56 protein-coding genes, 1 tRNA gene and 2 pseudogenes (1 of these 59 only partly in view) are annotated in these 54408 nt (G+C 64.2%); 39 read left to right on the top strand and 20 right to left on the bottom strand.

From position 1 onward, the window contains the following. The 3 genes in view from ACQR1F_RS29425 to ACQR1F_RS29415 are tightly spaced (at most 18 nt apart) and all read right to left on the bottom strand, a layout consistent with a single transcriptional unit that may run on beyond the window. On the bottom strand, positions 1-321 hold the 5' portion of the coding sequence (locus tag ACQR1F_RS29425; protein WP_434914352.1) for a GNAT family acetyltransferase. It extends 135 nt beyond the left edge of the window; only the first 321 of its 456 coding nucleotides appear in the window; the start codon lies at positions 319-321; the stop codon falls past the left edge of the window. Positions 322-336: 15 nt separating this feature from the next. After that, a complete protein-coding gene (locus ACQR1F_RS29420; protein WP_434914351.1) occupies positions 337-1764 on the bottom strand; it encodes an FAD-binding oxidoreductase in 1428 nt (475 codons plus the stop codon). An 18-nt stretch (positions 1765-1782) separates the two neighbouring features. Beyond that, positions 1783-2781 carry an L-threonylcarbamoyladenylate synthase gene (locus tag ACQR1F_RS29415; protein WP_434914350.1) on the bottom strand — a complete coding sequence of 333 codons (999 nt, stop codon included), beginning with the start codon at positions 2779-2781 and terminating at the stop codon, positions 1783-1785. Positions 2782-3010: 229 nt separating this feature from the next. Here ACQR1F_RS29415 and ACQR1F_RS29410 point away from each other — a divergent pair. Then, positions 3011-3087 (top strand) — tRNA-Pro (locus ACQR1F_RS29410). Positions 3088-3108: 21 nt separating this feature from the next. On the opposite strand, the gene ACQR1F_RS29405 is transcribed toward ACQR1F_RS29410, so the two are convergent. Next, entirely contained in the window at positions 3109-3651 is a 543-nt protein-coding gene (locus tag ACQR1F_RS29405; protein WP_434840362.1) for a hypothetical protein, read from the bottom strand. 145 nt (positions 3652-3796) lie between these two features. Continuing rightward, positions 3797-5179, bottom strand: a complete 1383-nt coding sequence (locus ACQR1F_RS29400; RefSeq protein ID WP_316217273.1) for a sigma-54 interaction domain-containing protein — start codon at positions 5177-5179, stop codon at positions 3797-3799. 173 nt (positions 5180-5352) lie between these two features. Between ACQR1F_RS29400 and cydP the strand changes: the two genes are divergently transcribed. From cydP to ACQR1F_RS29375, 5 genes are read left to right on the top strand one after another with little or no spacing between them, the layout of a single operon-like run. Next, positions 5353-5541 carry a cytochrome oxidase putative small subunit CydP gene (gene cydP, locus ACQR1F_RS29395; protein WP_315802220.1) on the top strand — a complete coding sequence of 63 codons (189 nt, stop codon included), beginning with the start codon at positions 5353-5355 and terminating at the stop codon, positions 5539-5541. Continuing rightward, a complete protein-coding gene (locus ACQR1F_RS29390; protein WP_434914349.1) occupies positions 5538-7094 on the top strand; it encodes a cytochrome ubiquinol oxidase subunit I in 1557 nt (518 codons plus the stop codon). Before cydP ends, ACQR1F_RS29390 begins: the two co-directional genes overlap by 4 nt. Before the next feature lie 11 nt (positions 7095-7105). Continuing rightward, the gene (cydB, locus tag ACQR1F_RS29385) at positions 7106-8248 is read left to right on the top strand and encodes a cytochrome d ubiquinol oxidase subunit II (protein ID WP_315802222.1); all 1143 of its coding nucleotides are present in this window, start codon (positions 7106-7108) and stop codon (positions 8246-8248) included. 51 nt (positions 8249-8299) lie between these two features. Then, a complete protein-coding gene (cydX, locus tag ACQR1F_RS29380) occupies positions 8300-8416 on the top strand; it encodes a cytochrome bd-I oxidase subunit CydX (RefSeq protein WP_315802223.1) in 117 nt (38 codons plus the stop codon). Next, positions 8413-8697, top strand: coding sequence for a cyd operon YbgE family protein (locus ACQR1F_RS29375; RefSeq protein WP_315802224.1), 285 nt, complete (start codon positions 8413-8415; stop codon positions 8695-8697). The genes cydX and ACQR1F_RS29375 overlap by 4 nt, the downstream gene beginning before the upstream one ends. Positions 8698-9004: 307 nt before the next feature. Here ACQR1F_RS29375 and ACQR1F_RS29370 read toward each other — a convergent pair whose 3' ends face one another. Further along, a complete protein-coding gene (locus ACQR1F_RS29370) occupies positions 9005-9784 on the bottom strand; it encodes a class I SAM-dependent methyltransferase (protein WP_434886906.1) in 780 nt (259 codons plus the stop codon). Between the two features lie 196 nt (positions 9785-9980). On the opposite strand from ACQR1F_RS29370, the gene ACQR1F_RS29365 reads away from it, so the two are divergent. Further along, positions 9981-10304 (top strand): ArsR/SmtB family transcription factor, encoded by a 324-nt coding sequence (locus ACQR1F_RS29365; RefSeq protein ID WP_315802226.1) that lies wholly within the window; start codon positions 9981-9983, stop codon positions 10302-10304. A gap of 40 nt (positions 10305-10344) precedes the next feature. Here the strand turns inward: ACQR1F_RS29365 and ACQR1F_RS29360 are convergent, their stop codons facing one another. From ACQR1F_RS29360 to ACQR1F_RS29345, 4 genes are read right to left on the bottom strand one after another with little or no spacing between them, the layout of a single operon-like run. Continuing rightward, a complete protein-coding gene (locus ACQR1F_RS29360) occupies positions 10345-12336 on the bottom strand; it encodes an alpha/beta fold hydrolase (protein WP_434914348.1) in 1992 nt (663 codons plus the stop codon). Further along, positions 12233-13486: a radical SAM protein gene (locus tag ACQR1F_RS29355; protein WP_434882120.1), complete on the bottom strand. Its 1254-nt coding sequence runs from the start codon at positions 13484-13486 to the stop codon at positions 12233-12235. The genes ACQR1F_RS29360 and ACQR1F_RS29355 overlap by 104 nt, the downstream gene beginning before the upstream one ends. A gap of 25 nt (positions 13487-13511) precedes the next feature. After that, positions 13512-14579: a geranylgeranyl reductase family protein gene (locus ACQR1F_RS29350; protein WP_434914347.1), complete on the bottom strand. Its 1068-nt coding sequence runs from the start codon at positions 14577-14579 to the stop codon at positions 13512-13514. Between the two features lie 8 nt (positions 14580-14587). Beyond that, positions 14588-15619 carry a radical SAM protein gene (locus ACQR1F_RS29345; RefSeq protein ID WP_434914346.1) on the bottom strand — a complete coding sequence of 344 codons (1032 nt, stop codon included), beginning with the start codon at positions 15617-15619 and terminating at the stop codon, positions 14588-14590. Positions 15620-15718: 99 nt separating this feature from the next. On the opposite strand from ACQR1F_RS29345, the gene ACQR1F_RS29340 reads away from it, so the two are divergent. From ACQR1F_RS29340 to ACQR1F_RS29280, 13 genes are all read left to right on the top strand, one after another. Next, a complete protein-coding gene (locus ACQR1F_RS29340) occupies positions 15719-16420 on the top strand; it encodes a type 1 glutamine amidotransferase (protein ID WP_434914345.1) in 702 nt (233 codons plus the stop codon). Between the two features lie 258 nt (positions 16421-16678). Continuing rightward, positions 16679-17059 (top strand): DsrE/DsrF/DrsH-like family protein, encoded by a 381-nt coding sequence (locus ACQR1F_RS29335; protein ID WP_315752123.1) that lies wholly within the window; start codon positions 16679-16681, stop codon positions 17057-17059. A 31-nt stretch (positions 17060-17090) separates the two neighbouring features. Continuing rightward, positions 17091-17816: a 4Fe-4S dicluster domain-containing protein gene (locus ACQR1F_RS29330; RefSeq protein WP_316171964.1), complete on the top strand. Its 726-nt coding sequence runs from the start codon at positions 17091-17093 to the stop codon at positions 17814-17816. A gap of 63 nt (positions 17817-17879) precedes the next feature. Then, entirely contained in the window at positions 17880-19253 is a 1374-nt protein-coding gene (locus ACQR1F_RS29325; protein WP_315802233.1) for a heterodisulfide reductase-related iron-sulfur binding cluster, read from the top strand. Further along, on the top strand, positions 19250-20302 hold the full coding sequence (locus ACQR1F_RS29320; protein ID WP_315802234.1) for an FAD-dependent oxidoreductase: 1053 nt from the start codon (positions 19250-19252) through the stop codon (positions 20300-20302). The genes ACQR1F_RS29325 and ACQR1F_RS29320 overlap by 4 nt, the downstream gene beginning before the upstream one ends. Further along, on the top strand, positions 20299-21174 hold the full coding sequence (locus ACQR1F_RS29315) for a hypothetical protein (protein WP_434914344.1): 876 nt from the start codon (positions 20299-20301) through the stop codon (positions 21172-21174). The genes ACQR1F_RS29320 and ACQR1F_RS29315 overlap by 4 nt, the downstream gene beginning before the upstream one ends. 10 nt (positions 21175-21184) lie before the next feature. Next, positions 21185-21931, top strand: a complete 747-nt coding sequence (locus ACQR1F_RS29310; protein WP_316178264.1) for a 4Fe-4S dicluster domain-containing protein — start codon at positions 21185-21187, stop codon at positions 21929-21931. Then, a complete protein-coding gene (locus tag ACQR1F_RS29305) occupies positions 21931-22854 on the top strand; it encodes a CoB--CoM heterodisulfide reductase iron-sulfur subunit B family protein (RefSeq protein WP_434914343.1) in 924 nt (307 codons plus the stop codon). The genes ACQR1F_RS29310 and ACQR1F_RS29305 overlap by 1 nt, the downstream gene beginning before the upstream one ends. Continuing rightward, the gene (locus ACQR1F_RS29300) at positions 22851-23327 is read left to right on the top strand and encodes a hypothetical protein (protein WP_316238275.1); all 477 of its coding nucleotides are present in this window, start codon (positions 22851-22853) and stop codon (positions 23325-23327) included. Before ACQR1F_RS29305 ends, ACQR1F_RS29300 begins: the two co-directional genes overlap by 4 nt. Positions 23328-23342: 15 nt before the next feature. Continuing rightward, a complete protein-coding gene (locus ACQR1F_RS29295) occupies positions 23343-23783 on the top strand; it encodes a glycine cleavage system protein H (RefSeq protein WP_434845325.1) in 441 nt (146 codons plus the stop codon). Between the two features lie 72 nt (positions 23784-23855). Beyond that, on the top strand, positions 23856-24836 hold the full coding sequence (locus ACQR1F_RS29290) for a YeiH family protein (RefSeq protein WP_434914342.1): 981 nt from the start codon (positions 23856-23858) through the stop codon (positions 24834-24836). 42 nt (positions 24837-24878) lie between these two features. Beyond that, on the top strand, positions 24879-25373 hold the full coding sequence (dsrE2, locus tag ACQR1F_RS29285; protein ID WP_315802241.1) for a sulfur carrier protein DsrE2: 495 nt from the start codon (positions 24879-24881) through the stop codon (positions 25371-25373). A 41-nt stretch (positions 25374-25414) separates the two neighbouring features. Continuing rightward, a complete protein-coding gene (locus ACQR1F_RS29280) occupies positions 25415-25642 on the top strand; it encodes a sulfurtransferase TusA family protein (RefSeq protein WP_315715462.1) in 228 nt (75 codons plus the stop codon). A gap of 151 nt (positions 25643-25793) precedes the next feature. Here ACQR1F_RS29280 and ACQR1F_RS29275 read toward each other — a convergent pair whose 3' ends face one another. The 6 genes from ACQR1F_RS29275 to ACQR1F_RS29250 are packed head-to-tail and all read right to left on the bottom strand — an operon-like array spanning position 25794 to position 31410. Further along, entirely contained in the window at positions 25794-27059 is a 1266-nt protein-coding gene (locus tag ACQR1F_RS29275; RefSeq protein WP_315802242.1) for a (Fe-S)-binding protein, read from the bottom strand. A gap of 4 nt (positions 27060-27063) precedes the next feature. Continuing rightward, positions 27064-28791, bottom strand: coding sequence for a nickel-dependent hydrogenase large subunit (locus ACQR1F_RS29270; protein ID WP_434914341.1), 1728 nt, complete (start codon positions 28789-28791; stop codon positions 27064-27066). After that, entirely contained in the window at positions 28788-29495 is a 708-nt protein-coding gene (locus ACQR1F_RS29265) for a hypothetical protein (RefSeq protein WP_315802244.1), read from the bottom strand. Before ACQR1F_RS29265 ends, ACQR1F_RS29270 begins: the two co-directional genes overlap by 4 nt. Further along, positions 29444-30508 carry a hydrogenase small subunit gene (locus ACQR1F_RS29260; protein ID WP_434864087.1) on the bottom strand — a complete coding sequence of 355 codons (1065 nt, stop codon included), beginning with the start codon at positions 30506-30508 and terminating at the stop codon, positions 29444-29446. Before ACQR1F_RS29260 ends, ACQR1F_RS29265 begins: the two co-directional genes overlap by 52 nt. Continuing rightward, on the bottom strand, positions 30501-30920 hold the full coding sequence (locus ACQR1F_RS29255; RefSeq protein ID WP_434914340.1) for a hydrogenase expression/formation C-terminal domain-containing protein: 420 nt from the start codon (positions 30918-30920) through the stop codon (positions 30501-30503). Before ACQR1F_RS29255 ends, ACQR1F_RS29260 begins: the two co-directional genes overlap by 8 nt. Further along, complete coding sequence (locus ACQR1F_RS29250; RefSeq protein WP_434914339.1) at positions 30910-31410, bottom strand: HyaD/HybD family hydrogenase maturation endopeptidase; 501 nt, start codon at positions 31408-31410, stop codon at positions 30910-30912. The genes ACQR1F_RS29255 and ACQR1F_RS29250 overlap by 11 nt, the downstream gene beginning before the upstream one ends. A 131-nt stretch (positions 31411-31541) precedes the next feature. Here ACQR1F_RS29250 and ACQR1F_RS29245 point away from each other — a divergent pair, with 131 nt between their 5' ends. The 6 genes from ACQR1F_RS29245 to ACQR1F_RS29220 all read left to right on the top strand — a co-directional run bounded on the left by ACQR1F_RS29245 (position 31542) and on the right by ACQR1F_RS29220 (position 36891). Continuing rightward, positions 31542-31787 (top strand): HypC/HybG/HupF family hydrogenase formation chaperone, encoded by a 246-nt coding sequence (locus tag ACQR1F_RS29245; protein WP_434914337.1) that lies wholly within the window; start codon positions 31542-31544, stop codon positions 31785-31787. A gap of 1077 nt (positions 31788-32864) precedes the next feature. After that, complete coding sequence (locus ACQR1F_RS29240; protein ID WP_315802249.1) at positions 32865-33353, top strand: MarR family winged helix-turn-helix transcriptional regulator; 489 nt, start codon at positions 32865-32867, stop codon at positions 33351-33353. Between the two features lie 118 nt (positions 33354-33471). Continuing rightward, a complete protein-coding gene (locus ACQR1F_RS29235) occupies positions 33472-35088 on the top strand; it encodes an FAD-dependent oxidoreductase (RefSeq protein ID WP_434914369.1) in 1617 nt (538 codons plus the stop codon). 199 nt (positions 35089-35287) lie between these two features. Further along, positions 35288-35818 carry a DUF4142 domain-containing protein gene (locus ACQR1F_RS29230; protein ID WP_409997912.1) on the top strand — a complete coding sequence of 177 codons (531 nt, stop codon included), beginning with the start codon at positions 35288-35290 and terminating at the stop codon, positions 35816-35818. 286 nt (positions 35819-36104) lie between these two features. After that, positions 36105-36377, top strand: coding sequence for a hypothetical protein (locus ACQR1F_RS29225; protein WP_434882175.1), 273 nt, complete (start codon positions 36105-36107; stop codon positions 36375-36377). A 28-nt stretch (positions 36378-36405) separates the two neighbouring features. After that, positions 36406-36891, top strand: coding sequence for a GNAT family N-acetyltransferase (locus ACQR1F_RS29220; protein ID WP_434840377.1), 486 nt, complete (start codon positions 36406-36408; stop codon positions 36889-36891). An 83-nt stretch (positions 36892-36974) separates the two neighbouring features. On the opposite strand, the gene ACQR1F_RS29215 is transcribed toward ACQR1F_RS29220, so the two are convergent. Together ACQR1F_RS29215 and ACQR1F_RS29210 are read right to left on the bottom strand one after the other, a co-directional pair. Continuing rightward, positions 36975-37865 (bottom strand): hypothetical protein, encoded by an 891-nt coding sequence (locus ACQR1F_RS29215; protein ID WP_434886912.1) that lies wholly within the window; start codon positions 37863-37865, stop codon positions 36975-36977. Between the two features lie 352 nt (positions 37866-38217). Then, positions 38218-38463: a DUF3551 domain-containing protein gene (locus ACQR1F_RS29210; RefSeq protein WP_315802253.1), complete on the bottom strand. Its 246-nt coding sequence runs from the start codon at positions 38461-38463 to the stop codon at positions 38218-38220. A 358-nt stretch (positions 38464-38821) separates the two neighbouring features. Here ACQR1F_RS29210 and ACQR1F_RS29205 point away from each other — a divergent pair. The 10 genes and pseudogenes from ACQR1F_RS29205 (at position 38822) to ACQR1F_RS29160 (ending at position 49382) form a co-directional block, all read left to right on the top strand. Then, positions 38822-39824 (top strand): annotated as a pseudogene (locus tag ACQR1F_RS29205) (YihY/virulence factor BrkB family protein). 207 nt (positions 39825-40031) lie between these two features. Then, on the top strand, positions 40032-41558 hold the full coding sequence (locus ACQR1F_RS29200) for an ATPase domain-containing protein (RefSeq protein ID WP_434914336.1): 1527 nt from the start codon (positions 40032-40034) through the stop codon (positions 41556-41558). Beyond that, positions 41548-43248 carry a response regulator gene (locus ACQR1F_RS29195; protein WP_434914335.1) on the top strand — a complete coding sequence of 567 codons (1701 nt, stop codon included), beginning with the start codon at positions 41548-41550 and terminating at the stop codon, positions 43246-43248. Before ACQR1F_RS29200 ends, ACQR1F_RS29195 begins: the two co-directional genes overlap by 11 nt. Before the next feature lie 712 nt (positions 43249-43960). Beyond that, positions 43961-44683 carry a DUF899 domain-containing protein gene (locus tag ACQR1F_RS29190; RefSeq protein WP_434914367.1) on the top strand — a complete coding sequence of 241 codons (723 nt, stop codon included), beginning with the start codon at positions 43961-43963 and terminating at the stop codon, positions 44681-44683. A 50-nt stretch (positions 44684-44733) separates the two neighbouring features. Next, positions 44734-44868: pseudogene (locus tag ACQR1F_RS29185) on the top strand (EF-hand domain-containing protein); the annotation flags it as partial. Between the two features lie 182 nt (positions 44869-45050). Further along, positions 45051-45434, top strand: a complete 384-nt coding sequence (locus tag ACQR1F_RS29180) for a DUF302 domain-containing protein (RefSeq protein ID WP_434914333.1) — start codon at positions 45051-45053, stop codon at positions 45432-45434. A gap of 576 nt (positions 45435-46010) precedes the next feature. After that, on the top strand, positions 46011-47633 hold the full coding sequence (locus ACQR1F_RS29175; protein ID WP_434914332.1) for a methyl-accepting chemotaxis protein: 1623 nt from the start codon (positions 46011-46013) through the stop codon (positions 47631-47633). A 134-nt stretch (positions 47634-47767) separates the two neighbouring features. Next, complete coding sequence (locus ACQR1F_RS29170) at positions 47768-48022, top strand: hypothetical protein (RefSeq protein ID WP_434914331.1); 255 nt, start codon at positions 47768-47770, stop codon at positions 48020-48022. A 185-nt stretch (positions 48023-48207) separates the two neighbouring features. Beyond that, positions 48208-48678 (top strand): DoxX family protein, encoded by a 471-nt coding sequence (locus ACQR1F_RS29165; RefSeq protein WP_315802261.1) that lies wholly within the window; start codon positions 48208-48210, stop codon positions 48676-48678. A gap of 152 nt (positions 48679-48830) precedes the next feature. Continuing rightward, complete coding sequence (locus tag ACQR1F_RS29160; RefSeq protein ID WP_316178296.1) at positions 48831-49382, top strand: ATP-binding protein; 552 nt, start codon at positions 48831-48833, stop codon at positions 49380-49382. Positions 49383-49465: 83 nt separating this feature from the next. Here ACQR1F_RS29160 and ACQR1F_RS29155 read toward each other — a convergent pair whose 3' ends face one another. Together ACQR1F_RS29155 and ACQR1F_RS29150 are read right to left on the bottom strand one after the other, a co-directional pair. Then, positions 49466-50236: a serine O-acetyltransferase gene (locus ACQR1F_RS29155; RefSeq protein WP_434914330.1), complete on the bottom strand. Its 771-nt coding sequence runs from the start codon at positions 50234-50236 to the stop codon at positions 49466-49468. A gap of 133 nt (positions 50237-50369) precedes the next feature. Beyond that, complete coding sequence (locus tag ACQR1F_RS29150; protein WP_316217246.1) at positions 50370-50996, bottom strand: LysE family translocator; 627 nt, start codon at positions 50994-50996, stop codon at positions 50370-50372. 255 nt (positions 50997-51251) lie between these two features. On the opposite strand from ACQR1F_RS29150, the gene ACQR1F_RS29145 reads away from it, so the two are divergent. The 3 genes from ACQR1F_RS29145 (at position 51252) to ACQR1F_RS29135 (ending at position 53879) form a co-directional block, all read left to right on the top strand. Beyond that, the gene (locus tag ACQR1F_RS29145) at positions 51252-51689 is read left to right on the top strand and encodes a PaaI family thioesterase (RefSeq protein WP_315802264.1); all 438 of its coding nucleotides are present in this window, start codon (positions 51252-51254) and stop codon (positions 51687-51689) included. 129 nt (positions 51690-51818) lie between these two features. Next, positions 51819-53444, top strand: a complete 1626-nt coding sequence (locus tag ACQR1F_RS29140; protein WP_434914329.1) for a S1C family serine protease — start codon at positions 51819-51821, stop codon at positions 53442-53444. 9 nt (positions 53445-53453) lie between these two features. Beyond that, on the top strand, positions 53454-53879 hold the full coding sequence (locus ACQR1F_RS29135; protein WP_434873953.1) for a c-type cytochrome: 426 nt from the start codon (positions 53454-53456) through the stop codon (positions 53877-53879). Positions 53880-54408: the final 529 nt, after the last annotated feature.

Genomic DNA, 54408 nt, shown 5'->3' with positions numbered 1-54408 from the left:
GGCGATGCCGCGCGCCCGCAGCCAGTCTTCGGCGGCGGCCATGATGCCGCGGCCATGGTCGCGGCCGCGATGCTCGGGATCGACGCTGACATAGTAGACCCAGCCGCGGTGGCCGTCATGGCCGACCATCGCCGACGCCGCGATTGCGTCGCCCACGCGGCCGACCAGGATCGTGGAACTGTCACCGCGGCGGGCGAGCGCGATGTCGGCGGCCGGATCGTTCCACGGCCGCGTCAGGCTGCAACGCTGCCACAGCGAAATGATCGTGGGCACGTCGGCATCGGTGATGTCGGAAATCGCGAGAGCGGGGAGACTGTCCATGGGAGCGTCGAAAGCCTAGAGCACCTTGCCGGGATTCATGATCCCCAGCGGATCGAACTGCGCCTTGATCGCGCGCATCAGCGCAATCGCGGTCGGGTCCTTGACGTCCGGCAGTTCGTCGCGCTTGAGCACGCCGATGCCGTGCTCGGCCGAGATCGAGCCGCCCATCCGCAGCACGATCTCGAACACGACCGCGTTGACCTCGTGCCAGCGCGCGAGATAGTCGGCGGTATTGGCGCCGACGGGCTGGCTGACATTGTAGTGGATGTTGCCGTCGCCGAGATGGCCGAACGGCACCGGGCGTGCGCCGGGCATCAGCTTCACCACGGCGGCGTTGGCCTCCGCAATGAAGGCCGGCGCTGCCGCGACCGGCACCGAGATGTCGTGCTTGATCGAGCCGCCCTCCGGCTTCTGCGCCGCGGAGATGTCCTCGCGCAGCTTCCAGAACGCCATGCGCTGGGCGAGGCTGTCGGCGATCGCAGCGTCGTCGACGATGCCGTCTTCGAGGCCTTGCTCCAGGATGGTCTCGAGCGTGGCCCGGGCATCGTCGCGCGACGACGACAGCTCCATCAGTACGAACCAGGGATGAGCGCCCGCGAGCGGCGCGCGGTTGCCGGCGGCGTGGCGGATCGAGAAATCGAGCGCGATCGCGGCGATCAGCTCGAAGCTGGTGAGGCTGCCGGCGGCCTCGCGTTGGGCGATCGCCAGCAGCTTCAGCGCGTCCTCCGGCGATTTGAGCCCGACGAACGCGGTCTCGATCGCGCGCGGCTTCGGGAACAGCTTCAGGCTCGCCGCGGTGATGATGCCGAGCGTGCCTTCGGCGCCGATGAACAGATTGCGCAGGTCGTAGCCGGTGTTGTCTTTCTTGAGCTTGGACAGCGCATTCAGCACCCGCCCGTCGGCCAGCACGACCTCGACCCCGAGCGCCATCTCGCGCGCGACGCCATAGGCGAGCGCGGCGGTGCCGCCGGCGTTGGTCGAGAGATTGCCGCCGATGGTGCAGCTGCCCTCGGCGCCCAGCGACAGCGGAAACAGCCGGTCGACCTCGGCTGCCTTCTGCTGCGCCACCTGCAGCACGACGCCGGCCTCGGCGATCATCGTGTTGGAGGCGGTGTCGACGTCACGAATCTTGTCCATGCGCCTGAGCGACACCACCACCTCGCCATTGTGCGGCGTCTGGCCGCCGACGAGGCCGGTGTTGCCGCCCTGCGGCACCAGCGCGATGCGATGCTGGCTGGCGAGCTTGCAGATCGCGGCGACCTCGGCGGTCGAGCCGGGGCGCAGCACCAGCGGCGAGCGGCCGTGGAACAGGTTGCGCTCCTCGGTGACGTAAGGCGCGACGTCGGTCTCCGCCGTCAGCGCCTGGCGCTCGCCGACGATGGCGGCGAACTGCGCGATCAGGTCGGGTGGCAGCGGCGGCAGGGCAGGCTGGCTGATGTTCATCGTCGGTCGCTTCCCGTGTTATCTCGGCGCGGCGGCGCGGCGCAGCCGGTCGTTGATGGCCTCGCCCAATCCGTCATTCGGGATCGGCATCACGGCGATGCTGCGCGCGCCCTTCGCATCGAGGCTGCGAAGATAGCCGAAAAGATGCATCGCCGCCTCTGCCGGATCGCCAGAGAGAGAGAGGTTCAGGATCGCGGCGGCCTCGCTGGCGCCGGGCAGGGGCGTGGGTCCGAAGGCGAGCAGCGCCTCGCCGGGCGCGACCTCGCTGGCGTCGAGGCGGACGCGGGCGCGCGGGGCATAATGCGAGGCCAGCATGCCCGGTGCCAGAGGCTGCTCGGACGTGTCCGTCGCTGCGGCGGGCCGCGCCAGCGCATGGCCGAGCACGGCCTCGATCGCCTCGCTCGGAACACCGCCCGGGCGCAGCAGCGTCGGCGCATCGAAGCAGCCGACGATGGTCGATTCGACGCCGACCTCGACCGGCCCGCCGTCCAGGATGAGGTCGATTCGTCCCGCGAGATCGGCAGCGACATGCGCCGCCGTGGTCGGCGACACGTGGCCGGAGATGTTGGCGGAGGGCGCCACGACGGCGCCGCCGAACGCCGCGAGCAACGCCTGCGCGATCGGATGCGCCGGCACGCGGATCGCTACCGTGTCGAGGCCGGCGGTGGCGAGGTCGGCCACGGCGCAGCCGTCGCTCTGCGGCAGCACGAGGGTCAGCGGTCCCGGCCAGAACGCGGTGGCCAGACGCTCGGCGGTAGCATTGAAGCGGCCGATGCGCCGTGCCGCCGCGACGTCGGCGACATGGACGATCAACGGATTGAAGGCAGGCCGGCCCTTGGCCTGGTAGAGGCGGGCGATGGCCGCGGCGTTGGCCGCATCGGCGCCGAGGCCGTAGACGGTCTCGGTCGGGAACGCGACCAGTCCGCCGCGGGCGAGCGCCGCCGCGGCCTGCGCGATTCCAGCCGCGTCGGCGGGCAGGATCCTGGTCTCGATCGCTGGTGTGTGTGCGGTGGGCATCGATGGTACAAGACGGTGGTGGCTTACGCGCTCGGCTATAGCGGGCGGGGACGTTCGAATGAAGCGCACAATTCGCCTGTCGCATTGCGCCCGCGCCATGGCCGCCCGACAAAGCCTCACGGCCTCAAGCAGTTAACCCCTCCGCCGACGATCGACGATTTCGATGCGATTTCCTGCCTTGTGTCCTTGCGAAGACGGAAACCCGACGCTATAAGCCGGCTTCCCAAGTCGGAGCGTGGCTCAGCCCGGTAGAGCACTGCGTTCGGGACGCAGGGGTCGCAGGTTCGAATCCTGCCGCTCCGACCATTTTTTGAGGCGCTCAGCTTTTTATCTCCCGAGAAGCGCAACGAAACGTACAATGAAATCACGCGGCGCCGCCCTGCACCATTCGGCATATCGGCTGTTCGTGAGCATTTGCCGCCTTCCTCCAAACGCCTCAGCCGCCTCGCCCTGGAAATCCTGATGGTGGGGGCCGTAGGTTTGCTCTAACTGCTCGACGGTCGTGCCGAGCCAACCGGCCGCTTGCCAATGGTCGGTGCCTTGCTGCGTCAGCGACGTCGCGGCCGTGTGGCGCAGGGAGTGACGCACGACGTCATCGCCAAGCCCTGCGTCTTCCAGAATGCCCCATGCCGAGCGGATCTTGCCGGCGAGCGGCTGGCGATCGTGCATGCGGTTGATCGAAGCGGATCTCCTTGCCGGTATCGAAAAGGCCGCTGCGCGCGGCTCTGCAGATCGGCATCCGTCGATCTTACGCCAGCGCACCAGATGCGGCCGCAGCCGATTGGCGATCTTGGCCGGCGGTCCGCCCTTCTTTGTTCTGCGGCCATCGCATGGAGGTCCATCCATGGATGCGTCGTCGTCGGCACCCATTGCGTCCGGCGGATCGTCTCCTCGCGCCGGGGGCTTAGAGCCCAATCAGGATGAAGCGGGCCGCCGGCCGGCGTGCTCGCACCCATCAACGACCTGTTCTTTCGTGTGCGAGGACTTGACGTAGTTCCTTGGTAGACGACAGCGCCTATCCAGCGTCCAATTCCTTCAGCTTCCGGTAAAGCGTGCGCAGGCTGATGCCGAGGGATTTTGCAAGCGCTTCCCGATTGCCGCGATGCGTCAACAGGGCGGTCCGAAGCGCTCGCGCTTCCCGTTCCTTCAATGACAGCGAGCTCTCATCCTCGGCATGCAGCAGCCTTGCTGCCGTTCGCTGCGCATTGTCGCGACCCGTGATGCCCGGCGCTCGCAACGCCAGAGCACGCTCGATCGTTGCGGCTGAGATGACATCGTCATCGCAGAGCAGGGCCGCGCGCTCCAACACGTTGCGCAACTCGCGAACATTGCCCGGAAAAGCGTAGCCCTCGAGCCGTTCGAGTGCCGGGGGGGACAAGGTGAGCTTTCGCTCCGGTGCCACGCGGGCAAGCAGCGCTGCGGCGAGAAGCGGTAGATCGCCGGGGCGGTCGCGCAATGCCGGCAGAAGGATCGGAAAGGTCGACAATCGGTAGTAGAGATCGTTGCGAAAGCGCCCGTCTGCCACCATGCGCTCGAGGTCCCGATGCGTTGCCGAGACCAGTCGCACGTCGGCGCGACGCAGCTCCGTGCTGCCGACCCGGCGATAGGTGCCGCTTTCGAGCAGCCGGAGCAGCTTCACCTGCATCGCAAGGGGGATGTCGCCGACCTCGTCGAGAAACAGAGTGCCGCCGCTGGCGGCTTCGACCAGCCCGCTCTTTGCCGTATGCGCGCCGGTATAGGCGCCCTTTTCGTGACCGAACAATTCGCTCTCGAACAAGGTCTCCGGCATGCTGGCGCAATCGACGACGACCAGCGGGTGCGAGGCGCGCATGCTCGCTTCGTGAACGGCCGCAGCGACGAGCTCCTTGCCGACGCCGGACTCGCCAAGCAGCAGAACGCTCGCGTTCGATGGACCAACCCTCGCGACCAGTTCGAGCATCTGCCGAAACGGCGCAGAACGCCCGATCAACCCTCGCGCCGCCGGCTCTCCCTTGGCAATCCGAAGTGGCTCCATCTTCTCGACAAACCAGGCGTCGTGTCCCAACGTGTCGCGGACGGGCGTCAACTCGATGTTCACGTAGGCTTCGCCAATCGGCGTGTGATGCAGATGCAGCACGCGCTCGCGCTGACCGGTTTTCTGCAGGCGCGCACGCGGACAGCTTTCTCCGGCCTGATCGCAAGGCACGGTGAAATGGTGAGACACTTCATAACAGGTGCGGCCGACGACCGATTCGTTGGGGCTGAAGTGGGCGCGATAGGCCGCGTTTGAAGCGATGATCCGGTACTGCTCGTCGACGAGAATATGCGGCTCCGGAAGGGCTTCGAGATAGGATGCAAGTTCGGGCTTCCGGCGCGTGGCCTCTGGCAGCCGGCCCGGCACTCGCGCTTTCGACGTCATCCTGCTCCGCCGCTCCGTGTCGTTCCTTCGCTGCACTGTGCCATGGACTGCCAAATAATGCCAGAATTGGCATCATGGCACGGGGCGCGATGACGGCCGTTTCGGCAACAGATTGAAATAACACAATAATTCATCACGCCGCCCGCTGGCACGGGTCTTGTTAAGCAATGGCCATGAATGACAGGCGCCTCTTCCGACATCTGGGCGTCGCGATCGTCGCCAAACTCGTGCTGCTCCTGGCGCTGTGGTGGGCGTTTGTTCGCGACGCCCGCATCGACGTCGATGCGCCGACCACTGCTGCTCATCTTGCCGGCGTCAATTCCGCGCGGCAGCCGCTGGGCTTGCCAGGAGCTCTCCCATGATTCCCGACCAACTCGTCGATCTGTCGCGGCTGCAGTTTGCCGCGACCGCCATGTATCACTTCCTGTTCGTGCCGCTCACGCTCGGCATGGTGTGGCTGCTCGTGATCATGGAAGCCGTGTACGTGATGACCGGCGCCGTGGTCTGGAAAGACATGACCCGTTTCTGGGGCAAGCTGTTCGGGATCAACTTCGCGCTCGGCGTCACCACCGGCATCACGCTCGAATTCCAGTTCGGCACCAACTGGGCCTACTATTCGCACTATGTCGGCGATATCTTCGGAGCGCCGCTGGCGATCGAGGGCCTGATGGCCTTCTTCCTCGAAAGCACCTTCATCGGCCTGTTCTTCTTCGGCTGGGATCGCCTGCCAAAGACCCAGCATCTGATGGTGACCTCGCTGATGGCGATCGGCACCAATCTCAGCGCGCTGTGGATTCTCATTGCCAATGGCTGGATGCAGAATCCCGTGGGGGCCGCGTTCAGCTGGCAGACCATGCGCATGGAGATGGTCGATTTCTGGGCCGTCGTCTTCAATCCCGACGCGCAGGCCAAGTTCGTCCATACCGTCTCGGCGGGCTACGTCACCGGCGCGATGTTCGTGCTGTCGATCTCGAGCTGGTACCTCCTGAAGGGCCGCGACATCGAATTTGCCAAGCGCAGCTTCCGGGTCGCCGCCGCGTTCGGGCTGGCCAGCGTCGCGAGCGTCATCGTGCTGGGCGATGAGTCCGGCTACACGGTCGGTGAGGCGCAGCAGACCAAGATGGCCGCGCTGGAGGCGATGTGGGAGACCGAGCCGGCGCCGGCCGGGCTGAAGCTCCTGGCTGGCATCAACGAGAAGGCGGGCCGGAACGATTGGGAGATCGAGATTCCCTGGGTGATGGGCCTGATCGGCACACGCTCCGTCAGCAAGACGATCCCCGGCATCCGTGAGATCAAGGAACACAACCGGCGGCGGATCGTCGATGGCATCACGGCGGTCCAGGCGCTGGAAGCGCTGCGCAAGGACCGTCATGACCAGGCTGCACTGGCCACGCTCGAGCAGACCAAGGGCGATCTCGGCTTTGGCCTGTTGTTGAAGCGATACACCGCCGACGTGGCCCAGGCGACGCCAGCGATGATCGATCGTGCGGTCGACGATACCGTGCCGCCGGTGTCGCCGATGTTCTGGAGCTTCCGCGTGATGGTCGGGCTCGGCTTTGCGATGCTTGTCCTGTTTGCAATGGCCTTTCTCAGCACGCTGCGGCTGCAATGTGCGGCGCGGCCATGGATCATGCGTGCCGCCGTGATGCTGCTGCCTGCGCCCTGGATCGCGAGCGAGCTCGGCTGGTTCGTCGCGGAATATGGCCGCCAGCCTTGGACCATCTACGGCGTGCTGCCGACCCATCTGTCGGTGTCGACGCTGAGCGTCGCCAGTCTCTACGGCTCGCTCGCCGGCTTCGTTGGCTTCTACACGCTGCTGCTGGTGGTCGAGATGTATCTGATGGTGAAGTTCGCCCGGATCGGCCCGGGCAGCCTCGGCACCGGCCGCTATCAATTCGACCCCAAGCCCGTCTGAAGGACGCCGTCATGCTCGATTATCCCACATTGAAGGTCCTCTGGTGGCTGCTCGTCGGGGTGCTGCTGATCGGCTTCGCCATCATGGATGGTCATGACATGGGCGTCGGCACTTTGCTGCCATTCGTCGGCCGCACCGACACTGAGCGCCGCGTCGTCATCAATACGGTCGGCCCGCATTGGGACGGAAACCAGGTCTGGTTCATCACCGCCGGCGGCGCGATCTTCGCCGCGTGGCCCGTGGTGTATGCAACGGCGTTCAGCGGATTCTACTGGGCGATGCTGGCCGTGCTCTGGGCCTTGTTCTTTCGCCCCGTTGGATTCGACTACCGCAGCAAGATCCACAACGTCACCTGGCGGCGGACCTGGGACTGGGGCCTGTTCATCGGCGGGGCGGTACCACCTTTGATCTTCGGCGTCGCGTTCGGCAATCTGCTCCAGGGCGTTCCGTTTCACTTCGATCGCTACCTGGTCTCGACCTATAGCGGCAGTTTCTGGCAGCTCCTCAATCCGTTCGCGCTGCTTGCGGGCGTGGTCTCGAGCGCCATGATCACGCTGCACGGTGGCGTCTACCTGGCGCATCGCACCGAAGGCGCCATCCAGGCCCGCGCCGTCCGTGGTGCGCTCGGAGCCGCGTCGATCATGGTGATCGCCTTCATCGGTGCCGGGCTCTGGCTGCGCTTCGGCGGCTTCCAGGGCTACGCCATCACGTCGGTGCTCGATCCGGCCGCGCTTCCAGATCCGCTCGCCAAGACCGTGGTCCGCAGCGCCGACGCGTGGTGGGGCAACTATGGCCGATGGCCCGTGCTGTGGGCGCTGCCGCTGCTCGGTATCGCGGGCGCGCTGCTAGCGGGCGCACTCGCCGCCGCCGATCGCACCCTCGCAGCCTTCGTGTCGTCATCACTTGCCATTGCGGGCGTCATCGGCACGGCCGGGGCCAGCATGTTTCCCTTCGTCATGCCGTCCTCCTCGGTTCCGGATGCCAGCCTCACGGTGTGGGACAGCGTCTCCAGCCACCTCACATTGGGGCTGATGTTCTGGGCCACGATGGTCTTGATGCCCTTGATCATCGTCTACACCGGCTGGGCCTATCGCGTCATGCACGGCAAGGTCACGGAAGCCCAGATCCACGCCAACGAACATTCCGCATACTGACGGCGGTCCGATCCCCACGCCGCCGGAGCGGCCAACTCGAAGAGCTTAGTCATGTGGTATTTCGCCTGGACTCTCGGCGTCGGCTTCGCTGTCTTGCTTGCTATCATGAACGCGATGTGGGGCGAGACCGAGGAGGCGCGCAAGGCCAGCAACCGGACGGGGGAATGAACATGGCGCCGGTAGCCACGTCTCAGGCGCGCATCCATCTGCCGTGCCTCGTGGCCGCGCTGGTGATCATGCTGGCGAGCACGCTCTATCCGCCGTTCCTGGCGAACGCCGCAGGGCGCGCCGACCACCTGTCGGCCGGTCTGGCATTCTGGGCCATGAGCGCAGGCTTCGTCCGCGGCGTCGGCTTCGTGCCGCACGCGATCTTGCCGCGATGGCTGTTCTCCGGATCCGTATGTCTGCTGACTCTGCTGGCCTTGACGGGACTGAAAGTCCTCACGTGATCACGCAAAGGCTGAGTGCACGCTTTCGCAAAAACCATCAGCTCCAGCGTCGCAGCGAAGCCGATAGCCGGGCAAATCTCAGTCTGTCACGAGACTGACTTCGACTATGGAATAGGCCATTTTGCTCTCCGAGGATCAGCTCAGCGTCTTGGCATTCTCGTCCTCTACGGCCAGGCATGATGGATTTCGTCATTTGGATGTCCATTGCGACTAGCCTTGCCTAGAAAAGGAAATGCGTCTCATCCTTGACTGGAGTCAAAGATGAGACGCATGCGTGCGATCGATTCCGTGGACCAGGAGAGCGCGATCAGGAAGGCCGGTGCGCGACCATTCCGATCAGCGCAGAGCGGCCATGATGGCCGCTGCCTTCGCTGAGCTCGGTCTCGTATTCGCGCAGTTCGATGATCTCCAGCTCATGGAACGCCTCTCGGAGCATGGCTTCCGTATAGAGGTGCGAGACGGCGGAAGGGCCGCCCGTCTTGTATTCCAACTGCTTGGGCGTATAGCCCTGCAGGATCAGGATCCCGCCCGGCTTCAGGCTTGCGATCATGCGCGCGAACAGCCGCTTCCTCAAATCCGGGGCGGCGAACTGCACGAAAATCGCCGCGATGCCGTCATACGCCGCACTTGGCCACGCGAAGCCGTCGCAATCGGCAAGCTGGTAATTCACGCTCACTCCGGCTGATGCGGCAAGCTTGCTCGCTTTCGCCAGACCCACTTCCGAGATGTCGAAGGCGTCGACCTGGAATCCCTGCCGGGCGAGCCAGACGCTGTTACGGCCTTCTCCGTCGGCGACGCAGAGAATACGACCGCGGTGCGGGAACGCGCCGGCATGGCGGCGCAGCCATTGATTGGGGTCGGTTCCGAAAACGAAATCATCGCTTTCGAACCGTCGGTTCCAGCGGCCGGCGTCGGCGTCTGGCGGTACGTTCGTGACCATCGGCAATCCCACTTTGAAGATGACAAGCGTGTTTGTTGGCAGACGCAGGGAGCTTGCGAACTCCCTCGGTATCAGCTTGCGAACCCTTGATCGCAAGCTAGGCGAACTGAAAGCCGGATTGTAGTTCTCCATCAGCTCGTCAGACATGGCGGGCGCGTGAGCAGGACACGCTCGCTCCGGCGTCTCGATACCGTCTCGCACGAACCGCGCCGGGACAGGCGCGACCGCCTGTTTGTTATCGCCTCGCCAAAGTGATAGCAACACGGGGCGGCCATCGACACGACGCAGTGGCCGCCTGGATGTAACCGACCGAATCGGGCGATTGAGGAATATGCGGACGAACATGGCAACCAAGCGTGCACGCAGCAGGTCTTCGCTCGAGCCTGACGCGTTGCTCGAGAAGGCTCACAAGGCAAGCGAATTCCTCAAGGCGTTGTCGCACGAAGCGCGGCTTGCCATTCTCTGCCTGCTGCTGGACGGAGAGAAATCCGTCAGCAGCATCGAGGACTCGCTGCAGCTCCGCCAGCCGACGGTATCGCAGCAACTTGCCCGGCTGCGCGCGGACGATCTCGTCAAGGTACGCCGGGACGGCAGAAACGTGTATTATTCGGTTGCGCGGCCGGAAGTAATCGAGGTCATGTCCGCCCTTTATCGCGCCTTCTGCTAGGTGGTGCTGATGGAGTCTCGCTGCCCGCGGAGCTCGTCCGTCAGGCGGAGCCGGGGACTGCGGCGACTGTGTTTCCCGCGGTCACTCGATCGATGAACCCGGCTGCCGCGGCTATCACCGCCGAGGTCGCCTGCTGGTGGGGCGCGTGCCCACAGCCTTCCAGCACGCAGGTCTCGATCCGGGCCGGCACGAGGGCGCGGAGTGTCTCAAGCTGCGCATGCGTGAAGAACTCGTCTTCGCTGCCCTGAACAGCGAGCACCGGGGCGCGAACCCGTCCAACGTAGGGCTTGATACCCCAGTCGCGCGCTTCTTCTCCGGTCCAGGCATCGACCAGCCGGCCAAAAAGATGGTCGGTTCTGCTGCCATGATACCGTGCGAGCCGCGCCCTCAGGTCACCGTGCTCGAAGTCCCTGATCTGGGCGGCGATGCCGTCAACGGTCCGCTGTTCGCGGAAGAGGTGAGGGGCGATCGCGACGACCCCGCTGACCTCATCGGGAAACGCGCCGGCAAACGTCAACGCGATCGCAGCACCGTCGGAGTGTCCGACCAGGATCGGACGCCGCGCTCCGGTCGTCCGTAGTACTTCGGGCAGGGCATCCAGAGCCTCGGCGAGCAGATATTGCCGCGAATGGGGCAGCTCGAGCGGCTCCGAGTCACCGGAGCCCCAGCGGTCGAACACCAGGACGGAGGAGCCGGTCGCAGCCGCAAGCCGCTCGGGGAAATCGCGCCACAGCCGGGCGCAGCCCAAGGCGTCATGCAGCAGGACGAGCGGCGGACGTTCCGGTCGCGTCGCCGCGAGCCAATGGCCGCGAAGCCTCCGGCCGGCCGCAACGAAGCTGAGCTGCCGCGCTGCCGCGACGACAACATCGCGAATGTCCGGCGGGCCGAGATTGACGAAGTCGGCCGACGTGCGCGAGAAGAAGTTCTCGACGATCGATCCGGCATTGGCCAGTTCGGCGCCGCGCAGCGCCGCCTCGAGATCCAGGATGACGCGTGGCGGCGTGACGAAGAAATCGCCGGTGATCAGAGCTTCGCGAATCCGTCCGCGGTCCGGCCCCTCGAGGCGGATATCGGCGCGCAGGCTGCCGCCACGCCGCGTCAGAGTGGCACTGACCAGCGAGCCGTCCACCTCGGGAGCGTCGACCATCTCGACGAAGTCGTCACGGCCGATCTCGTCGCGATACAATTGGTCGGCGAGTTCTTCTTCGTGCATTGACACCTCGCCCCATTGCGGAACAATGCCGAGGCCTTCGGCCAAGCCGTCGAGCAGGGCTTGCTGGATGGTGGCCAGATCAGGAAGGTGGTCGCCGAGGATCTCGCGCATGCTGACGACGCGCTGGCGGGCCGAAGCGAGGTCGCGCTTGGCGAGCTTTTCCACCGGCACTTTGAGCGCAGCGATCATCTGCTCGGGATCGAAGTCGATCAGCAGAGTTCCCTGATAGAACAGCGTATCGCCGTCGAAGAAGCCACCGGTGCCGCTGATCTTGCGGCCGTCGACATCGATGTCGTTGCGCGGGCGGTAGCGCGCGGGAACGCCGAGCTTGTTGAGCCCGAGTGCGACGCTTTCGCAGATCCGGCGTGTCGTTTCGGTGAGATCCATGGCGCCGAGGCTGGAGCGGCCGAACACGAGCTCCCATCCGATCTGACCCTCGTCGAGATAGAGGCCGCCGCCTCCCGTGATCCGCCGGCCGATCTCGATTCCCTTGCTCCGGCAATAGTCGAGCCGGACCTCATGGCTCAGGATCTGATGCATACCGACGAGCGCCGACGGACGAAACCGCAGGAAGCGGATGGTATCGGGAATCCGCCGTGCCTTGTGAGCGTCGATGAGCGCCTGGTCGAAGGCGATATTGGCGCGTCCGCCCCGAATCCCGGTGTCGATGACCCGAAATGACCTGGCGCTGCTGGCCATCGCATCTTCCTCCCGGTTATTTGGGTAGTCCGCGCCGGAGTTGGCTGCGCACGTGGCGAATGTCGCGACGATCGGGCTTGAACGGGTAGGAGGCAATGTCGCGCGGCGGCGAGTCGCCATAGGGACGGTCGCAGGCGGACACGTCAGCGGCCTCCTTGCCCGGGCAGCCGGACGTGCGGAAGGCCACGCCCGCGTCGATGATCGCGTCGACTTCGTCCTGCGGCAGACCAAAATCGACGAGTTGACCGCGCTCGTCGAAACGCATGCGCTGCAGGGAATGGCTTCGATAGTCGATGAGATAGCGGGCGAGCTGTATGCGTCGCCATTGCGGGCGCGGCGCCGGCGGGAGGTGATCCATCAACGAGCCTTGTTCGGGAAAGAACGCGAACAGGTGGCTGTGGCCGCCGAGATCGCGAATTCTCTGCACCTGCGAGAGAACGTCGTGGTCGCTCTCGCCCATCCCAACGATGAGATGGGCGCCGAAGCGTTCCGGGCCAAATATCTCGGCGGCGGCCAGCAGGATCTCCCAATATTTGTCCCAGCTGTGCGGCGATTGAACGCCGTGGCCGCGGGTGCGGTCAAAGATGGCCGGGTTGGCGGCATCGAGCGCGACCGTAAATATCTCGGCGCCGAGATCCTTGAGCTCCTGCACATCCAGTCGGGTCATCGTCGTCGGGTTGGACAGGATGGACACGGGCACGTGCCTGATGCGTTCAACCCATTTCCGCAGGACGATGCGGGTGTCCTGGTCCGACCGCGGATGCGTGATCATGCTGATGCACATGCGATGGAAGCGCCCGCCGTCGCCGCCCGATGCGACGATGTCGATCACCTGGTCGTAAGGCACCGCAGGCCAGTCGACACGAATAAAGTTGCGGTCGGCATAGTTGCGCTCCGCTTCGCGATGGCGCGCAAGCCCGCAATAAGCGCAGTTGGCGCGGCAGCCCTCCGGATAGGTCAGCAGCAGGTTCAGGCAACGGGTGCAACTGGTGCGATGCATGTAGCCGTTCATGATGCCGAGGGTGATCGCTGCTGCCGTCGACATTTGCACGTAGTCGGGTGATCGCATGTTCGGCGTCAGAACGTTGTCGTTCGGCAGGTAGACGCCTTCCGGCCGCGCGTCCTGCGCTTTCACGCGCCCGCCGTTGCGTGCTTCCGCCGGCACGTCGCCGGGCGCGCGCGGCCGCATGGCTTCGGCCGCGTTGAAGGCGCGCGTCTCCCCGGTGAGGAAATCCGGCACCGGATGCGTCGGTCCTTCGAGACAGCTCATGACTTCCTCTCCTGATCCTGCATTTTCACGCCCAATAGTTCGGCGAACTGATCCACCCCTCGGCGAGCGCAGCCGCGTCGGGGCGACGGCCGTCGCCGTATTGCGCCAGAACTTGCCGTCGTCGCCGTGATGCCCGGCTCAAGGCCGCATCGAAAATGTCGCTGAGCTCTTCGTCATAATCATTGAGGGCGCCGCTGCGGCCGGACAGCATGTCTGCCGCGGCTTGCCCGGCGAGTGCGCCCGATTGCACGGCGGAGGCGATGCCGGCGCCGGTCACGGGGTTGGTCAGGCCCGCCGCATCGCCGGCCAGCAACACCTGGGTTGCGCCAAGCCGGCCTGTCGAACCCACCCTGCCGCCCACGGGTATCGCCCCGCCCGTCAACGCGAACGGGCGCGTTCCGATGCGGCGCGATGCCGACAGCGCGCCAAAGAGCGCGGCGAGCATCGGTTTCAGCCGCCGCCGGTCCTCCATCATGACGCCAACGCCGATATTGGCCACGGCGCCCTTGGGAAACAGCCAGCCATAGCCGCCGCGATAGTCGGCGCTCAGGAAGATATCCGTGGCATCGTGCGGCACGATCAGCGGCGCGGTCAGTTGCCTTGTATCGACGAGCGCGCGATTGGTCTGGCCGATGGCCGCGCCGACCCGCGAGCGAGGGCCGTCGCAGCCGATCAGGACGCGCGGCTTCATGGCAAGACCATCGGACGTATGAATTGTGCCGTCGATGTCGATGGCAACCACGGAGGTGCCGTATCGGCACGCGGCTCCCGCATTCGCCGCCTCATCAGCGAGCATTCGATCGAAGGCGGCGCGATCGATCATCCAGCCGCGGAAATCCGGCGTTTCCTCGCAATCTGTCGCCTCGGTGAAGGTCAGCATGCGCGTGATCTTCTGTTGGGCGACGGCCGTGATGTTCGGAACGTCCCGCTCGATCATGGCGGGCACGAACTCGGCACACTGGACCGGGCGACCCGCCTCGAGCCGGCGATCCACGGCGACGACGCGGTAGCCGGCCTTCGCGGCAACTGCGGCCGCACGACTCCCAGCCGGTCCAAGCCCGACGACGACGATATCCGCTGCCTCGGCGCTCATCGTGCACCTCAGGCTGCGCAAGCCCGCCGTCCGGCGAGGCCGTCAAGCGCGATCGAGCAGCAGGCATGCTCCTGCTCGACCGGGCGACCGATGGCGCGGGCAAGAGCTACGATGCCGTCCGCGGGATAGGCGATGCCATCAAATCCCGCCATGACGGCATATGCGTCGGTCATCAGCTTGTGGCGGCCCGCGGGGCGGATACAGCCAAGTTGAACCGGCGCGTGACTGATGCGTTGCCGCGCGGCGACCAGCACCTTTGCCACGTCGTCGGTGGATATCGTGGCGAAGGGCCGATCCGGCGGCGCATAGATCGGAGTCACCACCACCAGGATCAACGCGGCGACCGGATAGCGCGAAACGATGTCCAGCGCGGTCTCCTCGCCGAGCAGCCGGCCATAGTGCAGACCGATGACGATGTGTGGCACGACCTGCATCTTGGTGTCCGAGAGCGCGGCGAGCGTCGCCTCGAAATCCGCGACGGGACGGTCGAGGTGATAGACGTCGCGGATCGTCTGCTGCGAGCCGATCACGTCGAGCATCGCGACGTCGACCCCGGCCGCTTCCATGGATCGGGCGCGCCGTTCGTCGAGCAACGCGGAGTGGACGGCGATGCGCAGATGGGGAAAGTCGCGCTTGAGCCTCTCGATGGTCGGATAGAAGCGATCGTACGGAACCTCGTTGCGCCGGTTGGATCCGCCAGAGAGCAGGAACCCGCCCAGATCCTTGAGCAGGATGAGATCGCGCACCTTGCGGTCGAGTTCGTCCGGTGTCGTTGCCGCGATCATCGGGTCGAGGATCTTCGCCTGACAGTGATCGCAATTCAGCGCGCAAGCGCCGCCGGTGATGGAAAAGGCGGGAAAGCTCGCTTTGCCGCAGCCCTTGAGTTCTTCGCTGGCATAGGCGCGGAACGTCGGCGTGTAGAACCGCATCGGTCCGAGCGCGCGCTCGCGGGCTGCCGCCTCGAGTGCATCGACGAGCCCACGGTCAAAACGCAGGTCGTCGAGCGGTTCGATCTCCTGCAGCTTCTCATACCATGCCATTGCGTTCCTCGCTTTTCATATGCGAAAAAACATATATATTTCAGGTCTGCCGTCGGCTTCGGCCGTCATTGATGCTTCACTCAGTTGTCGCGGTTCGCCATGAAGACACTCTGCGTCCTGCAGCATTTCGAGGCGGACTATCTCGGCTCGATGGAAGATCAATTCGAAGGACGCAACGTCGGCTTTCGCTATTGCCGGCCGTTTACGGCCGGAGGATCGATACCTGCGACGGCAGGGGACTTTGACGGCCTCATTGTTCTTGGCGCCGGACCGCTCGGAGTCGTCAGCGGCAACCTGCTTCCGAGCCTCGGGCCGGAGTTGCGGTTGGTACGGGATTTCCTGGCGCGCGGCCTGCCCGTCATCGGCATCGGAGCCGGCAGCTGCATCCTTGCAACCGCGTGCGGCGGCGGCACTCAGGAAGCTCCGCTCCGCTTCGTCGTGGAGACGGCCCGACGGGTCGATCCCACTGCGCTCGGCGGTCATCTGCCGCGATCCTTTCCCGTGGCGATCTACATGCGCGATCGCCCGGTGCTGCCGGCCGATGCAAGTGTTCTCGCGATCGACTCTGCGGGGGAGCCGGCGGTGTTTCAGCTTCGTGATAACTGCTTCGGGTTCCTCGGCCATCCCGGAATCAAATCGGCCATGATCGAGGATCTGGTCATGGCATTCGAAGAATGTCCTGATCGCACGGCGGAAACGCTCGCCGAGTTGCGCGTGGTGCAGCGCGAGATCGCTGCGGCGCTCGGGCCGCTGATGATTGGTTTGATCGAGTCGACGCATCTGATGCGGCCGCTCCCGTAGGACCGTTCTCCCGAGCAACGAATTATTTTCTTCACCCTATAGATGTCATTCAAAAAATGGAATATGTTTTGTGCGTTCGTCCGATGGATTGGATGAAATCGATGTCAGCTTGTTGTCCACCTGGGACTTCGGTTCCTGGGCTTGTTGATCTTCATCAACCCCAAGGCGATGCGCCTCGAGATAACTTGTCGTGCACGCTCCTGTGTCGATGTGCGTTGCGCACGCTCAATAGCAGATGATCGGGAGGACATCGTAAGAATGGCCAAAAAGCTCATCATCATCATGGTCAATACCGATCCTCGCAACGGCGAGGAACTGGGCGCGCCGTTCTTCCAGGCCACTGTTGCCGCGGCGATGGACTACGAGGTGGAGGTCGTCTGTACCGCGACGTCGGGGCAGCTCATGAAAAAGGGCGTGGCAGAGAAGCTCGTGGTCAAGCCCGGGTCTCCGAAAACCGTCTATGACTTCATCAAGGACGCGCACGGAGCGGGAGTGAAGTTCTATTGCTGCTCTCCGAACCTCGATCTGTTCGATATGACCGAGCAGGATCTGATCCCTGAATGCGAGGGCATCGTCGGGGGTGCAAAGGTCATCGAAGAGGTGATGGAAAACGATAACGCCAAGGTGCTGACCTACTGAGGAGAGCCGCCAGATGACGAGCGGAGCTTCAATGGAGCTGACCTCTATCGGCGACCCGGTCTCCGAGGCGCCGGTCGTTCCCTATGAGAAGCTGGAAGAGGTGTTCGACGACATTCGCTCGCACGTCCTCTACGATCATGAACTGCACGGCTGTCTCAATTGCGGCATCTGCACCGCGACCTGTCCCTCGGCGCACTACTACGATTATTCACCCCGCGAGATCGTCCAGCTGCTGTGGACCGAAAATCTCGAGGGCATCTACGACGCGATGCAGGAGAAGATCTGGTCCTGCGCGCAGTGCTACACCTGTGCCGCCCGCTGTCCGTTCGAGAATTCACCGGGCGGGCTCGTCATGATCATGCGCGAGGTCGCGATCAAGCATGGCATGCAGTCGGCGAAAGATGTGCTGCGACCGTTCTCGCGGGTGCTTCTGAAGGTCATTTCCACGGGAAATCAGCTCGCGCCCAACATGATCACGCGCGATGCGTTTCCCGACTGGGGCCCGAACGTCGCCAAGGTCGATGCTCCGCTCAATATCCTGCGCAAGGCCATTCCAGTCCCAACCATGCACACCATGGACACGGCCTGGGAGGTCAACCTGAAGACGTCCGTCGAGCTCTACACCATTTGGGAGGCGACCGGCGTGCTCGATCAGCTCGAGACGATCGACGAGAATCTGTTCGACGTCGTCAGCGACGTGATGGATGAGAAGCGCGAGGAATACAACGAGTGGCTTGAAGAGCAGCAGGAAGAATAGGGCCGCTGAGACGACCACAATAGACGGCGAGATCAATCGCCGCGGTGGACGACGGAGGAAGCGATGGACGAAAAGCGCAGTGACAGTCAGTCGGCCTACGCCGGCTTTGGCGCGGAGTGGCGCCCTTCCAACCTGACGCCGAGCGAGGCGCAGACGGCGACGGCCTGGGTGGAAACCCGGATCGACCGTCGCTCCATGCTGACCAACAAGGAGCGTGTCCACGACATCCGCGACGCGATGTGGGAGTTGGAGAAGGACGGCGAAATCGTCGTACATCGGATCGACGAGCGCCACGAGCCGGTGGTGGCGCGCACACTGTACGGCTGGGACAAGCGCATTCCCACCACCAACCTCTGGCAGCACAAATCCTGCGGACAGTGCGGCAATATCCCCGGCTATCCGTCGAGCGTGATGTGGCTGATGAACCAGCTCGGCGTGCGCTATCTCGACGAGACCGATCAGACCTCTTGCACCGCCTGGAATTATCACGGCTCCGGGGTCGGCAATGTCGTCAGTCTGGCCGCCGTCTTCCTGCGCAACTTCCACCAGGCATACATGTCGGCCAAGGCGCAGGGCCTGCCGGTCGGAACCTACTTCCCGCTGATCCACTGCGGCACGTCGTTCGGCAATTACAAGGAGATGCGCATCTTCTTGATGCATTCGGCTGAACTGCGCGAGCAGGTGAAGAAGATTCTCGGCAAGCTGGGTCGTCTGGTCGACGGCAAGCTGCTGATCCCCGAAGAGATCGTGCACTATTCCGAGTGGCTGCACGTCATGCGCCACCGCATCCGGGAGCGGCAGGTCATCGACGTGAGCAGCCTTCGTGCCACCGTTCATCCGGCGTGTCACGTCTACAAGATGGTTCCGGAAGACGTGATCTATGACGACACCGTCATGGACGGCAACCGCGTGGCGGTATCGACCGGCCTGATGCAGGCGCTGGGTGCACAGGTCGTCGACTACTCGACCTGGTACGACTGCTGCGGCTTCGGATTTCGTCATATCATCGGCGAACGTGAGTTCACGCGCTCCTTCGCCATCGATCGCAAGATCAGGGTCGCGGTCGAGGAGGCGCGGGCGGACGTCATGATCGGCCACGACACGGGTTGCATCACCACACTCGACAAGAACCAGTGGATCGGCAAGGCCGTCGACAAGGTCTATGCGCTGCCGATCATGGCCGATTGCCAGTTCGCGGCGCTCGCCCTCGGCGCGCATCCCTACAAGCTCGCACAGCTTCACTGGCACGCCTCGCCGTTCGAGGGGCTGCTCGAGAAGCTCGGCATCGACTGGCAGAAAGCCAAAGCCGAGTTCGAGGCCTATCTCGGTGAGGTCAAGGCCGGCCGCATCGAGACGCTTTACGACCCCAAACGCGCGATTACGTCGGGCCCAGGCTATGTCAAGCCGACGGCGACCCTGCCAGGAGCCGCATCATGACCCGTCCCGTTCTCATCGTTGGCGGCGGGCCGTCGGGGCTTTCCGCCGCACATGCGCTGGCCGCGGCCGGCCAGCGCGTCGTTCTCGTCGAAAAGGCGGAGCAGCTCGGCGGTGCGCCGATCCAGTCAGGCTACGCCAGGCTGGTGCCGTCCGGCGAATGGGCCAAGGACGCCATCGGTGGCATGGTGCGCCGGGTCGAAACCGACAGCCGTGTCGAGATCCGAAGGCGCGTCACGGTGAAAGCCTTTTCGGGCAGCCCAGGCGACTTCCGCGTGACGCTGTCGGATGGCGCGGTGCTGGAGGCGGGGGCGGCGATCCTGTGCACCGGCTTCACGCATTTCGATTCCGTCAATAAGCCGGAATGGGGTTTCGGCACCTACCCTGATGTGGTTACGACGACCCAGGTCGAGCAGATGCTCTCCTCCGGCAGGGGCGTGCGCTGTCCGTCCGACGGGCGCGAGCCGGAACGGGTTGCGATCCTGCTATGCGTCGGCTCGCGCGACCGCCAGATCGGTCGCGAGTGGTGTTCGAAGATCTGCTGCACGGTCTCCGCCAACATCGCCATGGAGATCCGCGAGGCGATGCCACGGTGCAACGTGTATGTCTACTACATGGATATCCGCACCTTCGGCCTCTACGAGGATCTCTACTACTGGGAAAGCCAGGAGAAGCACCGCGTCAAATACATCAAGGCGCGGATCGCCGAAGTGACGTCAGACGGCAGGCGGTTGATCGTGAAGGGCGAGGACACGCTGGTGAAACGGCCGATCTCGATCCCGTTCGACATGGTGGTGCACGCCATCGGCATGGATCCCAATGTCGACAACATGACGTTGTCGGCGGTGTTCGACGTCAAACTGCAGAAGCACGGCCATATCGAGAAGGCGTCGGTCTATTCCAACACATCGGCGACCTCGCGGCCCGGCGTCTTCGTCGCCGGCGCGGCCACCGGGCCCGAGACCATCGACGATTCCATCGCACAGGGCCAATCGGCAGCGATGGCCGCGCTGGCCCTGGTCCGCGGCGCCATGATGGAAGCGGCCGAGTGATGTGGCCGATCACCAACCATAGAGGCAAGGCGGTGGTCGAGCCGATGCGGCCGGTGCTCGATCTGTCCGGCCCCAGGCTGCGGCGGGCGTTCGAGAGCCTCGTGGAATCCGCCGACGACAGCGGTGGCGTCGAGCGCTATGTCGGAGCGCTCGCGCTCAAGGCCTCGCTGTTCGAGGAGGTGTTGGGCAAGGGGCGGGTCAGCGAGCTGACGGAGGCCGAATTCTGCGACCTTGCCACGTTCATCACGCCGGTGCGCCGGCGTGTGGGGGCGTGGCTCGGCCGCAACGGGTTTGCGGCGTTGCGCAGCAGGCTCGAGGCGCTGCTGCACGGATGGTCCGACCTCGGCACAACCGACCAGCGCGTCGCCGCGTTCGTCACGAGCTTTCCGGCCGATCGCGAGCACCGCTGGTCGCGCGATCTTGCCGCCGAGGTCCTTCATTTCACCGCGCCGGACCACTATCCGCTGATGACGCGCTGGATGTGGGACGCCAGGGTCAATACCGGCGTATTGCGCGAGATATGGTACGACGAGGCTGCCGAGACCGGCACGATCGCCGTCGGCGACGGCTTCGCCACTTTCACGATGCTACGCGAGGAGCTCGAAGGTTTCCTGCAGGCGAACGGTGTCTTCCGCGATCTGGCCTTCTACGTCGATCTGCTCTGCGCCCACACCTATGCAAGCTATATCAACGACAAGGGCGGCCAGTTCCTGCACGCGGACTTCTGCGGCGGCTTCAAGGCGGACGCGATGGCGCATACTCGCCGTCTCCTGGGACTCGATGCGGTCGATACCGAGTCGGGGCGCACCCGCCTGAAGCTGATCGATGGCAGGGCCCATGTGCTCGGGCAGCCTCGCCTGCTGAGCGAATGAGGGAACATCCATGCCGATTCACGAAAAATCGCTGATCCGGCCAGAGAATCTCGTCACGCATGAGCACCTGGAAATTGATGGCGTCGATGTCTCCGGGCACTGGAGCACGTTCATCACCTCACGCGCCATTACCGACTACAACGAGCAGATGCAGGAGGAGATCGCGGCGCTCCCGGGAGGCGAGTTCATCCACCGCTGCTGGCAATGCGGCTCATGCACCAATGCCTGCACGATCAACGCCGTGAATCCCGACTTCAACCCGCGCTATTGGATCTACCTGATCCGAATGGGCTTCGAAAGCGAGTTGCTGCGCGACAAGGACATCATCTGGCAGTGCGTCTCCTGCAACAAATGCACCTATGCCTGTCCTCGCGACGTCAGTCCCGAAGGCGTGATGAAGGCCACGGCACATTGGCTGGAGCTGAAGGGCCATACCGAGAAGAAGCCGTCCACCGCGTTCGATGAGGTCTTCTCCGAGCAGGTCTTCGCCACCGGCAAGATCGAGGAGGGCCGCGTGCTGCGCCGGTTCTTCGCGCGGACCGGGCAGTCCCTGTCGCAGGGTTGGCTCGTCGAACTGATACGCAGTCTCGCCAGCCGATTGCCGGTGGGCCTCCTGGTGAAGTTGGGACTTGCCAGCGTGGTCCGTCCCCGCACGCGCGGATGGGGGGGCGCCAGCCTCGCGATCGACGAGTATGTCCGTGAGTGTGAAGCAGCGGCCCGCAAGGCGCTTCGGTTGGACGTTCAGGGAGCTGAGTGATGAGCGACAAACACAAGCGGGTCGCCTACTATCCGGGGTGCGCGCTCGAAGGAACCGGGCACGCCTACAACCGCTCCACCCGGGAGGTCGGCAAGGCACTCGGCCTCGATCTGGTCGAGCTCAGGAACTGGAACTGCTGCGGCGCCATGGAGGTCAAGAACATCGATCCCAAGCTGCAGACCTATCTGTCGGCCCGCAACCTCTCGATCGCGGATGCGATGGGGTTCGATACGGTGATGGCGCCTTGCAACGGCTGCTATCACAATCTCAAGAAGGCCGAATACGACCTCGCCAAGGATCCCGCGTCGCGTGAAGTGACGGACCGATTGTCGCGCAAGGCCGGCCACGCGACCTACGAAGCGGGCAAGGTCACGACCATTCACGCGCTCGACTGGATCAGGGAATCCGTCGGCGAACAGGGCCTCAAGACACGCGTGAAGAACTCGCTCAAGGGCCTGAAGGTCGCCAACTACTACGGTTGCATGTACACGCGGCCGCGTCACATCTTTCCGGAAAAGGATAAGGGGCCCGGCTCGGAATCGACCTCGAAGCCCCATTTCATGGACGACCTGCTGGCTGCGGCGGGGGCCGAGAACGTCGAGTACCCGCTCAAGACGGCATGCTGTGGCGGCGCTCACACGCTGTCCGACAGCGACACCTCGACCAAGCTCGTTCTCAACCTGCTCACGACGGCCGAGGCCTGCGGCGCGGACGTGATCGCCACCGAATGCCCGACCTGCCACACCGGGCTCGAAATGCATCAGGTGCGCGCGGAAAAGGTCTTCGGCCGCAAGACCAGCGTCAAGATCCTGTACTTCACCCAGCTCCTCGGCATGGCGCTCGGGCTGTCGGCGCGCAAGGTCGGCGTGCAGGAGAATTTCTCGGATTCGACCGGTCTGTTGCGTGCGCGAGGGCTCGGGTGATGGCGGATATCGGTATCACGAGCCTCGACGACGTCGCGGAGCGGCTGGACGGCATGTTGGCCGCGTCCGATGCTGCACTCGGGGCGGCCGCCGCGCCGCTCGCCGAGGAGTTGCTGCAGCTCGGCGAAACGATTCTCGAAACATGGCTCGCTGCGCACGGCGAGATCCCGACCGATCGCCAGGTCGAGACGTTTCGCCTGCTGGCGCTGCATCGGCAGGGCGCGCGCGGCGATGCAAGCTTCAACGCCTGCCGCGAAACCTGCCGCGAGCTCGTCTATCACTACAATCTGGTGCGCCTCGAGCCAGGCCACGCGCAGGTCGCCCGGCGGCTGCGACTGGGCGCCATGGTCGCGCGGCATCTCATGCTGTTCATCGGAGGCAAGCTGGAGGTGGCCGGGCTCGGCGAGTTCTGCTGCGCGTCCCGGCCGCTACGTCAACCCGATGCATCGACGCAAGCCAACGAAACCATTTGAGACAAGGAGAAGACGATGCCCATCGTCCGCGGCTGCAACCTTCCCGACGACCTTCTCTACGACGTCGAAAACAACATCTGGTATCGCGAGAACGCCGACGGCACCGTGACGCTCGGGATGACCGCTGTGGCAGCGGCCATGGCCGGTCAGCTTGTCGCCTTCACACCAAAGAAGGCCGGCCGGTCGGTCGATGCGGGCAAGTCCTGCGCCACGATCGAATCCGGCAAGTGGGTCGGCCCGGCAAAGGTCGCCTTCAATGCGGAAATCGTCGAGGTCAACGATGCAATGAGCGCAGCGCCCAAGCTGGCCAACACCGACCCATATGGCGACGGATGGATGGTCAAGGTGCGCCCGAAGGACTGGGCTGCTGCCAAGGCCGGCCTCGTGCCGGGCACGGCGGCCGCCGCCCCTTACGAAGCGAAGATGGCTGCCGAGAATTTCGCTGGCTGCGCGTAAGGAAGTGGACAGGCTGTGACTGAGACCGCCGCAATCAGGACATCGATGATAAGTCGCGGCCTCGCGGCCGTCATGTCGCTGCCGACCTACTTCCCGGGCGTCCTGGCCAGTTTGATCATCGCGATCGCGGCAACCTTCCTGTCCGAGCACTATGGCGGGCCGGTCATGCTGTTCGCCTTGCTGCTTGGGATGGCCTTCTATTTCCTGTCGCAGGAGGGGCGCTGCGTTGCCGGCATCGAACTCGCCTCAAAGCGCATCCTGCGCGTCGCCGTCGGCCTGCTCGGGGCGCAGATCACGATTGCCGAGATCATGAAGCTCGGCCCGACGCCCGTGATCACGGTCGTCGGCGCGGTGATCCTGACCATCCTGTTCGGCGCGCTGGCCTCCCGCGCCATGGGGTTGAGCCGGCCGTTCGGAATCCTCACCTCCGGGGCCGTGGCGATTTGCGGAGCGTCGGCGGCGCTGGCGATCTCGTCGGTGTTGCCCAAGGGGGAGCACCACGAACGCGACACGGTCTTTACCGTGATCGGCGTGACGGCGCTCAGCACGATCGCGATGATCGTCTATCCGCTGGTGATCGCAGGATTCCATCTCGATCACGCTGCCGTCGGCATGTTTCTTGGCGGTACCATTCACGACGTGGCGCAGGTGGTTGGCGCCGGCTTCAGCGTGTCGGAGGAGACCGGAAACGTCGCGACCTTCACCAAGCTGCTCCGGGTTGCCATGCTGCTGCCCGTCGTCGTGATGCTGTCCTACGTGTTCCGCGCCCATCGCGTCGGCAAGGCCGGGCGCCAACTGCCGGGGTTCCTGGTGGTGTTCGCCGTTCTGGTGATGCTCAACAGCGCCGGCGTCATTCCCGCATTCCTGCTTGCCGTCATCAAGGACATTTCAAGGTGGTGCCTCGTGACGGCGATCGCAGCGCTCGGGATGAAGACGTCGCTCAAGGCGATGGCCGATGTCGGCGGCCGGGCGATCGCGCTGATCGTCGCCGAGACGCTGTTCCTCGCAGTCCTCGTGCTGATGGTCGTGCGTTGGAAAGCAGGAATCCAATGACGCGCGCGGTTGCGCCTGCGAGAGACCAAACGGAGAGATGCAATGGCCGAAGACAACAATACCAAGCGCATGTCGATGATTGTCACCAAGGGGACGCTGGATTGGGCCTATCCGCCCTTCATCCTGGCCACGACAGCGGCGGCCATGGGCCTCGACGTGACCATGTTCTTCACCTTCTACGGCTTGACGCTGCTCAAGAAGAATCTCGACCTGAAAATCTCTACGCTCGGCAATCCGGCCATGGAGATGCCGATGTTTGGAATGCACATCGGTATGCCGAATCTCGTATCGGCCATCCCCGGCGTCGACGCGGCGGCGACGACGATGATGAAAAACCTGATCAAGAAGAAGGGGGTCGCATCGATAGAGGAGTTGCGCACGATGGCCATCGAAGCCGACGTCAAGATGATCGCCTGCCAGATGACCATGGATCTGTTCGAGTACACCAAGGACGACATGATCGAGGGGCCGGTGCTCGGGGGCGCTGCGACCTACATCGAGACGGCGACCAAGAGCGACATCAACCTGTTCATTTGAACGTGTCACGGACCCAGCACCAGAAATGACGGAGAGACAGGATGGCTGACCAGGTTCTCGATGCCAAGGGATTGAACTGCCCGCTGCCGATCTTGCGCGCGAAGAAGGCGCTCAAGGACGTGCCGATCGGTGGCACGCTCCAAGTGCTCGCCACCGATCCCGGCGCTGTGAAAGACTTCGAGGCGTTTTGTCGCACGACCGGAAATGATCTCTTGGAATCCAAGTCGGAAGGCAAGCAGTTCGAGTTCCTGATCAGGCGAACGTCCTGACGCTGCGCAATCTCTGCCACGCCGAAGTGCCTGTCGTCATGATCGAGACCGGGGCCGCAACAAGGCGGGGGCGCCGACGCAGTCTACGTTGCCCCGCGGCCCGCGTTGCGCCGCCGTTTGCCCACGACGCAAGGCGCACGACTGTGAGCCGTCACCCTTGCGTCTTTGCCGGGGCGTCCTCGATCAGGTGATCCGCAATGATCTCCACCAAGCTCGCGAGGCCACCTTCCCATTTCCAGTGGGCCTTGCTCTCGTCCATGGTCAGCCGGCAGTTTGAGCATGCCGAGACCATCGTCTTCGCGCCGGTCTTCTCCACCTGATCCATTTTGATCTTGAAGACCTTGTGGCGAAGATCGGCTGCGCGCGCGATCGCCTGCACGCCGCCGCCGCCACCGCAGCACCAGTTGAGATCTCCGGTCGGGGTCATCTCGCGGAAGTCCTTCGCGAAATCCTGCAGGAGGAATCGCGCATCCTCGGTCGCGCCGCCGCGACGGGAGATCTGGCAAGGATCGTGATAGGTGATCGACTCCTCGATCGGTTTCAGCTTCAGCCTGCCGTCGCGCTTGAGCTGCGCCATGAATTCCGAAATGTGCACGACTGCGAAGGGAAGGGGGCGGCCGAGCACATTGGCGCCCGACCAGCGCAGCACACCGAAGGCGTGGCCGCACTCCGGAATCACGACCGTCTTGGCTCCGACCGCCTCGGCGGCTTCGGTGATCCGCTGAACCATGATCCGGGCGACGTCTGCCTTGCCGGCCAGATAGCCAAAATTCGTGGCTTCATAGCCCTTGGTGCTCAGCGTCCAGTCGACGCCCGCGTGGTTGAGCAGCTTGGCCATGGCCACCACGGAATCGGGGTATTTCATCGTTTCGACGGACGAGAGCGTCAGCAGAATGTCGGCCTTGTCCTTGTCGAGCGCGATGGGCACGTCGTGCTCATCTTCGAGCCATTCGATGCGATCGCGCAGCTTGTCGGCTGTCACGCCCAGCGGGCTTCCATGGTCGCGCGAATTGTCGGCGGCCTGCAGAAGGTCCTTCGGCCCAAGTCCTGCCTTGACGAAGGCCTGCCGCGCGCCGCCCACGATGGAAGCGATGTCGATCCCCATCGGACAGATCGTGGTGCATCGACCGCACATGGTGCAGGTATCGAACAGCAGTTCCTCCCATTCCTTGAGGTCCTCTTCCGTGATGCGGGGAGCGAAGAGGGAGAGCGGGAATTTCTGCCGGCGATAGGCCTTGGCCATCGGAAACAGCTTGTAGGCGGGCGTATGCCGTGGATCTCCGGAGGCCTGATAAAAGTGGCAGGCTTCGGCGCAGTTCCCGCAATGGACGCAGGCCTCGAGATAGCTGACCAGATGTTCCTCGGTCCGCGCCAGGAACGTTCTGCTGGCTGCTTCGACGTCGATTTCGCCGCCCATCGCCTTACCTCACCTGCAATTGTATCAGCTCTTCGCCGTCGGGATCGATCACATGCACCGCGCAGGCGATGCACGGATCGAAGCTGTGGATCGTGCGCTGGATCTCGAGCGGCTGCCGAGGATCGTGGAGCGTGTGGCGATCCATCAATGCCGCTTCGTAAGGTCCGGGCTGGCCCTTGGAATCGCGCGGCCCCGCGTTCCAGGTCGAGGGCACCACGGCCTGATAATTATCGATGCGCTTGTTCTTGATCACCACCCAATGCGCCAGCGCCCCGCGCGGCGCTTCCATGAAGCCGACACCCTTGGCTTCGGTGGGCCAGGTCGAGGGATCCCACTTGTTCGAATTGTGAACGTTCAGATCACCCGCGCGGATGTTGGAAAGAAGACGGTCGTACCAGGTCGACATCTGGTCGACGACGATCTTGCTTTCCAGCGCGCGCGCCGCTGTGCGTCCCATGGTCGAGAACATCGCCGTCAGCGGCAGGTCGAGCTTGCCCAGCGCGTAACCGGCCAGTTCGCGCGTCGGCTCGTGACCTTTGGCATGGAGCATCAGCACGCGCGCGAGCGGACCGACCTCCATGACATGGCCCTTCCAGCGCGGCGCCTTGAGCCAGGAATAGCTCGCGCCGACATCGAGCTGCTCGAAGGGGGGCTTGGGACCGGTGTAATGCAGATTGGTCTCACCCTCGTAGGGATGCAGGCCCTTGTCCTTGCCGCTTGCATAGTCGTACCAGGAATGGGAGACGAACTCCTGGATTTCCTCCGAATTGTTCATGTCGACGGGATGGATCGTGGTCAGGTCGCGATTGAGGATCGCGCCCGCCGGGATCAGCCAACTGGCCGGGTCGTCCATGCCCTTTTCGGGGAAGTCGCCGTAGGTCAGGAAGTTGCCCACGCCTTCGCCGCGCGCGAACCAGTCCTTGTAGAAGGAGGCGATGGCCAGCGTGTCCGGCAGATAGACCTGCTCGACAAAATCCTTCATTCGGCCGATCACGGTCTTCACCGTCTGCAGGCCGTCGATGCCGATGGCGGTGCCGCCGGTGTTCAGGCTGATCGCTGACGGGGCGCCGCCGACCAGGAAATTCGGATGCGGATTCTTGCCGCCGAAGATGGTGTGGAGCTGCACCACCTCGCGCTGCCAGGCGAGCGCTTCCAAATAGTGCGCGACCGCCATCAGGTTTGCTTCGGCCGGCAGCTTGAATCCGGGATGTCCCCAGAATCCACCTGCAAAGATGCCGAGCTGGCCGCCTTCGACGAAGGCTTTCAGTCTCTTCTGCGTGTCCGCGAAATAGCCCGGGCTCGACTTCCGGAAGCTCGAGATCGATTGCGCCAGTTGCGATGTTGCCGCCGGATCGGCCTTCAACGCCGACACCACGTCGACCCAGTCGAGCGCATGCAGATGATAGAAGTGCATGACATGGTCATGCACATATTGTGCGGCAATCATCAGGTTGCGGATGAGTTGCGCGTTCGGCGGAATGGTGTATCCCAGCGCATTCTCCACGGCGCGGACGCTGGCGATGCCGTGGACCAGCGTGCACACGCCGCATATGCGCTGAGCGAAAGCCCAGGCCTCGCGCGGATCGCGTCCTTTCAGGATCAGTTCGATGCCGCGCACCATCGTGCCGGAACTGTACGCACCGGTGATGGCGCCATGGGGATCTGTTTCCGCCTCGATCCGCAGATGCCCTTCAATGCGCGTGATGGGATCGACGACGATGCGCTGGTTCATATCTCGACTCCCCGGCGGCTGTAGAAGATCCCGGTCTCGCTCCTGGTCAGGAAGACGAGGAAGGCATGCATGAGTTTTCCGAACGGGAACCAGATCAGGAACAGGCACACGGCCAGGATGTGCACGGACAAGAGCGTCTCGTACGGCGCCCATAGGTGGCTCACCGCGATCAGCCCCGTCACGACCGGAAGGAACGTCACCAGCCAGCTGAAGTAGTCGTCAAGCGTCGAAAGCAGTCTTAAGACCGGATTCGTCATCCGTCGCGCCAGCGCAGCCAGGAGCGACGCCAGCGTGACCACCGAGGCGGCCGAGATCACGCCGGTGGGCAGATTCGGCCATGAAAAGCCGAACAATCCACGCAGGAAGAGAATGTGCTGCGCCAGTCCGAACACGATGATGGCAAGGCCGACGTGAAAAACATAGCCGTTCACCGTGCTGAACAACGAGGCGCGCAGATAGGTGTTCGCGGGCCATAGGTGACGCACGAAGCCACGGAACGCGCCAACCACGGCATGCGGTGCATCAGCTCGCCTCGCCGATCTGTCGCTGGTCCAGGGCAGGAGCAGCAGCGACGCGAGCCGCCACAACACGCCGCCCACGAATATCGCGATTGCGATCTCGATCGCGGGTCCGCGCACGAAATCCAGCAGGCTCATGGCTGGGCCTCCCTCTCTGCTCGTTGTTTGCGTCGCCGCGCCAGCCATGCGCTGGCAATCCCGACCGCCGCGCCCGCAGCCGCGGCGCCGCCGATGATCTCCGGATCATTCAACGTGTTTGAAGAAAGTGGCTGGTAGAAGCTGCCACGATCCCAGAAATTCGGTTCGGAACAGCCCAGACAGCCGTGTCCCGACTGGATCGGGAAAGAGACGCCACCATTCCATTTCATGGTCGCGCACGCATTGTAAGTCACGGGCCCCTTGCAACCGACTTCATAGAGGCACCAGCCCTTGCGCGCTCCCTCATCGTCGAACTGCTTGGCGAACTGCCCCTTGTCGTAGAACGGCCGGCGATAGCAGCGGTCATGGATCGTATCGCCGAAAAACGCTTTCGGTCTGCCCTTGTCGTCGAGATCGGGAAGCTTGTTGAACGTCACGAGATAGGCAACCGTGCCGGCGATGGCTTCCGGAATGGGCGGGCAACCGGAGACATTGATCACCGGTTTGTCGGTGATGATGTCGCTGACGGCAACCGCGCCGGTGGGGTTGGGATTTGCGTGGGGAATGCCACCGAAGGCCGCGCAGGTCCCGACGGAGATCACCGCGGCTGCATCTGCGGCCGTCTCCTTCAGCACTTCGAGGTTGGTCTTGCCGGCGTTGGTGGAGTAGACCCCGCCATCCCTCGTCGAAACGGAGCCGTCGACCACGACGACATATTTGCCCTTGTTCTCCTTCATGGCAGCGAGGCGGGCCGCTTCCGCGGCAGTACCCGACACTGCCATGAGCGTTTCGTGATAGTCGAGCGAGATGAGATTGAAGATCATGTCCTCGATGGTTGGACCGAACGAACGCGTCAGCGACTCCGTGCAGCCCGTGCATTCCTGAAACGAGAGCCAGATCACGGATTGGCGGCGCGTATTCGCCAACGCCTCCGCCATGCCCTTCGCGGCCATCGGGGGCAACGCCAGAAGGCTGGCAAGATAGCTCGTATATTTCAGCAGGGCGCGGCGGGAGACGCCGCTGCGCGTCAAGAGCTCGCCGATCGTCTCGGTTTCATGCATCTTCGGTATCCTCTGAAGAGACGCGGTCGATCAGGTCTTCAGCCAGTCTGTTGCTGGCCGCAGCGATGTCGGCCGCATGGCTTGTCAGGATCTCCGGGGACGCCGTGATTTCAATGCGTTCGGCGGAGAGCTTGTCCCCGGCGCCGAGATGGCGAACCCACCACACGCCGGCATAGCGCGTCTCCCAGATTTCGCTGGTGCCGGCTGCGGTCAAAACGGCCTCCAGGTCACCATGGCCCAACCGGGCTTCCAATTCGCTGCGGTCCGCAGCCGTGAGAGGCAGGCTGCACAGATCGATCGCCGCGCATGCGCCGGTTTTGGCAAGCACACCGAGGTGATGGGCGATCTCGCGGAGCAGGCTGTCGGTCATCCCCGTGCGGAACCCTGCCGCGGCATCCGCTTCAACTGTCATGGTGCCACCTGCTGAGCAGTGTTTTGATCTGCTGACACGCGGAGGGAATGGCCGCGCCAACCGCGGGCGTCAGCGACAGGCCCCATTGGGTGGATTCAGGTTGAATTGCGACCAGCGCCCGGCGCGCCGGCTCGCAGCCGGCCAGCCGCGCCGCCGACATCAGGTCGGCAAGCGCGACCTCATGAGCCGTCCGCTTCTTGCCCGTGAGCTGCCGGTCCATCTCCGGACCTTGAAAGATCTTGACGGTGCCGGGCTTCGCGCCCAGTTCCACGGCGTCGACGGCGATCAGCGAGCCGAAATCTTCGATCTCCGAAAACAGGGACAGCCCGAGCGTCCCGCCATCCCGCAGAGCAACACAAGGCGGTATCTCGCCCGCATATTCCTGTGCATCGAGGGCCCGAATGACGTGCACGCCAATGCCGTCATCGCTCAGCAGGATATTGCCGAGTCCGAGCACCAGCGTGGTGGTCGCCGCGACGTTCGTCCGCATGGAAATCCCCGCGAGATCAGGCGCCTCATATTCTATGCGGCGAATATGATTCCCTTATCTTGATCCACGTCAAATCGAGTTCATCGATCGGGCTATGATTTCGGACTCAAGTATTTGCGGGTGGAACCGAGATGTGCCTTGGCATCCCGATGCGGGTCGTGGAGTGTGACGAAGTCATGGCGCGATGCGAGGCCAAAGGCATCGAGCGCACGGTGAGTCTGTTTTTGCTACAGCATGAAGCTATCGAGCCCGGCGATCACGTCGTGGTTCATGTCGGTTACGCCATCCGGAAGATGTCGGAAGCCGAAGCGTCGGGTGCATGGGATCTCCTCGACGAAATGCTTGCGGCGGAAGACGCAATGCACGGCAATACATGAGCTCGCCGGCTGTGGAATATCTCCACGGCGCTGGTGGCGCGGTTCAGCGCATCCGCTTCGGGCTGGGGATGCCACCTTCCGGCATATCGCTTACCAAAAAAAGAAAATTTTCGACGTCCCGAGATCGATCTGACCCGCACACCCGATGTTCCCTAACGGAGGCCTGATTTGACCGGCGGCTGATAAATGCCGTTTCTATGGGTTGCGTTTGCGTTATAGTTCAATTCTTGAATGTGATGCAAGACAAGCAAGAAGGAGGGTCAATGCGATTGGTTGTCTTCCTCGCGGTGTTGATACCACTGGGCCTATCTGTGGCACATGCCAAAGGGGCTCCACATAAGCCGATAAAGGCGGAGCCTATTGGTAGATGCGAGTATACTTCGGTTTGTGGCACGGGTTGCAGATTTTGCCCCACACATGGCGCTTGCCGTTGCAGCAATTGTTGCCTCGCGAAATCAAGACATAATAGATAGTAGATCTAATAATCAATTTTGCGGATTGCTTGGTGAGCGTCGAGCCATGTCATGCTATAGGGCAACCGTTTTAGTTGGTGGCCTCACCATTTCATTAGCGATCTCGTTTCGGCCTAATGCAATTTGGATCATGGCTGAGACCATCGGCGGCGCCGCGCTTGGGACCTGTTCGGCGTCACCGTCCGCACGATTGCCGATCTGGCGAAGCGTGGCATCACTGCGTGCGCCGTGCGCTGCTACGAGCTGACGGCCAGCTTCGCGGCTATTGCGAACATTTTGCTGAAGCTGGCGACGGGACGCGGCGGCGGTCAAGCGATTTGCATCGGCGACGGTAGAGCGGGCTCGCCTGGCGCGTGAGCAGGCCGGCCACCGGTTGACCACCGAACCCCTGTGAACAGACGGCGAAAATGGTCGTCAATCACGAGCAAACTTCATTTTCCCTATTGGCCTTTTCGTTCGCTATTTGCGTTCGGGACGCTGGGGGCGCAGGCTCGAATCCCGCCGTTCCGACCATTCTTCGCGTGACATCTCACGCGTTTCCCGATTTCACCTTGCGTCTGCGACGTTGACCCGGCGTGGTTCGATATGGCGAGGTAGTCCCGATATGACAGCGCGAGATCAACGCAAGGCGCGGCCCACCGGGCAGACGGCATGGCGTCACGCCAATGTCGGCCGGCTGCTCAACAATGCGGTGCGCCGGTTCGAATCCCGGGTTCTCCAATTGATGGCGGAGAGCGGTCACGGCGAGACGCGGATTGCCCATGTCAGCCTCACCCGCAACCTCGACGTCGAGGGCACCCGGCTGACCGAGCTCGCGCGGCGGGCCTCGATGAGCAAGCAGGCGATGGGCGAACTGGTCGATCAATGCGCCGAGCTGGGGCTGGTGTCGCGCGAGGCCGATCCGAGCGACCGGCGCGCGCGCCTCGTCCGCTTCACGCCGGCCGGACTGACATGGCTGGAGGCGTTTGGCGATGCCGTGGATGTGGCGGAAGCCGAGATGCGCAAGGAGCTCGGCAAGGCCGCGATGGACGCGATTCTGCAGGGATTGTCGGCCTATGGCGCCCGCTTCGACACGCTCGACGACACCAGATAGTCAGGCTGCTTGACTAATTCGCGGGGCGCGCTAGCATTCCTCCATTGCGAGGAGGAGCGCCGTGATCGAACGTCTGAGCGCCTCGGTGCTGATCGTGGGCGGCGGTCCGTGCGGGCTGATGCTGGCCAACGAGCTTGGCCGCCGCGGCGTGTCCGCAATCCTGGTCGACGAGAAGCCGGGAACGGCGTTCAACCCGCAGGCCAACGCGACGCAGGCGCGGACGATGGAGCATTTCCGCCGGCTCGGATTCGCCGACGAGGTCCGGCGCGCCGGCCTGCCCGCGGACTACCCGACCGACGTCGCTTATTTCACGCGCTACACGGCGCATGAGCTGGCACGTTTTCAATTGCCGTCCGCGGCGCGCGCGACGGAACTGGTGAAGGGCCTGTCCGGCTCATGGAGCGCGGCCGAGCTGCCGCACCGGGTGTCGCAGAAATTCGTCGAAGAAATCCTGCGCCGGCATGCCGCGCGCCTTGCGGGCATTCAGTTGCACTACGGGCACCGGTTGATCGGCCATGCCGTTACCGACGGCGGCATTGCCGCCGAGGTCGAGCGTGTCAGCGACGGCGCGCGCCTCGAGATCGAGGCTGATTTCCTGATCGGGGCCGACGGTCCGCGCTCCCAAGTGCGACAGTCGCTCGGGATCACCTATGGCGGAACGACGGGCGTGCAGCGCGATTTCATGGGCGGCCGCATGCTCGCGGTCTATCTGCGCTCGCCGGAGTTCTACGCCAGCGTCCCGCATGCGCGGGCCTGGATGTATGTCTGCTTCAACCGCGACCGCCGCGCCTTCATGGCCGCGGTGAACGGACGCGACGAGTTCGCTTTCCACACCCAGCTTCGGCCCGGCGAGAACGAAAGCGCTGTCACCGCCGACGATGCGCGGGCAGCGTTCCAGCGCGCCTGCGGTGCGCCCATTCCCTGCGAGGTGCTTTCGCATCTCACCTGGACCGCGGGGCATGCGCTGGTCGCCGAGAGCATGCAGCGCGGCCGGGTCTTCCTTGGCGGCGATGCGGCGCATCTGTTCACTCCGACCGGCGGGCTCGGCTACAACACCGCGATCGAGGACGCGGTCAATCTCGGCTGGAAGATCGCGAGCGTCGTCAAGGGAGCGAGCCCCGTCTCGCTGCTCGACAGCTACGAGGCCGAGCGCCGTCCGGTGGCGCTGCGCAACACCGACTACGCGCGCGGCTTTGCGGATTCGCTCGGCCTGTTTGCCGCGGTGCCCGAGATCGAGGACGCGACCGCGGCCGGCGACGAGGCACGGCGCATCGCCAGCGCCTATCTCGATCAGCATGCGCGCGCCGAGTTCAACATCCCCGGCGTCACCTTCGGCGGCCGCTATGATGGCTCACCGATCATCATCCCCGATGGCACCCGGCCGCCGCCGGATGCGGCCAACGCCTACGTGCCGAGCGCCTGTCCCGGCGGCCGCGCGCCGCACGCCTGGCTGGAGCAAGGTATCTCGCTGTACGACCGCTTCGGCTTCGAATGGACGCTGTTGCGGTGTGAGGGCAGCGACCTCGATGAGGATCACCTACGTGAGGCCATGGGGCGGCTGCGTGTCGACGTCGAGATCGTCACCTTGCCGCGGGCCCTGCGCGATCTCTACGAGGCCGACCTCGCTTTGATCCGTCCCGATCAGATCGTGGCCTGGCGCGGGAGCGCGGCGCAGGCCGGCCTGCTTCGAGGCGTGCTGGCTCGGGCGCTCGGCGGGGATGCACGCACTCACTGAGCGCTGCATGGCGCGGGTCCGAAACCGAGAAGTCGCGGACGTTGTGCTGCAGGGACGGTTGTGCCGCAGCATTTGGAACCCGCCGCGTCGTTGCGCGCGGAAGCATTCTGCAGGGTTGCCGCGCGGGGCTTAGGAACGATCGTCGGGTAAGGCTCTTGCCGTCGCGACGATCAGGAGTCGAACCCCTCGGAGATCAACGATGAGCAGGATGATCCACAACCATCAGACGAGAGCAATCCGAATTGCCCTGGCCGCCTCTGCCGTGACCGTGTTGGTGGCCGGCGGCGCGGTCGCCGCTCCGAAGGGCCGGTCGCCCGCCAAGGATCAGCATTTCATGACCGAGGCGATCGAGGGCGACATGTCCGAGGTGAACATGGGCAAGCTGGCGCAGCAGAAGGGGCAGAGCGATCAGGTCAAGCAGTTCGGGCAGGCCTTGCAGCAGGACCATAGCGAGCATCTGCAGAAGGCGCAGCAGCTTGCGAGCCAGAACGGGATGAAGGTGCCGTCCGAGCCGAGCAGGAAGCAGAAGGCCATCTACAACCGGTTGGAAGGCATGTCCGGCGGTCGGTTCGACCAGGCGTTTGCGCAGGCGATGGTTCGCGATCACCAGGAGGATATCAAGAAGTATCAGAAGCAGGCGGCGGCAAACTCACCGCTGTCGGACTTCGCCCAGCAGACCGTGCCGGTGCTGCAGAAACACCTCGACATGGCGAAATCCTTGGCGAAATGACATGCGCCAGAGCGATCACGATGCCTCCGCCTTGTCGAGGCGTCGTGATTGCCAAAGAACGCGCTATCTGAAGAACGCGTTGCAGATCACGACGCCAATGCACGCCGGCCGAGACGCTGGCGAAGCAGCATCGCAAGAGGGCCGAGCCAGGACCGGCGGAAAATCGCACGTCGGCACCGCGCGTTCGGCATTGGAGTGCCGTCCGCCCGAGCATTGCCCGACCTTCGTCCGGCTGCTAGCGTTCTCCCGTGGGGCACGGGCAAACGAAAAGACGATGACCGACGTGATGACCGAATCGGAAAAGGCGCAGCAGATCGTGGCTGCGCTGAGGGCGGCGAAGGCGAGCCCGCCGGAAGCGGCACTGCAGACGTTGAACGGCCTGATGGGCCTCGTCCGCAGCCCGAGCGCGGAGCAGCCGCTCGAGGTGGAGGAGGCGCGCTCGGCGGCCTTCATGTCGATCTGCGAGGTCGGCAAGGCACTGCATCGGGGGCAGCCGACGGAGGCGCTGTGGCCGACGGCGCTGTCGGCCAGCGAGCGCTGGCTGGCCCTCGCCAAGTGAGAAAGGGCGAGTGAGAAAGAACCAGACCATGAGGTGGCGCGCAATGGCGCCGGGCGATCTTGCTGATGTCGATGAGATCGCGGCCCGCGTGCACCCGAACTATCCCGAGGACAAGAGTGTTTTCGCGGAGCGCCTGCGTCTCCATCCTGATGGCTGCCGCGTGCTGCGTGGGACGGGCATCGCCGGCTATGTGCTCAGCCATCCCTGGCATCTCGGCCGGCCCCCGGCCTTGAACCTGCTGATCGGCAGCATTCCGCCGGCTGCGTCGACCTACTACATCCACGATCTCGCCTTGCTGCCCGAGGCCCGCGGCAGCGGCTCGGCGACCGTGATCGTCGAGGAGCTGATCCGACACGCGCGTGCGCTCGGCCTGACGTCGCTGTCCTTGATCGCCGTCAACGGCTCGACTCCATTCTGGGAGAGGCAAGGATTTGCGGTCGACAAGACAGCCGCTGCCGATCCGACCGGCAGCTATGGCAGCGACGCGAACCTGATGATCCTGCGGCTCGCCTGAATTGCACGCGCTTCGTTCGCGGCGGCGGTCCAACGCGAAGCGGCCCGGCGATGGGCCGGGCCGCTCGCTGGTCTTGATGTGTTCTATTCCGGCATCGACATCGGCCGCCGCCACATGTCGCGCCGCCGGCTGAAGCGGTTGGCGTGCAGCATCCATCCGGTGACAGGCTTGCCGTCGCGGTGACGGCCACCGCTCTCCGCAGCCGCCCAGGCGGCGACGGCGCCGAGCAGCAGCGCGGTGGCAACCGAGAACGCCAGGATGACAGTGCCGGCGCGGGTATGCGAGATCGCGCTCTTGGCTTCTGCGATCACGCTGTCCACCCGCCGCTCCGCATCGGGCGCAGCAAGACCCGTCGTGCCGGTGACGAGCTGCACGAGATAGCTGCGATCGTCCGGGCTGACGCCATTGTGGCTCGACGCCGTGAGCAGGATGCGGCCGGCCTCGCTGCGCGCGGGGGCGAGATCCGGGCTGGGTACCCGCCGGGGCGCGCGGAACAGATGGTCGAGCTCATAGCTCAGGATCGACGGTTCATTGGCCGTCGCCGGCGTAGTCAGCGGATGGGTCCGTGTCGCCGCGGACGCGCCGAGTACGGCCAGGGTGGCGCCGAGCACGACCGCCAGCGCCCAGGCTGTGACGCCGTGCAGGCCGTCCCGCTTCTCGGTCTCCTCGCTTTCGGCGAGCCCGTGCGGTGCGCGCAAGCGGCCCGCCATGTAGCCGCCGCAGCCGAAGCTGATCAGCGCCTGCAGCACCAGATAGAGTCCGGACAGGAGCCAGAGCGCCACCGAGGCGTCGCGCCATGTCGGCGCGGTGGAGCTGACACCGAGACCGACCGACATGGCAAAGCTGATCAGGATCGAAGAGACCGCCGCCGCGGTCAAAGCTCCCGCAACGACCGGCGTCCATTGCAGGGTCCAGCTATCGGCCGTCGCGCTTGAAAGGGGTGATGTGACGACCGGCGTAGTTTCCATGGTCATGACGTCGTCTCAGCGGAGGCCGAAGAACGACAAAACGGCCATGATGACCACGATCAAGCCCACGAGATAAATCAGTCCGTCCATGATGATCCTCCTCCGATTGGACATTGGTCGCCGTATAAGCGACGGCGAGCCTCAATGTTCCGTGCGCCGAGCGGCGGAGGAGGAGAGCACGCGCGACTGCCGGCGTCGGAGTAAGGCTTGCCGCAACAGCTAACGGATCATCGTGCCGTTGCGCGACGCAATAGAGCAGGGCCGGGGAGCACGGGGGCCTGACATCCCGCCGCTAGCCATCTCTCAATCGATGGCGCTGATCGTGCACCGCGCAAGAGGCTGACGCAACGGTCCACGCTCAATAGCGTCGGTCGTAGCCGCGCTGCCGGGCATAGGCGTAGGCGGGGTTGATGCCGCAGCCGGCATCGGTGCCGGAGGCGGAAGCCAGGCACTGGCGATAGGTGGAGAATTGGCAGTTGCCCGGATAGCCCCAGATCCTGCCTTGCAGGCAGTAGCGGTCCTGGGCGGCGGATGCGGGCGAGATCGCGGCAAAGCTCGCGAGGACGGCGGTGGCGGACAGCGAGGCAAATAACAGGCGGCGCATGCGTTTATCCTTGAGTTGAAAAGTACCGTTGCAACGCGAGGGTGCGCAGGCCCGTTCCTCGCGCGCAACATAACTGTTTTGTGTCGGCGCCGCAGCGGCGCGTTCACAGGCCGGCGAAATTGTCTGGATGTTGGCGCCCGAGTTGGCCTCTTGAAGGTCTGAGGCAGCCCCACCGTTGCGGAGCCTGGCAACGCGCGTCATGACGTGATGCCGGAACATTCGTCCACCGCACCGGTTGCTTTTTGGCCGCTGGTGATGGACCGATCCCATGTTTCGCCGATCCAAGACGTCAGACGCCGCCCATCGCGACTCTTCGAGCGTTTTCGCGGGCCGCCCGCGCACACCTGGCACCGGCGGGATGCTGGCTCTGCTCGGGTTCGCGTTCCTGATCCACTATTTCGATCAGCGGCCCGAACAGGCGGAGCGCTCGCGAGGCGCGAGCCGGGCCGGCGCTGGACACGGCCGGCTGGCGCGTTCGCCCGCGGAGATTCCCGCGCGCGGCTGGAAGGACGTCCTGCTCCGGGTCTATGAGAATGTCACCGAGCACAGGATCATTGCGCTCGCCGCAGGCATGACCTTCTACACGCTGCTGGCGATCTTTCCGGCGCTGGCCGCGCTGGTGGCAATCTACGGCCTGTTCTCCGATCCGGCCAAAATCACCGGACATCTGGAACAGTTGCAGGGCGTGATGCCCGGCGGCGCCATCGACATTGCGCGCGACCAGTTGACGCGTGTTTCCGCCAACGGCCGTCAGGCGCTCGGCATCACCTTCCTCGTCAGCCTCGCGATCTCGCTGTGGAGCGCCAATGCGGCGATGAAGTCGCTCTTCGACACGCTCAACATCGTTTATCGCGAACCCGAGAGGCGTGGCTTCATCAAGCTGAACGCGATTTCGCTGCTGTTCACCGGCGGCGCGATCCTGTTCGCGCTGCTCGCCATCGGTGCCGTCGTCGTGCTCCCGGTGCTGCTGAACTATCTCGGCATGTCCGGGGCCGGCGATCTGGTGCTGCGGATCGGCCGCTGGCCCGCGATCTTCATCTGCGTCGCGCTCGGACTGGCCCTGATCTACCGCTACGGGCCGGACCGCGAGGAGCCCAAATGGCGCTGGATCAGTTGGGGCAGCGCGCTGGCGGCGGCGCTGTGGCTCGCGGGCTCGGCGCTGTTTTCCTGGTATGCGGCCAATTTCGGCAGCTTCAACGCGACCTACGGCTCGCTCGGCGCCGCCATCGGCTTCATGACCTGGATCTGGATCTCCGCCATCGTGATCCTGATCGGTGCCGAGCTCGATGCCGAATTGGAGCATCAGACCCTGCGCGACACGCGGCGCCACTATGGCTGACACGGTGGGCCGGGCGAGCTGATCGGCCGTCGGCTGAGAAGACGGGTGCGATCGGCGTCAGCCGTGCATGGCGCCCGCGCCACAATCCCGTAGAACCGCCCGCTGCCTGGGATGGAACTATGGAACTGGGGAACCCGAGGCGGATCGACTGTGTTCCTATCCGGTCGTCGCGAAGCCCCGCGTGATCGGTTTCGCTGCCGCGTCGTCTTGATTGGTATGGAGCTTTTGCATGACGGAGCAGCCTGTTCGCGGAAGCGACGAGGGCGGGCCCACGGATCTGCCGCGTATTTCGACCGGAAGCGAAGGCCTCGACGACATTCTCGGCGGCGGCTTCGATCCCAATCGCCTGTATCTGTATGAAGGCCGGCCGGGCACCGGGAAAACCACCATCGCGCTGCAGTTCCTGCTCAAGGGCGTGAGCTGCGGCGAGCGCGTGCTCTACATCACCCTGTCGGAGACCCGGCGCGAGCTCGAGCTGGTGGCGCGGCGGCACGGCTGGTCGCTGGCCGGCGTCGATATCTTCGAGCTGGTGCCGCCGGAAACCACGCTCGACCCCGAGCGTGAGCTCACCGTGTTTCATCCGGCCGAGGTCGAGCTGAGCGAGACCACCGGCCTGATGTTCAACGAGGTCGAGCGGATTGATCCGAGCCGCGTCGTGATCGACAGCCTGTCGGAGCTTCGCCTGCTGGCCCAGAGCCCGCTGCGCTACCGCCGCCAGGTGCTGGCGCTGAAGCACTTCTTCGCCAAGCGCAACTGTACCGTCGTCCTGCTCGACGATCTGTCGTCGGCCCAGGACGACCTGCAGCTGCACTCGGTCGCACATGGCGTGGTGATGCTGGAGCAGCTTGCGATCGACTACGGCGCGGAGCGCCGCCGGCTGCGCGTGATCAAGATGCGCGGCATCGCATTCCGCGGCGGCTACCATGACTTCACCATTGCGTCCGGCGGGCTCAAGATCTTTCCGCGCCTCGTCGCCGCGGAGCATCACCGGACGTTTGCGGGCGATGTCACGCCGAGCGGCAATGCCGAACTCGACCAGCTCCTCGGCGGCGGCCTGGAGCGCGGCACCAACGCGCTCCTCATCGGTGCCGCCGGCGTCGGCAAATCGTCGGTTGCGCTGATCTATGCGATCGCGGCGGCCCAGCGCGGCGAGCATGCGGTATTCTTTGCCTTTGACGAGGGCCGCGGCACCGTCGAGGCCCGCGCGCGGATGCTCGGCCTGCCGCTCGATGAACACATCGACTCCGGGCGCATCCGCTTTCAGCAGGTCGACCCGGCCGAGTTGTCGCCGGGCGAGTTCGGCGCCATCGTCCGGCAGAGCGTCGAGCAGGACAATGCCCGCGTCATCATCATCGACAGCCTCAACGGCTATCTCAACGCGATGCCGGACGAGCGGTTTCTGATCCTGCAGATGCACGAGCTCTTGACCTATCTGGCCCAGCAGGGCGTGCTGACGATCCTGGTGCTGGCCCAGCATGGGCTGGTCGGGCCGATGGATACGCCGCTGGACATCAGCTATCTCAGCGATGCCGTGCTGATGCTGCGCTATTTCGAGGTCGGCGGCACGGTTCGGCGCGCTCTGTCGGTGGTCAAGAAGCGCAGCGGTTTCCACGAGCACAGCATCCGCGAGTTTCGCCTGAGCGGCTCCGGCATCAGCCTCGGCCCGCCGCTCATGGGTTTCAGCGGCATCTTCTCCGGCAATCCGCGCTTCACCGGGACGGATTTCCCCGACATGGAACTGCGGGATGAGCATTGAGCAAGATCACCGTGTCCTCGTCTTCGCGCCGATCGGGCGGGACGGGCCGGCATCGGCGGAGCTGCTCCGCAGCGCAAGGATCGAGACGACGGTCTGCTCGGACCTGGCGCATCTGCTCCATGAGATGAGCGCAGGCGTCGGCGCGGTCTTCGTCGCCGAGGAAGGGCTGTTTGCCCAGGACACCGCTCCCCTCACGCAATGGGTCGAACGCCAGCCGGCCTGGTCCGACCTGCCCTTCATCGTGCTCACCAGTCACCGCGAACAGCGTGCAGTCGTGACCTGGCGGCGCCATCTGGTCGGCGCGCTGCGCAATGTCTCGCTGCTCGAACGGCCGATTCAGCCGATCACGCTCACAAGCGCTGTTCAATCGGCGCTGCGGGCGCGGCGCCGCCAATACCAGATCCGCGCACTGATCCAGGCGCGCGAGCAGGCGGCGCAGCAGCTCGAGCAGCTCGTCGTCGAGCGGACCCGGGCGCTCGCGGAATCGAACGAGCATCTTCGCATCGAGATGGCCGAGCGCGCACGGGTCGAGGAGACGCTGCGCCAGGCGCAGAAGATCGAGGCCATCGGCCGCCTGACCGGCGGCGTGGCGCACGACTTCAACAATCTGCTGATGGTGATCTCCGGCGGCCTCGACATGCTCGACCGCCAGGGCGATCCGGCGCGGCGCCGCCGCCTGATGGACGGCATGATCCAGGCGGCGCAGCGCGGCGCCAGCCTGACCCGGCAGTTGCTGGCGTTCTCGCGCCGGCAGGAGCTGCGGCCCGAGCCGGTCGACATCGCCCGCCAGATCGGCGGCATGCGCGAGCTGCTCGACCGCAGCCTGCGTGGCGACGTGCACGTCGAGTTCGATTTTCCCGACGCGCTCTGGCCCGTCGAGGTCGATCCGGGCGAGCTCGAGCTCGTGGTGCTCAACCTCGCCGTCAACGCCCGCGATGCGATGCCGGCCGGCGGCACGATCCTGGTCCGGGCCGAGAACCTGCGAAATCTGCAGGACGACGAATTGGCCGGCGACTATGTCCGCCTCTCGGTGATCGACACCGGCACCGGCATGACGGACGACGTTCGGATGCGGGTGTTCGAGCCGTTCTTCACCACCAAGGATGTCGGCAAGGGCTCGGGCCTCGGCCTCGCCCAGGTCTACGGCTTCGTCACCCAGTCGCGCGGTACCGTCCGCATCGACTCGGAGGTGGGCAAGGGCACGACGATTGCGCTGTACCTTCCGCGATCTGCGCAGGCGGCGTCCAGGCAGCAGCACCATCTCCTCGATCTGCAGCGGCCGCGGGCGCGCCGGCATGATGAGGGCCGCGTTCTCCTGGTCGAGGACGACGACGAGGTCGCGGCCCTGGTCGGGGAGATGTTGCGCCAGCTCGGCTATGAGGTGACCCGCGCCTCCAGCGCCGCGGCCGCGCTCGGCGCGCTCGCCGACGGACGCACGGTCGACCTCGTGTTCTCCGACGTCATGATGCCGGGGGGCATGAATGGTGTCGAGCTGGCACGCGAGATTCAGAAGCGGCGCGGCGACATGCCGATCCTGCTGACCAGCGGCTATTCGGGCGCTGCCGTTCACGCCGCCAAGGAGGCCGGCGTCCGCATCCTGTCGAAACCGTATCGCATCGATGAGCTGGCCGCCGCGCTCGACGCGGTAAAGATGGGCCACGTTTGGACGCAGGCCCGCATTTCCTCATAGGGAGCTGCTGATAGCGAGCTGCGGCCTTGGACCTTTCACAGCCGTCAACCGCGCTCGATCAGCACCGAAACTGTGACATGCCCGATCTGGCCGTCATCGGAGCTGACCTCGAGGCAGACGTTCGTCGAGGAGGGATGGAGTCGCTCGCGCGCGATTGCACAGTGGGAGCACGATCATCCCTCTGCCGCCGGCTCGAAGCGGGGAAGCCCGCGATCATCGAAAACGGCTGAATGCGGGTTTGTTCCTCGCGGATCAGATTTTTTTTGCCGGCAGCCAGTCGCGACCGAACCGGTTGCTCACCGCCGGTCGTCCATCCAATTGACAGATCCGCAGGCGGTACAGTTGAACAGACGCGCCGCTTCGCCGGTTCGCGGGTTCAGGATGCTCTGAACCGCGCGCGCCGGTTGGCCGCAGCTGCGGCAGCGCGCCGGCTCGGTCCGGCCGCTGCGGGAGTCACTGCTCTGATCCGACACGTCTGTCATGGCCGCCCCGAAACGGACGGGAGCAGACGGTGGATCAGGTCGAGCGCGCACGCCGGTCTGAGACGGGAGCGGGGGCGCCCGAAGCTGGCCTTGTCCAGTCGATCCGCGGTTCGCTGCACCCGGCCGCGCTGCGATGACCTGCCGACAAAATAGATGGCGTCGGTGTCGGGCCGCCGAGCCTTGCATCGTCCTCTGCGAAGGATACGGAGGACTCCAGACATGACCCCAGAATAGTCACCGCGGACGAATGGACCGAAGCTCATCGCGCCCACCTCACCCAGGAGAAGGCCTTCATCAGGCAGCGCGATGCGCTGGCTGCCGCCCGCCGGGCGCTGCCGTGGGTCCGGGTCGAGAAGGACTATGTCTTCCAGGCGGCGGATGGACCCGTGAGCCTGGCTGACCTGTTTCAGGGACGGAGCCAGCTGATCGTCTATCATTTCATGATGGCGCCGGGCGATCCGCACCGCTGTCCCGGCTGCTCGTTTCTGTGCGACCACATCGACGGCGCCAACCAGCACCTTCGCCATCACGACGTCAGCCTGGTCGTCGTCTCGCGTGCGCCGCTCGCCGAGATCGCGCCGTTCAAGGCGCGCATGGGCTGGACGTTCGACTGGGTGTCATCCGAGGGCGGTGATTTCAACTTCGACTTTCAGGTCTCGTTCTCGGACGAGCAGATCGTGACGGGCAAGGCCGTCTACAATTTCGCCCCCTTGACGCGCAGGTCGCCCGAGCTCCCGGGGCTGACCGTGTTCACCAAGGACGATGCCGGCAACATCTTCTGCACCTTCCAGGTCCGCTCCCGCGGTGGCGATCCGCTGATCGGCGCCTATCACTATCTCGATCTCACGCCCAAGGGTCGCAACGAGACCGGCCGCGGCAATCTCTCCGATTGGGTGCGCCTGCACGATGAATATGAGGAAACCGGCGCGCGAGACTGTCATTGCGGCCGGTAGATCGAAACGGGCGGGGCGGATCGGCGCAGCGTGATCCGCCGCGCCGTCACACCGACGGCGACGGCACGATCTCGCTGCAGGAATTCCAGGCGACGCATGAGCGCATCTTCAAGGCCATGGACAGCAACAAGGACGGCAAGTTGACCCCGGAAGAGATGCAGGCGTTCATGCACGGGCCGCAATGACCGGCGTCAAAACAGCGTGATGGCCTGGCCTGCGCCGCCGCGAGTCCGGCACGTGCGGCCATTTCACTGATCTCGATCAAGTGCACGCCGCACGGACGCGCAACAGTGCCGCCGCAAGATCCCATGGCCGCGCGCGACGAACCGTGTTGACGCGGCGGCAGACCAGCCGGAAAGAGGCGAGCATGAGCTACTATTTTGCCAAAGCGGTGAATCTATCGTTCGACGCAGCGATCGAGCGGGTGACCGCGGAGCTGAAGGCGCGCGGCTTTGGCGTTCTGACCCGCATCGATGTGCAGGCGACGCTGCACGAGAAGATCGGCGCCGACTTTCGGCCCTACACCATTCTGGGCGCCTGCAATCCGAAGCTGGCGCATGAGGCATTGCAGGCGGAGAGCCGGATCGGCACCATGCTTCCCTGCAACGTCATCGTCCAGGAGATCGGCGGGAAGGTCGAGGTCGCTGCCGTGAATCCCGTCGCCTCGATGCAGGCAATCGAGAACGCGGCGCTTGCGACGCTCGCCACAAAGGTCTCTGACGCCTTGAAGGCGGTGGTCGAGGCGGTCTAGCTCCGCTGTCCAACGGGACCGCCGCTGATCGAGGCCCGCCAGCCCAGGTGCATGACGACACCAGCGCGGATGGAGCGCGGTGATCGCCCGCGCGCATCGGGCGTTCTTGCACTGGCGGTTGCCCCGGTGCCGAAGTGCTGCGAACTGGTGCGGCTGCTCGGAGAGGCGCTGCGCGCCAACCAGGCGACGCTCGGCCGCCTGGTCCCCCAACCGCTGTCTGACGCAGCAGGGCTGCGGCAGACATGCGATCGACCGCCTTGACGCCGCGCGATCTTCGCGCCGCGCGGCCGATTGCCGACGCTTCGGGGCCGCAGCGCAGCTTCCGTGCGCCGTAATTGTATGTCGGGCGTCATGTCACAGCGGTAGAAATACGGAAAAGCCGGAGTTTCTCAACGCGCTTTAACGAGACTGGAACAAGTTGCATCAATTTTGCGCAGACATGTCGCCGGGTGCGCGGGACGATCGTCATCGCCGCCGGCTATCTGCAAACGAACTATTCACCTGGAGGTTACCTTGTTGTTTCGATCGAACAGCCGCTCGGACGCGGAAGCACAGCTTGCAGCAATCAGTCGCGCGATGGCCGTGATCGAATTCCAGCTCGATGGCACCATCATCACCGCGAACAAGAATTTCCTGAACGCACTCGGCTATCAGCTCGACGAAATCCAGGGCAGGCATCACAGCATGTTCGTGGAGCCGTCCGAACGCGACAGCGCCGCCTACCGCGAGTTCTGGGCGGCGCTGGGCCGCGGCGAGCTCAAGGCCGCCGAGTTCAAACGCATCGGCAAAGGCGGTCGCGAAATCTGGATCGAGGCGTCCTATAATCCCGTCCTCGACCGCGCCGGCAAGCCGGTGAAGGTCGTCAAGTTCGCGACCGACATCACCGAGAAGAAGCTGCGCAGCATGGCCGATGGCTCCAAGCTTGCGGCCATCGACCGCGCGCAGGCCATGATCGAATTCAAGCTCGACGGCACCATCGTCAGTGCCAACAAGAATTTCCTGGACGCGCTGGGCTATCGGCTCGACGAGATCCAGGGCAAGCATCACAGCATGTTCGTTGAACCCGCGCTGCGCGACAGCCCAGCCTATCGCGAGTTCTGGGCTGCGCTCAATCGCGGCGAATACCAGGCCGGCGAGTACAAGCGCATCGGCAAGGGCGGCAAGGAGGTGTGGATCCTCGCCACCTACAATCCGGTGCTCGACGCGGCGGGCAGGCCGATCGGGGTGGTGAAGTTCGCGACCGACGTCACCGCGCAGAAGCTGAAGAACGCCGACCTCGCCGGGCAGATCGAGGCCATCGGCAAGTCCCAGGCGGTGATCGAGTTCAACATGGACGGCACGGTCATCACCGCGAACGACAACTTCCTGCGCGCGCTCGGCTACACCCTGGCCGAGATCCAGGGCAAGCATCACAGCATGTTCGTCGAACCGTCCGAGCGGGAGAGCGGCGCCTACCGCGATTTCTGGGCGAGCCTGAACCGCGGCCAGTATCAGTCGGCCGAGTACAAGCGCATCGGCAAGGGCGGCCGGGAGGTCTATATCCAGGCCTCCTACAATCCGATCCTCGACCTCAACGGCAAGCCGTTCAAGGTGGTCAAATACGCCACCGACGTCACCCGGCAGGTCTTCGTTCGCATGGGCAACGAGCGCGTGCGCGCCATGATGGAATCGGTGGCGGCGGGCGCGGAGGAGCTCAACGCGTCCGTGCGCGAGATTTCCGAAGCCATGGCAAAATCGCGCGAGACCGCCATGGGCGCGGTGGACCGTGTCACCTCAGCCGACGCGCAGGCGCAGCGGCTGTCCGATGCCGCCCAGTCGATGAGCGGCATCGTCGAGATGATCCACAACATCACCGGCCAGATCAATCTGCTGGCGCTGAACGCCACCATCGAGTCCGCCAGGGCCGGCGAAGCGGGCAGGGGCTTTGCCGTCGTTGCATCCGAGGTCAAGAACCTGGCCACCCAGGCGAAGACCGCCACCGACAAGATCGCGACCGAGATCGACAGCCTCAACAATATTTCCGGAGGCGTCGTCACGTCCCTGAGTTCGATCAAGCAGGCGATCCAGAACGTCAGCGAGTATGTGACGTCGACGGCCGCAGCCGTCGAGGAGCAGAGCACGGTGACGAGCGAGATGTCGTCGAGCATGGCGCGTGCCGCCGCCGAGGCTCAGGCCCTGTCTGAGCGCGCGGCGGCTTGAGGCCGGATCGGAAAGCGTCGAGCGCGCGGTGGCTTGTCGATCCAGGCCGCCGCGCGGTTGCAGGCAATGCCGCCGCCCCGCGCGTCGTGCGCCTGTCGTCTTCGCCGAATTCCACTCTCTCAACGGGGCGATCCGTGGCTGATATCCTCGCATTTCCCGCCCGGGCCCCGTTGCCTGTGATCGGCGCGAAAGCAGAACGGCTGCGCGACGCGGTGGTCACCCGCGAGATCGGACGGCTGTGGCGCGAATTGGAGGCCTGGCGAAGCGCGGTCGACAATCTGGAGCGGTGCATCAGGTCGGATCCGGCCCTCGCATCGCTCGCTCCCGAGTGCGACAAAATCCGCGAACTGATCTCCGTCACGGCCGGCAAGCTTGATACACTGCTGTAGAACCGGCCGCCCCAGGAGTCGTGAGTCCAGCCGCGCGCCATCGTCGCGCGTGGGCCGCCGATCCCCGAGCGAACACGTTGGACGCAACGCTGTTCTGCGTTTTTCCAGGCGCGTTTTTGATTTGCCGCAACGGCGGCAGCCCGTCTTTCCCGGACTATGACGGCAAGCGGAAAGGAGTTGACGCCATGTGGCTCACCAAGGACGATTTTCGTATCAAGGCGGAAAATTTTGATCTCTCGAACGGCCTGAACATTCTTCGCATCATCTGCGGCTTGTTTCTGTTTCCTCACGTTGCCGGAAAATTCGCAGGCGGCGCGGTGTCGGCGGCGACCGCCGGCTTCTTCGCCAAGGCCGGCTTTCATCCCCCCGAGGTGTGGGTCGTGATCGCGGCCGCCTCCGAGTCGGCCGCCGGCATTGCCCTGGTCCTCGGCATCTGCACGCGCTTTGCCGCGCTCGGCGCCACCGCGCTGCTGCTGTTTGCGGTCTACGCGCTGCAGGTCGTGAAGGGCTTCGGCTGGACTTGGAACACCGGCGGCTATGAGTATCCCGTGTTCTGGGCGATCACCTCGCTCGTCGTCGCCATCGAGGCGTGGAAGACGCATCTCGCGCAGGCGAAGCCGAGCGCCCGGGCCCTGCCGGCGAGCGCTGCGGCCTGACCTCCGGACTCGCGACAGACACATCCGATTGCTGAACGGAAGCCGCCTGCGGGCGGCTTTCGCGCATCCGGTACCGCGCAGGCCGGCATGCAGCCGTCATCCCGTCGTGCTACGCTCTCAAGTCTCGCGCTCCTGTCGCTACGTCGCTCGCCATGAATTCCCGCCGCATTCACATCACCGGCGCTTCCGCCTCCGGCACCACGACGCTCGGCCGCGCCGTGGCCTCTGCGCTCGCCATCCCGCATCACGATACGGACGACTACTTCTGGCAACCGACCGAGCCGCCTTACGTCGAGATGCGTGCGGCGGCGGAGCGGTTGCGCCTGATGGACGAGATGTTCGTGCCGCTCGCGCGGTGGGTCCTGAGCGGATCGCTGCAGGGCTGGGGCGATCCGCTGATCGCGCATTTCGACCTCGTGGTGTTCGTCTCCACCGCGCAGGATCTCCGGCTGCAGCGGCTGCGCGCGCGCGAGGCGCTGCGCTATGGTGCCGAGGCGGTGGCTCCGGGCGGCCCGCGCCACCAGGACGCCGAGGCGTTCATCGCCTGGGCAGCCGGCTATGACGTGGGCGGGGTCAGCCGCACACGCGAGAAACACGAGGCCTGGCTGGCGACGCTGCCCTGTCCGGTGCTGCGCCTCGATGGCGCGCGTCCCGTGCCGGAGTTGACGGCGCGCGTCGTCGCAGCGGTTCAGCCCGCTGCCTAGTCCCCACGTCGAGGTGGCAATCCGGCGCGCCGCGCGGGGCATCCGACGAAGTGGCAGGGGGGGGCCGGTTGTCGCGTCCGCCCTCACGCGCCGACGGCCATCGGCTGCTCCGGGCAGTTCGTCAGCCGGGCCGGCGTGCCCACGGCCGTGCAGCCAGCCGGCACATCGGACGTAACGAGTGCGCCGGCGCCGATCTTGGCAAAATCACCGATCGCGACGTCGCCCAGCACGGTCGCGCCCGAGGAGAGCAGCACGCCGCGGCCGATCCGCGGGGCGCGGCCGGGCAGCGCGTCGTGTCGTCCGATCGTGACGTTCTGCAGGATGGTGACGTCGTCGCCGATGCTGCTGTGGGCGCCAATGACGATGCCGGTGGCATGATCGAGAAACATCCCGGTGCCGAGCCGCGCCGAGGGATGGATGCTCACCTGCAGCGACGTTGACGTGTCCGCCTGCAGCAGTAGCGCCAGGTCGGGCTGCCCGTTGCTCCAGAGCCAGTGCGCGACGCGATGCGCCTGCAGTGCGACGTAGCCTTTGTAGTTCAGCAGGGGCAGCAGCAGCGCCGTCGTCGCTGGATCCTGCGTCGCGATCGCACCGAGGTCGTGACCCGCCGCCTCGACGAGCTCAGGCGCGGCGGCATACGCCTCGCGCGCGACCGCGGCAAACCGGGCGCGCGCGGTATCGCCGCTGCCGATGCGGACGCCAATCTGCTGCGCGACGGCACTGCCGAGATCAGAATGGTCGAGGATTGCAGCCGACAGGATGCGGCTGAACACGGGATCGGCCGCAGCGATGCGCCGGGCCTCGTGCTGGAGCGACGGCCAGAGCTCGGGACTGGATGGGGGCGTGTCGGCCATGGCAGAGCCTGCTCGATGACAGGTGACGGCGGCAATATAGCCTGACCTGCGCGCTGCTGAAACCTGGACGATGCCTCGCGGGCGTTGTCAGCCGATGTGGCCGGCGACATTCCGCCGAAAGCTCGCGGCCCGTTCAGTTCTGCGCCGTCCGCGCCGCCGCGGCGGCGACGCCCGCACCGATCAGAAGGGTGCCGCCCGCCTTGTTGAAGATGCTGATCACCTTCTCGCTCCGTACGAGCGCGCGGGCGCGCGAGGCGATCAGCGCATAGCCGACGGCGTTGGCGAAGGCGAGCACGACGAAGGTCGATTCGAACACGACCATCTGCGTGAGGAAGCTGCCGTTCGGACTGAGAAACTGCGGCAGAAACGCGACGAAGAAGGTGATGCTCTTCGGGTTCAGCGCCGTGACGATCCAGGCGTGACCGAGCATCTTCAGCGCCGAGGTCCTGTCGGTCCGCGGCACGGCGTTCAGCGCGCCGCCGGCCTGCCACAGCTTGATCCCGAGCCAGACGAGATAGGCCGCGCCGATCCATTTCAGCACGGTGAACAGCAGTGCCGAGGTCGCCAGCAGCGCACCGACGCCCAGCATCGACAAGGTCATGGCGGTGAAGTCGCCCAGCGCGACGCCGACGGCCGTCGGCAGCGCGGTTCGCCATCCCTGGCCCAGCGCATAGGAGACCACCAGCAGAACCGTCGGCCCCGGGATCACCAGGAGGATGATGGACGTTCCGGCAAATGCGAACCAGGTCTCGATCGTCATGCTGATTGTCTCTCGCGAGGACACATGCGACGTTGGTATATCGAGGCGGAAAGGGCCGCAATGATCTTTGTTGCGAGACCCGCTTCAACGGTTCTCCTCGACGATCACGAACGCAAGACGTGTCATGCACGACCTTCGGTCGCTGCGGCGCTCCAATAATTCGTTCGCTTTATAAGAAATTTTACTCTACTGCGTCCATCCTGCTTCGCCACAAGGGCGTATCGCGATCGTCACGACACGTGAGGCGGGGAGGCGATGGTCCTACTCACGCCCAGGCCGGAGATATCGCAGCAGCGCGGGTTCGTTCACGCCGGAACCGTCAGCGCCATCGCGGACACGGCTGCAGGCTATGCGGCGCTCAGCATGATGCCCGCGGACCGCGCAGTTCCAACCACCGAGTTCAAGATCGATCTGGTGGCTCCAGCCGTGGGCCAGCGCATCGTCGCCGAGGGCAGGGTTGTCAAATCAGGCCGGACGCTGACGCTCGCCCAGAGCGAGGTTTTCGCCGAGAGCGGCGGCGAACGGCGGCTCGTTGCTCTCCTGACGGCAACCCTCATGGCTATTGAGGGGCGAGACGAGAACTGTGCTCGCAAGATCAGTAGCGCGCGATGGTGCCGGCAATCTCCTGGCCTGAGGAGTATGACGAGATCAAGCGCCAAACCGTCGTGCATGGAGTGTTGGGATGACAACTGAGACCGCGGAGTCCCGCAATCATATGGAACGCCTTTGCGTTCTAACCATTGAGCTGGATCAAAGATAGGGTAGCAATACTAGTGCACGCTAAAATTGAATAGTGACCTGAGTTGTCAGGGAGGCTCCTGCATGGACTTTTCCCTCAAGTCATTTAGCAAACACTGCCGGCTCGCAATAGCGACCCCGGCCTTCGTCGCGCTGCAGTTCCTCCAGCAGCCTGCGGCTCGGGCAGATTCGGGCGAGTATGCTCGCGTTGGCGGGTGGTCAATCAGATACGACGAGACCGAAGAGATAAACGCCTGCTACGCGAGAATCGCCTTTGCAGACAGTACAACCTTATTAGTAACGTTGGCTGTGAGTGATAAAGAATCCGCTTGGTCCCTGGCGTTTGCGAATCCTAAATGGGACGGGGCGCTGGGAAAGCGAAACAAGATCCATCTTTTCATAACGACTACGAGTGAATGGGAGGGAAATTTCGAGGTTTCCGAGAGAGTCATAATGGTTAAGCAACTCAGTGAGGAATTTGTCCAGAGTGTTGCTGATGCGCGGTCAATCTCAATAAAGAACGAAAGTAAGCAGTCAATCGCAATCGTAAGTATGCAGGACTCTGCCAACGCGATCAATGCGATTCGGCGGTGCGTGCATGATCATCCACGAAAGAGCGCCCCGACCAGTGGGTGGTCGCTAGGATACGATCAACAAGCAGGTATCTGTATTGCAAAGGCGACGTTCACGGATGGAACGGCCGTTGGCCTGGGATTCGTTCAAGCTGCTCGAGAGGATGAAAGAGGATTTGGGCTGTTAGTGATCAATCCAAAGTGGAGGGATCTGACCGCGAACAAGACCCAGATTCGTCTTCAACTTGTCACGACGAGGGAGTTCGACGCGACTTTTGACGTCTCAGATGGTGTCCTGAGCGTCGGTCCGCTCAAGGACGAGTTCATGGCAAGTGTGATTACGGCGGGCTTTCTGGGGATTCGGACTGATGCCGGGCAAAGTCTTGCTCTGCTCAACATGCAAGACGCCATCAGTATAGTGAGGTCGATCAAGCAGTGCGTAGAAGATCATCGGTCGCGAGCCAAGCCAAGCGAAGTTTCCGTGATAACGGGAACGGGATTTTTTGTCGCCCGCGGGGTGATCGTTACGGCCAATCACGTTGTGAGCGGCTGCACGAGCCCGATCAAGGTTCGCTATGCCGACAGAGCAGAGTATGCGGCTACGGTGTATGGTCAGGATGATGCGAATGATCTGGCTTTGCTGAGGACCGATATGGGCAATGCCGCTGTTGCTTCGTTCAGCCTCCAGGCGCGTCTTGGAGACAGGGTTGCTGCATTCGGATTTCCGCTTGCAGGCTTGCTCCCGAGCGTTGGCAATTTCACGACTGGGGACGTTACGGCGTTGACCGGCCTAGGGAACGATACGAGGTTCTTGCAGACCTCCGCTCCCGTGCAAAGTGGCAATAGCGGTGGACCGTTGCTCGACATGTCGGGGCGTGTTGTCGGAATCGTGGATAGCAAATTGAATGCATTGGCCATGATGAAGGCTGGCAGGGACATTCCAGAACTAATAAACTTCGCGATTGTATCGCAGATTGTCGTCAATTTCCTCAGTCGTCGGGGAGTCTCTCCGGAGATCTCGGCAGCGACGAAAAGTGCTCAGGAGTTGTCATCGGCAGACGTCGCAGAGATTGGTCAGAAGATCAGCGTTCAAGTGTTTTGTTTAGGTAGAACGGATATTTCAGGTTCGGAAAAATAGGGGTGCACCATGCGATCTACAGGACAGTGTTTCGCTGTGGCAGTTGCAACGGTTGCGATGGTTGCCGCTTGTTGGGCTCAAGATGCGGGCAAGTCCGATTTTGCCATGTCATGTGCTCCTTGCCATGGAGCCGATGGTAAGGGGGGCGGACCGGTGAGCACGCAGCTGAAATCGGTTCCGTCCGATCTTACGGCGATTGCCAAGAAGAATAATGGAGTGTTTCCGGTTAGTAGTACCTACGAAGTGATCGATGGCAGGCAGGCAATCCTGGCGCATGGTACGCGAGATATGCCCATTTGGGGGTATCGGTATCGGCCAAGTCAAGCGACGCAGTTGAGCTCTGGAGCCGATGCATCGTCATTTGATCCGGACAGTATTGCGAGAGCGCGAATTCTTGCCATAATAGACTATCTTAATCGGATTCAGGAAAAGTAGAAGTTGCCGACTGGGCAACTATGCCGCTCACTTTGTCGATTGGGGTGGGGCGGGCCACGATCTGTGACGGCAGGAAGTGGACTTCAGGAAACGCTGCAGGCTTCCGATTTTACAGATAGTGGCTATGTCCTTCGCGGGATGGGATGTGGCAGCTGTATGGCGTTGCTCGCAGCTGGCGGTATGGAGCAAACTCTGACCGCCGAGAAGAAATGGCTTTCGCTTTACCAGAAAATGTGCTCTACTGCGTCCATCCTGCTTCGCCACGAGGGGCGTATCGCGATCGTCACGACACGTGAGGCGGGGAGGCGATGGCCGCTTGCCTGCCGCAGCGTGCTTGCACGCGGACGAACGGCAGCTTGCGGACGTGAAGTCGTGTGGTCCTGGCGCCGCGACGCTGGCGCCAAGCTTTCGGGCGATGATCCCGGGGGCGACGGTGGCTAAAGAGCCGTACACCGGGGAGCAACTGTCTTTTTTGTAGACCGGTGATCGGCCGGCCTCAAGGCTGGCGCGAAGGCGCGCCACCGCCTTC

Origin of the sequence: Bradyrhizobium sp. HKCCYLS3013 (assembly GCF_051167615.1) — a bacterium.
GTDB lineage: Bacteria > Pseudomonadota > Alphaproteobacteria > Rhizobiales > Xanthobacteraceae > Bradyrhizobium.
This window is presented reverse-complemented; position numbering and strand designations above follow the sequence as displayed.

Bases quoted from the DNA above. Each gene is read 5' to 3' on its own strand.
- ACQR1F_RS29420 (WP_434914351.1), bottom strand. From the start codon at position 1,764: ATGAACATCAGCCAGCCTGCCCTGCCGCCGCTGCCACCCGACCTGATC.
- ACQR1F_RS29415 (WP_434914350.1), bottom strand. From the start codon at position 2,781: ATGCCCACCGCACACACACCAGCGATCGAGACCAGGATCCTGCCCGCC.
- ACQR1F_RS29405 (WP_434840362.1), bottom strand. From the start codon at position 3,651: ATGGGTGCCGACGACGACGCATCCATGGATGGACCTCCATGCGATGGC.
- ACQR1F_RS29400 (WP_316217273.1), bottom strand. From the start codon at position 5,179: ATGACGTCGAAAGCGCGAGTGCCGGGCCGGCTGCCAGAGGCCACGCGC.
- cydP (WP_315802220.1), top strand. From the start codon at position 5,353: ATGAATGACAGGCGCCTCTTCCGACATCTGGGCGTCGCGATCGTCGCC.
- ACQR1F_RS29390 (WP_434914349.1), top strand. From the start codon at position 5,538: ATGATTCCCGACCAACTCGTCGATCTGTCGCGGCTGCAGTTTGCCGCG.
- cydB (WP_315802222.1), top strand. From the start codon at position 7,106: ATGCTCGATTATCCCACATTGAAGGTCCTCTGGTGGCTGCTCGTCGGG.
- cydX (WP_315802223.1), top strand. From the start codon at position 8,300: ATGTGGTATTTCGCCTGGACTCTCGGCGTCGGCTTCGCTGTCTTGCTT.
- ACQR1F_RS29375 (WP_315802224.1), top strand. From the start codon at position 8,413: ATGAACATGGCGCCGGTAGCCACGTCTCAGGCGCGCATCCATCTGCCG.
- ACQR1F_RS29370 (WP_434886906.1), bottom strand. From the start codon at position 9,784: ATGTCTGACGAGCTGATGGAGAACTACAATCCGGCTTTCAGTTCGCCT.
- ACQR1F_RS29365 (WP_315802226.1), top strand. From the start codon at position 9,981: ATGGCAACCAAGCGTGCACGCAGCAGGTCTTCGCTCGAGCCTGACGCG.
- ACQR1F_RS29360 (WP_434914348.1), bottom strand. From the start codon at position 12,336: ATGGCGACTCGCCGCCGCGCGACATTGCCTCCTACCCGTTCAAGCCCG.
- ACQR1F_RS29355 (WP_434882120.1), bottom strand. From the start codon at position 13,486: ATGAGCTGTCTCGAAGGACCGACGCATCCGGTGCCGGATTTCCTCACC.
- ACQR1F_RS29350 (WP_434914347.1), bottom strand. From the start codon at position 14,579: ATGAGCGCCGAGGCAGCGGATATCGTCGTCGTCGGGCTTGGACCGGCT.
- ACQR1F_RS29345 (WP_434914346.1), bottom strand. From the start codon at position 15,619: ATGGCATGGTATGAGAAGCTGCAGGAGATCGAACCGCTCGACGACCTG.
- ACQR1F_RS29340 (WP_434914345.1), top strand. From the start codon at position 15,719: ATGAAGACACTCTGCGTCCTGCAGCATTTCGAGGCGGACTATCTCGGC.
- ACQR1F_RS29335 (WP_315752123.1), top strand. From the start codon at position 16,679: ATGGCCAAAAAGCTCATCATCATCATGGTCAATACCGATCCTCGCAAC.
- ACQR1F_RS29330 (WP_316171964.1), top strand. From the start codon at position 17,091: ATGGAGCTGACCTCTATCGGCGACCCGGTCTCCGAGGCGCCGGTCGTT.
- ACQR1F_RS29325 (WP_315802233.1), top strand. From the start codon at position 17,880: ATGGACGAAAAGCGCAGTGACAGTCAGTCGGCCTACGCCGGCTTTGGC.
- ACQR1F_RS29320 (WP_315802234.1), top strand. From the start codon at position 19,250: ATGACCCGTCCCGTTCTCATCGTTGGCGGCGGGCCGTCGGGGCTTTCC.
- ACQR1F_RS29310 (WP_316178264.1), top strand. From the start codon at position 21,185: ATGCCGATTCACGAAAAATCGCTGATCCGGCCAGAGAATCTCGTCACG.
- ACQR1F_RS29305 (WP_434914343.1), top strand. From the start codon at position 21,931: ATGAGCGACAAACACAAGCGGGTCGCCTACTATCCGGGGTGCGCGCTC.
- ACQR1F_RS29295 (WP_434845325.1), top strand. From the start codon at position 23,343: ATGCCCATCGTCCGCGGCTGCAACCTTCCCGACGACCTTCTCTACGAC.
- ACQR1F_RS29290 (WP_434914342.1), top strand. From the start codon at position 23,856: ATGTCGCTGCCGACCTACTTCCCGGGCGTCCTGGCCAGTTTGATCATC.
- dsrE2 (WP_315802241.1), top strand. From the start codon at position 24,879: ATGGCCGAAGACAACAATACCAAGCGCATGTCGATGATTGTCACCAAG.
- ACQR1F_RS29280 (WP_315715462.1), top strand. From the start codon at position 25,415: ATGGCTGACCAGGTTCTCGATGCCAAGGGATTGAACTGCCCGCTGCCG.
- ACQR1F_RS29275 (WP_315802242.1), bottom strand. From the start codon at position 27,059: ATGGGCGGCGAAATCGACGTCGAAGCAGCCAGCAGAACGTTCCTGGCG.
- ACQR1F_RS29270 (WP_434914341.1), bottom strand. From the start codon at position 28,791: ATGAACCAGCGCATCGTCGTCGATCCCATCACGCGCATTGAAGGGCAT.
- ACQR1F_RS29265 (WP_315802244.1), bottom strand. From the start codon at position 29,495: ATGGCTGGCGCGGCGACGCAAACAACGAGCAGAGAGGGAGGCCCAGCC.
- ACQR1F_RS29260 (WP_434864087.1), bottom strand. From the start codon at position 30,508: ATGCATGAAACCGAGACGATCGGCGAGCTCTTGACGCGCAGCGGCGTC.
- ACQR1F_RS29255 (WP_434914340.1), bottom strand. From the start codon at position 30,920: ATGACAGTTGAAGCGGATGCCGCGGCAGGGTTCCGCACGGGGATGACC.
- ACQR1F_RS29250 (WP_434914339.1), bottom strand. From the start codon at position 31,410: ATGCGGACGAACGTCGCGGCGACCACCACGCTGGTGCTCGGACTCGGC.
- ACQR1F_RS29245 (WP_434914337.1), top strand. From the start codon at position 31,542: ATGTGCCTTGGCATCCCGATGCGGGTCGTGGAGTGTGACGAAGTCATG.
- ACQR1F_RS29240 (WP_315802249.1), top strand. From the start codon at position 32,865: ATGACAGCGCGAGATCAACGCAAGGCGCGGCCCACCGGGCAGACGGCA.
- ACQR1F_RS29235 (WP_434914369.1), top strand. From the start codon at position 33,472: ATGCTGGCCAACGAGCTTGGCCGCCGCGGCGTGTCCGCAATCCTGGTC.
- ACQR1F_RS29230 (WP_409997912.1), top strand. From the start codon at position 35,288: ATGAGCAGGATGATCCACAACCATCAGACGAGAGCAATCCGAATTGCC.
- ACQR1F_RS29225 (WP_434882175.1), top strand. From the start codon at position 36,105: ATGACCGAATCGGAAAAGGCGCAGCAGATCGTGGCTGCGCTGAGGGCG.
- ACQR1F_RS29220 (WP_434840377.1), top strand. From the start codon at position 36,406: ATGAGGTGGCGCGCAATGGCGCCGGGCGATCTTGCTGATGTCGATGAG.
- ACQR1F_RS29215 (WP_434886912.1), bottom strand. From the start codon at position 37,865: ATGACCATGGAAACTACGCCGGTCGTCACATCACCCCTTTCAAGCGCG.
- ACQR1F_RS29210 (WP_315802253.1), bottom strand. From the start codon at position 38,463: ATGCGCCGCCTGTTATTTGCCTCGCTGTCCGCCACCGCCGTCCTCGCG.
- ACQR1F_RS29200 (WP_434914336.1), top strand. From the start codon at position 40,032: ATGACGGAGCAGCCTGTTCGCGGAAGCGACGAGGGCGGGCCCACGGAT.
- ACQR1F_RS29195 (WP_434914335.1), top strand. From the start codon at position 41,548: ATGAGCATTGAGCAAGATCACCGTGTCCTCGTCTTCGCGCCGATCGGG.
- ACQR1F_RS29180 (WP_434914333.1), top strand. From the start codon at position 45,051: ATGAGCTACTATTTTGCCAAAGCGGTGAATCTATCGTTCGACGCAGCG.
- ACQR1F_RS29175 (WP_434914332.1), top strand. From the start codon at position 46,011: ATGGCCGTGATCGAATTCCAGCTCGATGGCACCATCATCACCGCGAAC.
- ACQR1F_RS29165 (WP_315802261.1), top strand. From the start codon at position 48,208: ATGTGGCTCACCAAGGACGATTTTCGTATCAAGGCGGAAAATTTTGAT.
- ACQR1F_RS29160 (WP_316178296.1), top strand. From the start codon at position 48,831: ATGAATTCCCGCCGCATTCACATCACCGGCGCTTCCGCCTCCGGCACC.
- ACQR1F_RS29155 (WP_434914330.1), bottom strand. From the start codon at position 50,236: ATGGCCGACACGCCCCCATCCAGTCCCGAGCTCTGGCCGTCGCTCCAG.
- ACQR1F_RS29150 (WP_316217246.1), bottom strand. From the start codon at position 50,996: ATGACGATCGAGACCTGGTTCGCATTTGCCGGAACGTCCATCATCCTC.
- ACQR1F_RS29145 (WP_315802264.1), top strand. From the start codon at position 51,252: ATGGTCCTACTCACGCCCAGGCCGGAGATATCGCAGCAGCGCGGGTTC.
- ACQR1F_RS29140 (WP_434914329.1), top strand. From the start codon at position 51,819: ATGGACTTTTCCCTCAAGTCATTTAGCAAACACTGCCGGCTCGCAATA.
- ACQR1F_RS29135 (WP_434873953.1), top strand. From the start codon at position 53,454: ATGCGATCTACAGGACAGTGTTTCGCTGTGGCAGTTGCAACGGTTGCG.